This is a genomic window from Nucisporomicrobium flavum (assembly GCF_016464385.1).
GTDB classification, from domain to species: domain Bacteria; phylum Actinomycetota; class Actinomycetes; order Mycobacteriales; family Micromonosporaceae; genus Actinoplanes; species Actinoplanes flavus_A.
The window spans coordinates 344,060-400,512 of sequence record NZ_JADMLH010000006.1; the positions used below are offsets into that span (position 1 = coordinate 344,060).

General features: G+C 73.9%; 49 protein-coding genes (2 of these 49 running past the window's edge). 19 read left to right on the top strand and 30 right to left on the bottom strand.

Annotated features, from left to right (window positions below):
* On the top strand, positions 1-1,022 hold the 3' portion of the coding sequence (locus IT780_RS43160; protein WP_199512642.1) for an aminotransferase class I/II-fold pyridoxal phosphate-dependent enzyme. The gene continues 340 nt to the left of window position 1, outside the view; only the last 1,022 of its 1,362 coding nucleotides appear in the window; its start codon lies beyond the left edge, outside the window; its stop codon occupies positions 1,020-1,022.
* Positions 1,023-1,079: 57 nt separating this feature from the next.
* On the opposite strand, the gene IT780_RS17600 is transcribed toward IT780_RS43160, so the two are convergent.
* Positions 1,080-1,730, bottom strand: coding sequence for a MerR family transcriptional regulator (locus IT780_RS17600; RefSeq protein ID WP_199512643.1), 651 nt, complete (start codon positions 1,728-1,730; stop codon positions 1,080-1,082).
* 173 nt (positions 1,731-1,903) lie between these two features.
* Here IT780_RS17600 and IT780_RS17605 point away from each other — a divergent pair, with 173 nt between their 5' ends.
* The 5 genes from IT780_RS17605 to IT780_RS17625 are packed head-to-tail and all read left to right on the top strand — an operon-like array spanning position 1,904 to position 11,834.
* Entirely contained in the window at positions 1,904-2,881 is a 978-nt protein-coding gene (locus tag IT780_RS17605) for a DUF1702 family protein (protein WP_199512644.1), read from the top strand.
* Entirely contained in the window at positions 2,878-4,767 is a 1,890-nt protein-coding gene (locus IT780_RS17610; RefSeq protein WP_199512645.1) for a CRTAC1 family protein, read from the top strand. Before IT780_RS17605 ends, IT780_RS17610 begins: the two co-directional genes overlap by 4 nt.
* A 25-nt stretch (positions 4,768-4,792) precedes the next feature.
* Positions 4,793-5,758 carry an enediyne biosynthesis protein UnbU gene (locus IT780_RS17615; RefSeq protein WP_199512646.1) on the top strand — a complete coding sequence of 322 codons (966 nt, stop codon included), beginning with the start codon at positions 4,793-4,795 and terminating at the stop codon, positions 5,756-5,758.
* Positions 5,755-11,403, top strand: coding sequence for a type I polyketide synthase (locus tag IT780_RS17620; protein ID WP_199512647.1), 5,649 nt, complete (start codon positions 5,755-5,757; stop codon positions 11,401-11,403). Before IT780_RS17615 ends, IT780_RS17620 begins: the two co-directional genes overlap by 4 nt.
* Positions 11,400-11,834, top strand: a complete 435-nt coding sequence (locus IT780_RS17625; RefSeq protein ID WP_199512648.1) for an acyl-CoA thioesterase — start codon at positions 11,400-11,402, stop codon at positions 11,832-11,834. The genes IT780_RS17620 and IT780_RS17625 overlap by 4 nt, the downstream gene beginning before the upstream one ends.
* On the opposite strand, the gene IT780_RS17630 is transcribed toward IT780_RS17625, so the two are convergent.
* Both IT780_RS17630 and IT780_RS17635 read right to left on the bottom strand, forming a co-directional pair.
* The gene (locus IT780_RS17630; RefSeq protein WP_199512649.1) at positions 11,835-13,715 is read right to left on the bottom strand and encodes an AfsR/SARP family transcriptional regulator; all 1,881 of its coding nucleotides are present in this window, start codon (positions 13,713-13,715) and stop codon (positions 11,835-11,837) included.
* Positions 13,716-13,860: 145 nt separating this feature from the next.
* Positions 13,861-14,658, bottom strand: a complete 798-nt coding sequence (locus IT780_RS17635) for a helix-turn-helix domain-containing protein (protein WP_199512650.1) — start codon at positions 14,656-14,658, stop codon at positions 13,861-13,863.
* Positions 14,659-14,853: 195 nt separating this feature from the next.
* Here IT780_RS17635 and IT780_RS17640 point away from each other — a divergent pair, with 195 nt between their 5' ends.
* Both IT780_RS17640 and IT780_RS17645 read left to right on the top strand, forming a co-directional pair.
* Complete coding sequence (locus IT780_RS17640; RefSeq protein WP_199512651.1) at positions 14,854-16,146, top strand: ABC1 kinase family protein; 1,293 nt, start codon at positions 14,854-14,856, stop codon at positions 16,144-16,146.
* Positions 16,143-17,033 (top strand): helix-turn-helix transcriptional regulator, encoded by an 891-nt coding sequence (locus IT780_RS17645; RefSeq protein WP_199512652.1) that lies wholly within the window; start codon positions 16,143-16,145, stop codon positions 17,031-17,033. Before IT780_RS17640 ends, IT780_RS17645 begins: the two co-directional genes overlap by 4 nt.
* Here IT780_RS17645 and IT780_RS17650 read toward each other — a convergent pair.
* The 12 genes from IT780_RS17650 to IT780_RS17705 form a co-directional block, all read right to left on the bottom strand.
* Positions 16,970-17,758: a VOC family protein gene (locus tag IT780_RS17650; RefSeq protein WP_199512653.1), complete on the bottom strand. Its 789-nt coding sequence runs from the start codon at positions 17,756-17,758 to the stop codon at positions 16,970-16,972. The genes IT780_RS17645 and IT780_RS17650 overlap by 64 nt on opposite strands.
* A gap of 11 nt (positions 17,759-17,769) precedes the next feature.
* Positions 17,770-18,441 (bottom strand): PIG-L deacetylase family protein, encoded by a 672-nt coding sequence (locus tag IT780_RS17655; protein WP_199512654.1) that lies wholly within the window; start codon positions 18,439-18,441, stop codon positions 17,770-17,772.
* Complete coding sequence (locus IT780_RS17660; protein ID WP_199512655.1) at positions 18,431-20,095, bottom strand: CoA transferase; 1,665 nt, start codon at positions 20,093-20,095, stop codon at positions 18,431-18,433. The genes IT780_RS17655 and IT780_RS17660 overlap by 11 nt, the downstream gene beginning before the upstream one ends.
* On the bottom strand, positions 20,092-21,672 hold the full coding sequence (locus tag IT780_RS17665) for a class I adenylate-forming enzyme family protein (RefSeq protein WP_199512656.1): 1,581 nt from the start codon (positions 21,670-21,672) through the stop codon (positions 20,092-20,094). Before IT780_RS17665 ends, IT780_RS17660 begins: the two co-directional genes overlap by 4 nt.
* A 59-nt stretch (positions 21,673-21,731) precedes the next feature.
* The gene (locus IT780_RS17670) at positions 21,732-23,144 is read right to left on the bottom strand and encodes an FAD-binding oxidoreductase (protein ID WP_199512657.1); all 1,413 of its coding nucleotides are present in this window, start codon (positions 23,142-23,144) and stop codon (positions 21,732-21,734) included.
* A 1-nt stretch (position 23,145) separates the two neighbouring features.
* The gene (locus IT780_RS17675; RefSeq protein WP_199512658.1) at positions 23,146-24,096 is read right to left on the bottom strand and encodes a VOC family protein; all 951 of its coding nucleotides are present in this window, start codon (positions 24,094-24,096) and stop codon (positions 23,146-23,148) included.
* A 32-nt stretch (positions 24,097-24,128) separates the two neighbouring features.
* A complete protein-coding gene (locus IT780_RS17680; RefSeq protein ID WP_199512659.1) occupies positions 24,129-24,911 on the bottom strand; it encodes a VOC family protein in 783 nt (260 codons plus the stop codon).
* Positions 24,908-26,071, bottom strand: coding sequence for an NAD(P)/FAD-dependent oxidoreductase (locus IT780_RS17685; protein ID WP_199512660.1), 1,164 nt, complete (start codon positions 26,069-26,071; stop codon positions 24,908-24,910). The genes IT780_RS17680 and IT780_RS17685 overlap by 4 nt, the downstream gene beginning before the upstream one ends.
* 3 nt (positions 26,072-26,074) lie before the next feature.
* Positions 26,075-27,049, bottom strand: a complete 975-nt coding sequence (locus IT780_RS17690) for a hypothetical protein (RefSeq protein ID WP_199512661.1) — start codon at positions 27,047-27,049, stop codon at positions 26,075-26,077.
* Positions 27,050-27,182: 133 nt separating this feature from the next.
* Complete coding sequence (locus tag IT780_RS17695) at positions 27,183-28,136, bottom strand: VOC family protein (RefSeq protein WP_199512662.1); 954 nt, start codon at positions 28,134-28,136, stop codon at positions 27,183-27,185.
* 98 nt (positions 28,137-28,234) lie between these two features.
* A complete protein-coding gene (locus IT780_RS17700) occupies positions 28,235-28,576 on the bottom strand; it encodes a VOC family protein (protein ID WP_199512663.1) in 342 nt (113 codons plus the stop codon).
* Positions 28,577-28,639: 63 nt separating this feature from the next.
* Positions 28,640-29,068, bottom strand: coding sequence for an ester cyclase (locus IT780_RS17705; RefSeq protein ID WP_199512664.1), 429 nt, complete (start codon positions 29,066-29,068; stop codon positions 28,640-28,642).
* A gap of 192 nt (positions 29,069-29,260) precedes the next feature.
* Between IT780_RS17705 and IT780_RS17710 the strand changes: the two genes are divergently transcribed.
* Positions 29,261-30,268, top strand: coding sequence for a methyltransferase (locus IT780_RS17710; protein WP_199512665.1), 1,008 nt, complete (start codon positions 29,261-29,263; stop codon positions 30,266-30,268).
* Here IT780_RS17710 and IT780_RS17715 read toward each other — a convergent pair.
* A complete protein-coding gene (locus IT780_RS17715) occupies positions 30,235-31,182 on the bottom strand; it encodes a TIGR03619 family F420-dependent LLM class oxidoreductase (protein WP_199512666.1) in 948 nt (315 codons plus the stop codon). The two genes, IT780_RS17710 and IT780_RS17715, sit on opposite strands and share 34 nt — an antisense overlap.
* A gap of 72 nt (positions 31,183-31,254) precedes the next feature.
* On the opposite strand from IT780_RS17715, the gene IT780_RS17720 reads away from it, so the two are divergent.
* Positions 31,255-31,614 (top strand): MmcQ/YjbR family DNA-binding protein, encoded by a 360-nt coding sequence (locus IT780_RS17720; RefSeq protein WP_199512667.1) that lies wholly within the window; start codon positions 31,255-31,257, stop codon positions 31,612-31,614.
* Between the two features lie 90 nt (positions 31,615-31,704).
* Positions 31,705-33,813 carry an oxidoreductase gene (locus tag IT780_RS17725; RefSeq protein WP_199512668.1) on the top strand — a complete coding sequence of 703 codons (2,109 nt, stop codon included), beginning with the start codon at positions 31,705-31,707 and terminating at the stop codon, positions 33,811-33,813.
* Between the two features lie 5 nt (positions 33,814-33,818).
* Here the strand turns inward: IT780_RS17725 and IT780_RS17730 are convergent, their stop codons facing one another.
* Positions 33,819-35,051, bottom strand: coding sequence for a cytochrome P450 family protein (locus IT780_RS17730; protein ID WP_199512669.1), 1,233 nt, complete (start codon positions 35,049-35,051; stop codon positions 33,819-33,821).
* A gap of 142 nt (positions 35,052-35,193) precedes the next feature.
* Between IT780_RS17730 and IT780_RS17735 the strand changes: the two genes are divergently transcribed.
* Both IT780_RS17735 and IT780_RS17740 read left to right on the top strand, forming a co-directional pair.
* On the top strand, positions 35,194-35,688 hold the full coding sequence (locus IT780_RS17735; RefSeq protein ID WP_199512670.1) for an ester cyclase: 495 nt from the start codon (positions 35,194-35,196) through the stop codon (positions 35,686-35,688).
* A gap of 26 nt (positions 35,689-35,714) precedes the next feature.
* Positions 35,715-36,227, top strand: coding sequence for an ester cyclase (locus tag IT780_RS17740; RefSeq protein ID WP_199512671.1), 513 nt, complete (start codon positions 35,715-35,717; stop codon positions 36,225-36,227).
* A gap of 72 nt (positions 36,228-36,299) precedes the next feature.
* On the opposite strand, the gene IT780_RS17745 is transcribed toward IT780_RS17740, so the two are convergent.
* The 4 genes from IT780_RS17745 to IT780_RS17760 form a co-directional block, all read right to left on the bottom strand.
* Positions 36,300-37,538 carry a cytochrome P450 family protein gene (locus tag IT780_RS17745; protein ID WP_199512672.1) on the bottom strand — a complete coding sequence of 413 codons (1,239 nt, stop codon included), beginning with the start codon at positions 37,536-37,538 and terminating at the stop codon, positions 36,300-36,302.
* Between the two features lie 102 nt (positions 37,539-37,640).
* Complete coding sequence (locus tag IT780_RS17750; RefSeq protein ID WP_199512673.1) at positions 37,641-39,140, bottom strand: hypothetical protein; 1,500 nt, start codon at positions 39,138-39,140, stop codon at positions 37,641-37,643.
* The gene (locus IT780_RS17755; protein ID WP_199512674.1) at positions 39,137-40,075 is read right to left on the bottom strand and encodes a terpene synthase family protein; all 939 of its coding nucleotides are present in this window, start codon (positions 40,073-40,075) and stop codon (positions 39,137-39,139) included. The genes IT780_RS17750 and IT780_RS17755 overlap by 4 nt, the downstream gene beginning before the upstream one ends.
* A gap of 5 nt (positions 40,076-40,080) precedes the next feature.
* Positions 40,081-41,277, bottom strand: a complete 1,197-nt coding sequence (locus IT780_RS17760) for a cytochrome P450 (RefSeq protein WP_199512675.1) — start codon at positions 41,275-41,277, stop codon at positions 40,081-40,083.
* A gap of 154 nt (positions 41,278-41,431) precedes the next feature.
* Between IT780_RS17760 and IT780_RS17765 the strand changes: the two genes are divergently transcribed.
* The 4 genes from IT780_RS17765 to IT780_RS17780 are packed head-to-tail and all read left to right on the top strand — an operon-like array spanning position 41,432 to position 45,350.
* Positions 41,432-42,757, top strand: coding sequence for a cytochrome P450 (locus tag IT780_RS17765; RefSeq protein WP_233412984.1), 1,326 nt, complete (start codon positions 41,432-41,434; stop codon positions 42,755-42,757).
* A complete protein-coding gene (locus tag IT780_RS17770) occupies positions 42,754-43,761 on the top strand; it encodes a polyprenyl synthetase family protein (protein WP_199512676.1) in 1,008 nt (335 codons plus the stop codon). The genes IT780_RS17765 and IT780_RS17770 overlap by 4 nt, the downstream gene beginning before the upstream one ends.
* 42 nt (positions 43,762-43,803) lie before the next feature.
* Positions 43,804-44,574: a FadR/GntR family transcriptional regulator gene (locus IT780_RS17775; RefSeq protein WP_199512677.1), complete on the top strand. Its 771-nt coding sequence runs from the start codon at positions 43,804-43,806 to the stop codon at positions 44,572-44,574.
* A 23-nt stretch (positions 44,575-44,597) separates the two neighbouring features.
* The gene (locus IT780_RS17780; protein WP_199512678.1) at positions 44,598-45,350 is read left to right on the top strand and encodes a FadR/GntR family transcriptional regulator; all 753 of its coding nucleotides are present in this window, start codon (positions 44,598-44,600) and stop codon (positions 45,348-45,350) included.
* On the opposite strand, the gene IT780_RS17785 is transcribed toward IT780_RS17780, so the two are convergent.
* The 5 genes from IT780_RS17785 to IT780_RS17805 are packed head-to-tail and all read right to left on the bottom strand — an operon-like array spanning position 45,347 to position 50,673.
* Complete coding sequence (locus IT780_RS17785) at positions 45,347-46,321, bottom strand: aldo/keto reductase (RefSeq protein ID WP_199512679.1); 975 nt, start codon at positions 46,319-46,321, stop codon at positions 45,347-45,349. The two genes, IT780_RS17780 and IT780_RS17785, sit on opposite strands and share 4 nt — an antisense overlap.
* Positions 46,318-47,481 (bottom strand): mandelate racemase/muconate lactonizing enzyme family protein, encoded by a 1,164-nt coding sequence (locus tag IT780_RS17790; RefSeq protein ID WP_199512680.1) that lies wholly within the window; start codon positions 47,479-47,481, stop codon positions 46,318-46,320. Before IT780_RS17790 ends, IT780_RS17785 begins: the two co-directional genes overlap by 4 nt.
* 28 nt (positions 47,482-47,509) lie before the next feature.
* Positions 47,510-48,409 carry a carbohydrate ABC transporter permease gene (locus IT780_RS17795; RefSeq protein WP_199512681.1) on the bottom strand — a complete coding sequence of 300 codons (900 nt, stop codon included), beginning with the start codon at positions 48,407-48,409 and terminating at the stop codon, positions 47,510-47,512.
* Between the two features lie 3 nt (positions 48,410-48,412).
* Complete coding sequence (locus IT780_RS17800) at positions 48,413-49,327, bottom strand: carbohydrate ABC transporter permease (protein ID WP_199512682.1); 915 nt, start codon at positions 49,325-49,327, stop codon at positions 48,413-48,415.
* A complete protein-coding gene (locus IT780_RS17805; protein WP_233412985.1) occupies positions 49,324-50,673 on the bottom strand; it encodes an ABC transporter substrate-binding protein in 1,350 nt (449 codons plus the stop codon). The genes IT780_RS17800 and IT780_RS17805 overlap by 4 nt, the downstream gene beginning before the upstream one ends.
* Before the next feature lie 117 nt (positions 50,674-50,790).
* Here IT780_RS17805 and IT780_RS17810 point away from each other — a divergent pair, with 117 nt between their 5' ends.
* Together IT780_RS17810 and IT780_RS17815 are read left to right on the top strand one after the other, a co-directional pair.
* Complete coding sequence (locus tag IT780_RS17810) at positions 50,791-51,819, top strand: zinc-dependent alcohol dehydrogenase (RefSeq protein WP_199512683.1); 1,029 nt, start codon at positions 50,791-50,793, stop codon at positions 51,817-51,819.
* Positions 51,816-52,571, top strand: coding sequence for an SDR family oxidoreductase (locus IT780_RS17815; protein ID WP_199512684.1), 756 nt, complete (start codon positions 51,816-51,818; stop codon positions 52,569-52,571). Before IT780_RS17810 ends, IT780_RS17815 begins: the two co-directional genes overlap by 4 nt.
* A 23-nt stretch (positions 52,572-52,594) precedes the next feature.
* On the opposite strand, the gene IT780_RS17820 is transcribed toward IT780_RS17815, so the two are convergent.
* The 4 genes in view from IT780_RS17820 to IT780_RS17835 are tightly spaced (at most 25 nt apart) and all read right to left on the bottom strand, a layout consistent with a single transcriptional unit that may run on beyond the window.
* Complete coding sequence (locus tag IT780_RS17820) at positions 52,595-53,470, bottom strand: amidohydrolase family protein (protein WP_199512685.1); 876 nt, start codon at positions 53,468-53,470, stop codon at positions 52,595-52,597.
* A gap of 14 nt (positions 53,471-53,484) precedes the next feature.
* Positions 53,485-54,522 (bottom strand): ABC transporter permease, encoded by a 1,038-nt coding sequence (locus IT780_RS17825; protein WP_199512686.1) that lies wholly within the window; start codon positions 54,520-54,522, stop codon positions 53,485-53,487.
* On the bottom strand, positions 54,515-56,029 hold the full coding sequence (locus IT780_RS17830; RefSeq protein WP_199512687.1) for a sugar ABC transporter ATP-binding protein: 1,515 nt from the start codon (positions 56,027-56,029) through the stop codon (positions 54,515-54,517). Before IT780_RS17830 ends, IT780_RS17825 begins: the two co-directional genes overlap by 8 nt.
* Positions 56,030-56,054: 25 nt before the next feature.
* Positions 56,055-56,453 carry the final stretch of a sugar ABC transporter substrate-binding protein gene (locus IT780_RS17835; protein WP_199512688.1) on the bottom strand. Its footprint extends 663 nt past the window's final position, so the window shows 399 of its 1,062 coding nt (coding positions 664-1,062); the start codon falls outside the window, past its right edge; it ends in the stop codon at positions 56,055-56,057.

Genomic DNA, 56,453 nt, shown 5'->3' on the forward strand with positions numbered 1-56,453 from the left:
CGTTGGCGGTGAGCGCCTGGGGCGAGGAGCTGACCGGCATCCGCCTGGACCTGCGGTACGCCGACGACGAGGCGGAGTGGATGGACCCGTCGCCCGCCGAGGTCTGGGCGGCCCTCGCGTCGGAGGGCGCCTTCGACGCTCATACGGCCGGGCACTACCCGGTGGACGACCCGTTCGGCAGCCGCCGCGGGGCGCCGGTGGTCAGCCGCTTCTTCGGGCGTACGGTCCCGGCGGAACGGCTGTTCTTCGGCGCGGGCGTGACCGGCCTGCTGCGGGACCTCGCCGACCTGGCCGAGGGAGGCGTCGTCCTCACCCCCGCGTACGCCCACCCCGATCTGCCGGCGCTGGCGGTACGCCGGGGCGCGACGGTCCACGCGATGCCCGAGCCGGCCGCGCCGCTGCTCGACGAGATCGCCCGTACCCGTCCCGACCTGCTGCTGCTCGACCAGCCCGGGTTCGGCGGGCGGCCGTACCCGCTCGACGAGCTCGTGGCCGCCTCCCACGCCGTGCCGGCCATCGTGGTGGACGAGAGTGCCGCGCCGTACCTCGGGCCCGGCGGCAGCGCGGTCACGGTGGCCGCCGGCGCCGGCAACCTCGTGGTGCTGCGCGGGTTCACGAAGGCGTACTCGTGGGGTGGTCTGCGGGCGGGGTTCGCGGTCGCCTCTCCCGGCCTCGAGCAACGGGTCCGCGAGCTGGTGACGCCGCTGCAGATCGGCGAGCTCGCGCTGCGGGCCGCGCTGGGCATGCTCGCCGCCGGGGACGTGCTGAAGGGTCTGCGGGAGCGGATCCGCGCGGTGAAGCCGCCGTTCACCCGGCGCCTGGCGGAGGCCGGGCTGGCCGTCGTGCCCGGGCACGAGGACATCCCGTGGGTCGTCATCCAGGACGGGGACGGCTCGCACGGGCGCTTCCTCGCCGGCCGGGGCATCCGCGGCCTCGCGCCGTCCCGGCCGGGTCAGCTGCGTCTCACCGTGCCACTCTCCGACCGCCGCATCGCGCTCTTCCACGAGCTCCTCGGGCCCTGACCGGCCGGCTGTTCCGCGAGCAGCTGCCGCGCAGCTCCTCGGGCCCTGACCGGCCGGCTACTCCGCGAGCAGCTGCCGCAGCGCCTCGTGCCGCGCGATGCCGGTCATGACGGACTGCACGACCGCGCCGAGCACGGCCACCACGACGACGGCCTCGCGCAGCGCCGGGTCCGCCGGGTTGCGGTCGAGCTGCTTACGGGTCGCGTACGCCCACAGCACAGCCAGGTCGTCACCGGCGGCCTCGGTGGCGGTCGCCGCGTACCGGTCGAGCACCGGCCACAGCTCGGCGAGGTCGAGCACGTCGGCCACCGCGCACACCTCGGTCAGCCGTTCCCGCAGGGCCGTTCCCGGTGGATGCCAGCCCTGCCGGTCCAGCGTGGCGCCGACCCGGGCGCCGGCGGCCGCGTACCGCTCGTCCACGCCGCGCGGGTGCCGCCCCGAGAAGGCCTCCTCGACGGCGGTGATCAGGTCCGCCGGCGAGGTCGCGGTGTCGTCGACCGCGGCGAGCACGGCGAGCACCCCGGGAACGCTCATGCCGCCGACCCGGAGCAGGGCGTCGACCACGTTCAGCCGGCGCAGGTGCCCGGGCCCGTAGTCGGCCTGGTTGCGCGCCCTCGGCACCCCCGGCGGGAGGAGGCCCGTGCGCAGGTAGTACTTGATGGTCGGCACCACGATGCCGCTCTGCCGCGACAGTTCACCGATCCGCATGCTCTCACCGCCAGCTGGTGCCGGGAGGCTCCGCGACCTCAGCGTACGACGCGGCGACGGCACATTCTTCTCGGCGTTTGGGTCCAGCCGGCGTATAGCCGAGTACAGAACTGCTCAACCGGGGTTTGCGAGGCTTCCCGCATTTCCGCACCCTCAGCCCTCGGGAGGAGCGCATGGCCGGCTCCGAAGTGCTCCGTACGGCGACCGCGCCCGGATGGCGGCGGGTACTGCGCCTGCCGCCGTCGATGGTGGACTTCGAGCGTCGCGGTTTCCGCACCGGGCCCGCGCAGACGCGTACGGTCCTGGAGGCTGCGGCGCGGACCTTCCTCGACGGCTATCACGCCGAGCTGGCGACCCGGCCCGGCGAACCGCCCGAGCTGTCCGCGGTGCCGCCCGACCGGCGCGGGTTCGCCGCCGAGGGCGCGGCCATGGCGGCCGTGCTGCTGGACAGCCTGCGTCCCGCCGGCGCACCCCGCTCGGCCGCGCTGCACGCCGCCCACGACGACCGCTACGCCTACCTGATCCACGTGGGCGCCGGCTGGGCGTTGGCGAAGCTGCGCCGCAACCGGTTGGGCCGGGTCGGGGCCGGGGCACCGCTGCTGCGCTGGCTGGCGTACGACGGAATGGGCTTCTGCACGGCCTTCTTCGCCGGGCCACGGGCGCTTCGGCGGTGGAGCCACCACCCGGGCGCCTGCCCCGCCACCTGCGACATCCGATACCAGGGCTTCGGGCGGGCGCTGTGGTTCCGCGCCTGCGGCGACCCGTCGGCCGTCGCCGCTTCCGTGGCCGCGCTGCCCGTGCGGCACCGCGACGACGCGTGGAGCGGGGTGGCGCTCGCGGCGACCTACGCCGGCGGGGTCGCCGACCGGACCTATGCCGAGCTGTACGACCGGGCCTCCGGCCACCGGGACGCCCTGGCTCAGGGCTGCGCGTTCGGCGCCGAGGCGTGGCGGCTGTGCGCGTACGCCCCGCCGCACGCCGCCGTGGCAGCCGAAGTTCTCACCGGCGGTCCGCCGGAGCGGGCGGCCGGATGGACGTGGGCCGCCCGGCGCGGGCTGGACCTGCCGGGCGCCGACGCCGGCGACTACCGGGCCTGGCGGCAACGCGTCCAGGCGACGGCCGCCGCGGTGCTGCCGGGCAGGCCGTCATGAGCCGCCGGTGGGACCTCCGCCCGGCCCTGGCCCCCGCGCTGGCGGTCGCGTTGTGCGTGGGCGTCGGCTGGGCCACCCGGGCGCCGGCCGCCGCGGGCGACCCTGACACGCTGGCACGGCGGTTCTCCTGGGCGGTCACCGACGTCAACGGCGATCCACCCGCGGCGCGTACCGAACGGGCCGTGGAGCCCGCCCTGCGGCACATCCGGGCCTGGATCTCCGCCGTGGGCGCGTCGGCCGGCCTGGCTGACCTCGACGGCAACGCCCGGCCCGACGACGTGTGCCTGGTCGACCCGCGCGACGACGCCGTGACCGTCCTCCCGGCTCCCGGCACCGGCGCCCGGTACGCCGCCTTCCCGCTGGTGCCGGGCCCGCCGGGGAACGTGCCCGCGGCCGTCGCCCCGATGGGCTGCATGCCGGGCGACCTCAACGAGGACGGGCTCACCGACGTGCTGGTGTACTTCTGGGGCCGGGCACCGCTGGCGTTCCTGCGGGTGCCGGGAACCCCGCTCGCGGCCGCCGCGTTCCGGGCGTCCGACGTCACCGGCGGCTCCGGCGAGGTCTGGAACAGCACCACCGCCGACCTCGCCGACCTCGACGGCGACGGGCACCTCGACCTGCTCATCGGCAACTACTTCCCGGACGGGGCCCGGGTGCTCGACGCGAGCGCGCACGACGACCCGCTCATCCGGATGCAGGACTCGATGTCGAACGCCACCAACGGGGGGCGCAACCGGATCCTGCGCCTGGACCACGTCGACCGCACCGGGCCGGTGCCGGTGCCGCGCTACGCCGACGCGTCCGCAGCGTTCGCGGACGACCAGGCGCGCTCGTGGACGCTGGCCTTCGGCGCTCAGGACCTCGACGGCGACGGCCTGCCCGAGCTCTACACGGCGAACGACTTCGGCCGCGACCACCTGCTGCACAACCGGTCCACACCGGGGCACATCGCGTTCACCGAGCTGCGCGGGCGGCGCTCGGCGAGCATGCCGAAGTCGAAGGTGATCGGCAACGACTCCTTCAAGAGCATGGGCGTGGCCTTCCCCGACCTCAACGCCGACGGCCGGCCCGACATCGTGGTCAGCAACATCACCACGCAGTGGGGGCTGCAGGAGAGCAACTTCGCGTACGTGAGCACCGGCACCGGCCCGATCCGCGGGCGGCCGGCACCGTACACGGACCGCAGTGAGCCGCTCGGGCTGTCGCGCAGCGGCTGGGGCTGGGACATCAAGGCCGCCGACTTCGACAACGACGGCACCGACGAGCTGATCCAGGCGGTCGGCTTCGTCGCCGGCCGGGGCAACGACTGGCCGCAGCTGCAGGAGCTGGCGATGACCAACGACGACGTGCTGCGCTTCCCATGGTCGTGGCCGGACTTCGGGCCGGGCACCGACATCGCCGGGCACCAGCGCGACCCGTTCTTCGTCCGAGACGCCGACGGGCGCTACGTCGACATCGGCGAGCGCCTGGGCATCGCGAACGCGGGCCCGAGCCGCGGCATCGCCGTCGCCGACGTCGACCACGACGGCCGCGCGGACGTGCTCCTCGCGAACCAGTGGGCCCGGTCGCAGTTCCTGCGCAACACCGGGCCGGCCGGGGCGTACCTCGGGCTGCGCCCGTTGCTGCCGGCCACCGCGCCGGGCGGTCACCCGCGGCCGGCGATCGGCGCCGCGGTCACCGTCACCCGCGCCGACGGCCGGGTCCTGCGCCAGCAGCTGTACCCCGCCAACGGCCACACCGGCGTCAACGGCCCGGAGCTGCTCTTCGGGCTGGGCGCCGCAGCGGACGCGCCGGTCTCCGTCACGGTCACGTGGCGCGACGCGTCCGGCCCGCACACCACCACCACGTCCCTCTCCCCCGGCTGGCACGACCTCGTGCTGGCGTGACGGGACAGAGCCGAGGAGCCGTCCGATGGCGCAACCGACCATTCCGAACCGGACCCCGAAGGGCATCACGGCACTCCGCCGGTTCGCCTTGTCGATCACGGTGTTCACCGTCGTGGGACACCTGTTTCTGGGCTTCGAGCAGGCGTACCTCACGCCGGTCGTGGCGCTGCTGACGGCGTACGCCCTGAGCCTGCTGCTGGAGTGGGTCGACGCGCGAGGGCACGGCCGCCCGGTGCGCTACGGCGGCTCATCCGGCAACCTCGTCACGTTCCTGCTGCCGGCACACATCGCGGCGCTGGCCTGCGCGATGCTGCTGTACGGCAACCAGCGCCTGCTGCCGACGGTGTTCGCGGTGACCGTGGCGATCTGCGGCAAGTACGTGCTGCGCCTGCGGATCGGCGGTCAGCCCCGGCACCTGTTCAACCCGAGCAACCTGGGCATCAGCGCCACCCTGGTGCTGTTCAGCACGAGCGTGGCCATCGCGCCGCCGTACGAGTTCACCGAGAACGTCGGCTCGGTCGTCGACTGGGTGCTGCCCGGCGCGATCCTGGTCGCCGGCTCGATGATCAACGGCAAGCTCACCGGCCGGATGCCGCTGATCGCCGCCTGGGTCGGCGGGTTCGTGCTGCAGGCGGTGCTGCGGGCGCTGCTGTTCGGCCACGCGCCGGCCTCCGCGCTGCTGACCATGACCGGTGTCGCGTTCATCCTGTTCACCAACTACATGATCACCGACCCCGGCACGACCCCCGGCCGGCCGCGGGACCAGGTGGTCTTCGGGCTCGCCACGGCGCTCGTGTACGGCGCGCTCGTCGTCGCGGGCATCACCTTCGGCCTGTTCTACGCGCTCACGATCGTCTGCGCCGGCCGGTTCGTGCTCACCTGGGTGCGATCGCTGCGGGGCGCCGGGGGTGCCGAGCCGGTCCGCCCGGCCGAGGCCACCGTGCCGGCCGTGGCGACCACCGGCGGGCGTACGGCCGTACCGGTCAGATGACGCCCGGGTCCCGGCGCATCGCCGTCGTCGGCCTGGCCTGCCGCTACCCCGACGCCGCGGGACCGGACCGGCTCTGGCAGACCGTGATGGCGCGGCGCGCCGCGTTCCGCCGGATGCCGCCCGAGCGCCTGCCCCTGGCCGACTACGGCGGCGACGGCGCCGACCAGACCTACGTGACGCATGCCGCGCTGCTCACCGGCTGGCACTTCGACCGGCAGCGCTTCCGGGTGGCGGGACCGGCGTTCCGCGCCGCGGACACCGCGCACTGGCTCGCGCTGGACATGAGCGCGGCCGCCCTCGCGGACGCCGGTTTCCCGGACGGCGACGGCCTCGACGCCGGCCGGGTCGGCGTGATCCTGGGCAACTCGCTGACCGGGGAGTTCTCGCGGGCGGCCGCGCTGCGTACGCGGTGGCCGTACGTGCGCCGCACCGTGCTCGCCGCGCTGGCCGAGTCGCCGCTGGGCCCGGACGACCGGGCGGCGCTGCTGCGGGCCGTCGAGCGCCGCTACAAGGAACCGTTCCCCGCGCCGACCGACGAGACCCTGGCCGGCGCGCTGTCGAACACGATCGCCGGACGGATCTGCAACCACTTCGACTTCCACGGCACCGGGTACACAGTGGACGGCGCTTGCGCCTCGTCGCTGCTGGCGGTGTCGCACGCCGCCGACGCGGTCGCCGCCGGGCGGCTCGACGTGGCGCTGGCCGGCGGGGTGGACCTCAGCCTGGACCCCTTCGAGCTCGTCGGATTCGCCCGGGCGGGGGCGCTGGCCCGCGACGAGATGCGCGTGTACGACCGCCGGCCCACCGGGTTCCTGCCGGGCGAGGGGTGCGGGCTGGTGGTGCTGTGCCGCGAGGACTTCGCCGTGCGGCACGGGCTGCGGGTGTACGCGTACCTGCTCGGCTGGGCAACCTCGTCGGACGGCCACGGCGGCCTGATCCGGCCCGAGGCGGCCGGGCAGCTGCTCGCCCTGCGCCGCGCGTACGAGCACGCCCGCCTCGACCCCGCCGAGGCGGCCCTGATCGAGGGCCACGGCACGGGAACCGAGGTCGGCGACGGCACGGAACTACGGGCGCTGCTGGAGGTCCGCGGCCGGACCCCGCGCCGGGCCGCTCTCGGCAGCGTCAAGGCGAACATCGGGCACACCAAGGCGGCGGCCGGGGTGGCGGGGCTGCTCAAAGCGGTCCTGGCGGTGCACCGCGGCGTCCTGCCGCCCACCACGGGATGTCCCGAGCCGCACCCGCTGCTCTCCGGGCCGGAGGCGAGCCTCACGATCCTCGACGAGGCCCGCCCGTGGCCGGCCGGCGAGCGGTACGCCGGCGTCAGTGCGATGGGCTTCGGCGGCATCAACGCCCACGTCGTCCTCGGCGGCCCGGGCGGCGCCGGACGGCGGCTGCACCCGGCCGAGCGGCACCTCGCGGGCCGGCACCCGAGCCACGAGGTGATCGTCTGCACCGGGGCCGACCGCCGGGCCCTCGCCGCGAAGCTGACGTCGATCCGGGACGCCGCCGCCGCGATGTCCCGCGCCGAGCTGGGCGATCTCGGCGCCGGGCTGGCGCGGACCGAGCCACCCGACGCACCGGTGCGGTTCGCCGCGGTCGTGGCCTCGCCCGGCGAGCTGGCGGCGGCCGCGGAGCACGCGCTGACCCGGCTGGCGGCCGGCGAGCCGGAGATCATCGATCCGGCACGGCGCCTGTTCCTCGCCGAGGGCCGGCTGCGGGTGGCCTTGCTCTTCCCCGGGCAGGCCGCGCCGTGCTACCCGGACGCGGGCGCGCTCGGGGACCTGCTCGACGAGGTGCCGGCGGCGTACGCCGACCCCCTGCCGGTGGCCACCCCGCCGGCCGGTCCGGTCGGCACGGCCGTCGCGCAGCCGGCGATCCTGCGCGCCACCCTGGCCGGGCTGCGCTGGTTGGACGCGCTCGGCGTCGAGGCGGACGAGGCCGTCGGTCACAGCCTCGGCGAACTGGCCGCCCTGGTCTGGGCCGGCACCTTGGACGAGGACGAGGCGTACGACCTCGCGCGCACCCGCGGCGCGGCGATGGCCCAGGCCGACCCGGTCTCCGGCGGCATGGCCGCGCTCGAGGCCACCGAGGACGACCTGACCCCGCTGCTGGCCGGCACCGATGTCGTGGTCGCCGCCGACAACGGCCCCCGGCGGCTGGTCGTCTCCGGCGACCGGGCCCAGCTGCGCCGGGTCCTCGACCGGGCCGCCGCTGCCGGGATCCGGGCGGGCCTGCTGCCGGTGGCGCACGCGTTCCACTCCCCCGCGATGGCCGGGGCCGCGTACCGGCTCAAGGAGGCGGCCGCCGCCGTGCCGTGGCGCCCCGCACAACGACGCTTCGTCTCGACCGTCACCGGCGACTGGTTCGCCGCGGAGGACGCCGTCGAGCTGCTCGTCCGCCAGCTCACCGCGCCCGTACGCTTCCGCCAGGCGATGCAGAGGTGCCGGTCCGGGCTCTTCGTCGAGGTCGGCCCCGGTCACCTGCTCACCGGGCTGACCGGCGGACGCGCGGTCGCGATGGACGCCGGATCACCCTCGGCCGCCGGCGTCGCCACGGTCACCGCCGCCCTGTTCGCCGCCGGCCGGTGCGGCACCGTGGTGCCCTGGTACGCCCGGCGCTTCACCCGTCCCTTCGAGCTCGGCCACCGCCCGGACGTCCTCGTCGGTGCCTGCGAGACCGCCGTGCCCGAGGTGGACCCCGCCGCGGTGGACGACACCGGGCAGGAGCCGGCGGACACCGTGCGGCCCCGGCCGGTCGATCAGGACGCCGAGCCGCTCGCGGCGACCGTCGCGGCGGTCGCGGACGCGTGCGAACTGGACCCGGCAGCGGTTCCGTCCGACGCCCGGCTCCTGGCCGACCTGCACCTCAGTTCGCTGCTCGTCGGCCGGCTCGCCGGGGACGTGGCGACCCGCCTCGGCCGTGCCCTGCCGGCGGCGCCGCTGAGCCTCGCCACCGCGACGGTCGCCGAGCTCGCCGAGGTCGTCGCGGCGCTGCCGGCCGCGGACACCGCCGAGCCGCCCGTCGCCGGGGTGGCCGGCTGGGTACGCGCCTTCGCCCCGCGCCGGCTCGCCGAGCCCCTGCCGGCCGGCCCGGAGGTGCCGCGTACCTGGGAGATCGTCGGCGACCTCGACCGTCACCCGCTCGGTACGGCGATCCGCGAGGCGTTCCGCGACGAGCCGGGCGGTACGCCCACCCGCCTGATCGCCCTGCCGCCCGGCCTCGACGCGACGCCGCTGCCCGAGCTGGTGAGCGCGTTGCGGCGCGGCATCGCCGACGGGCTGCCGGTGGTGGTGCTGCACCACGGTGGCGTGGGTGCCGCGGTGGGCCGCAGCCTCGCCGCCGAGCGCCCGGGCGCGGCGGTGCTGGTGGTCGAGACCGCGCCGGACGAGCACGGGATCGCCCTGGCCGCCGCCGAGGCCCGCCGGCCGGCCGGCGATTACGCCGAGGCGGGATACGACGCGGACGGTGCTCGTACCGTGCCGGTGCTCGGCGCCCTGGTGGCACCGGACGGCGGCCCGCTGCCGGTCGGCGCCCGCGAGCTCTGCGTGGTCACCGGCGGCGCCAAGGGCATCGGTGCCGAGTGTGCCGTCGCCCTCGCCGCGGCCACCGGCGCCCACCTGGCGCTGCTCGGCCGCAGCCCGGAGTCCGACGAGGCGGTTCGCACCACGCTTCGCCGGGTGGCCGACGCGGGCTCCCCGGTCACGTACCACCGGGTGGACGTGGCCGACGCGGCGGCGGTCAAGGCGACGATGGCGACGTTGCAGCGCGAGCACGGGCCCGTACGGATGCTGCTGCACGCGGCAGGGATCAACGTTCCCGTCCGTATCCCCGACCTGACACCGGACGCGCTGGCACAGGCGGTGTCGGCCAAGGTGACTGGGTTCGACACCGTGCTCGCCGCGATCGACCTCCCGAGGCTGCGCTGTGCCGTGGCGTTCAGCTCGTTGATCGCCCGCATCGGCCTGGCGGGCGAGGCGCACTACGCCCTCGCCAACGAGTGGCTCGCCCGCCGGTGCGCGGACCTCGCCGTGACCGAGCCCGGCGTCCGGTGGCTGGCCGTCGAGTGGTCGGCCTGGTCCGGCGCCGGCATGGGCGTGGGCCTCGGCGTGCTGGACAACCTCTCCCGCCAGGGACTGAGCCCGATCCCGCCGGAGGAGGCGACCGCCTGGCTGCTGCGACTGCTCGCCGGGACCACCCCGCCCGTCGTGGTGGTGGCCGGGCGGATACCGGCGGCGCCCACGCTGCGCTGGTACGACGGCGGCGGCGCGCCGGGCGGCAGGTTCCTGGCCGAGCCCCTGACGGCCACACCCGGCGTCGAGGTCGTCGCGGGCGCCGGGCTCTCGCTCGGGACCGACCCGTACCTGGATCACCACCGGATCGACGGCACCGTCGTCCTGCCCGCGGTGTTCGGCCTCGAGGCGATGGCCCAGGCCGCCACGGTGGTGCAGCGTGACGCACCGCGGGTCTTCCACGACGTGGCCCTGACCCGTCCCGTCACCGTGCCGGAACGCGACCCGCGGACCCTGCGGACGGCGGCGCTGGCGCGCGAGGACGGCACCGTGGACGTGGCGCTGCGCAGCGACGAGACCGGCTTCGCGGCCGACCACTTCCGGGCCCGGTACGGCGGCACGGCCCTGGACCCGGCGGACCCTCACCCTGGCGAGCCGCTCACCGGCCCACTCCTGTCCGCCCGCCACCTCTACGGCCCGCTCTTCTTCCACGGGCCGCGGTTCCGGCGGGTGGCCGGCTACCCCGCGGTCGCCGCCCGGCGGTGCGCGGCCGTGGTCGACGCCGACCCGCAGGGGCGCTGGTTCGGCGAGTTCCTGGATCAGCGGCTGGAGCTGGGTGATCCGGGCGCCCGCGACGCGTTCCTGCACCTCCTGCAGGTCTGCGTGCCCGGCCGCCGGGTGCTCCCGACGGGAGCCGGGCAGGTCCGGATGATCCGGCGCCCGCAGGGCCGGCTGACCGTGCACGCCCGGCAGCGCGCGGAGAGCGACGACGGGTACGTCTTCGACCTGCTGGTCCTGGACGCCGGCGGGACACCGGTCGAGCAGTGGTCCGGCCTGGTGCTGCGCGCGCTGGGGGCCGTGGAGCCCGAGCCGTGGCCGGTGGAGGTCGTGGGCGCCCTGGTCGCGCGGGAGCTGAGCCGATGGCCCGCGTACCGGGAGGTCGACCTGGCGGTGGCCCGGGGCGACCGGGACGACCCCGGCCGCACGGCTGCCGTGGCGGCCTGGCTGGCCGGGGCACCGGCGACCCACGCGGCCGACGGGCGGCTGGTCGTCGCCGGTCCCGGCACGGTGTCGGCGAGCCATCTGGGGCCGTACGTGCTGGTCGGGTCCGGTCCCGGCCGCGTCGCGGTCGATTGGGAGGCGGTCGGCGAGCAGCCGGCGCCGCTCGGCGCGGCCGACCGGGAGCTGGCCGATCAGCTGGCGCGGCTCGGCGGAACCGATCCGCACAGCGCGGGCTACCGGGTGTGGACGGCCCGCGAGGCGCTCGCCAAGCTGGGCCGGCCCGCCGGGGAACCGCTGCTGCTGACGGACGACCCCGGGACGCTCGCCTCGGGGCGGTACACGCTGGCCGGCCGGGTCCTGGACACCACGGCCGGGCGGATCGCGATCTGCGCCGGGGTGGGTGAGCTGCCGTGACCGTCTACGTCTACGAGCACCGGGTGACCTTCGACGAGACGAACCTGGTCGGCAACGTCTACTTCGCGCACTACCTGCGCTGGCAGGGGCACTGCCGGGAACAGTTCCTGGCCGACCACGCGCCGGGCGTGCTGGCGGCGCTCACCAGCGGGCTGGTGCTGGTGACCGTCGACTGTGCCGCCGAGTTCTACGCGGAGAGCTTCGCCGGCGACCGCATCGAGGTCCGGATGCGGCTGGACAGGATCGCCGGCAACCGGGTCGCCATGGGCTTCGACTACGTCCGCAGCAGCACCCCCGCGCCGGAGCTGCTGGCTCGCGGACGGCAGAGCGTGGCGTGCATGCGGCGCGGGCCGGGCGGGCTGGAATCCGTACCCGTGCCGGAGGAGCTGGGCCGGGCCCTGAGCCGCTACGCGCCGGGTGTACGGCCGTAGTCAGCCGCCACCCGTGACGGGCGAGGCCTCCAGCACGTCCTCCCTGCCGAGCTCCGCGAGGTGCACCTCCACGGCGAAGCGGTGCAGCAGGCCGAGCATCCCGTACGCCGGCCCGGCCGCGTCGTGCCGCACGAACAGCAGCGACTTCTCCGCCAGGGAGGTGAGCATGAGCCGGGCGTCGACGGGGCCGTGCCGGCCGCCGGCCCACGCCCGTTCCGCGGCGGCGAGCCGGAAGTGCCGCGGCAGCGTGCTCAGCCGCGCGAAGCACCAGCGCTCCGACGCGTCCAGGCACTCCAGGCTGCGCCGGAACGCGGCCCGCAGCGACCGGTGGTGCACCGGCTGGCAGCGCCGGGGCGGCTGCAGCTCGTGCAGCGGGTTGTCCAGGCGACGGACGAGCTCGTCCAGCGTCTGCATCGCGAGGCACTCGGCGGCCATCTCCACCGCGAGCGGCAGGTCGTCGAGCTGCCGGCAGAGCGCGGCCACCTCCAGGGCGTTGTCCGCGCCGAGCCGGAAGCCGGGGCAGACCTGCCCGGCGCGCCGGGCGAAGAGCCGGACCGCGGGCGGGCGGCCGGGTGACGAGTGCCCGGCGTCGGCGGAGCTCAGCGTGTGCAGCCGCCACACCGCCTCGTACGGCAGCCCCAGCGGCTCGCGTGAGGTCACCACCACCGACACGTTCGGGCAGTTCCGCACGACGTCCTCGACCACCGCCACGGTCGCGTCGATCAGGTGCTCCACGTTGTCCAGCAGCACCAGGACGTGCTGCGTCCGGACCAGCCGGCACGGGGTGTCGACGTCCGGGACCCCGTCCAGTGCGGCGGTGAGGCTGGGCGCGAGGGCGTGCGGGGCGGCGATGCGCGAGCACTCGAGCACGACCACGCCGCCCGTGACGTCGTCGCGCAACTGGGCCGCCGCCTCCAGCGCGAGCGCCGACTTGCCGCAGCCAGGCGGCCCGGTGATCGTGAGCAGGCGCTGCTCGGCCAGGAGCCGCCGGACGGCCTCCAGGTCGCGGTCGCGGTGGATCAGCTCGCCCAGCCCCGGCCCGGGCCCTCGCCACGGCGGGCGGGCCGGATCCGCCGCCGCCGTGGTGTGCCGCCGGGGCACCCCGGCCGCCCCGCCGGCGAGCACCTTGCGGTAGGCCTCCGACAGCTGCGCGCCCGGTGGCACCCCCAGCTCGGCGCTGAGAATCACGCGGATGGTGTTGAAGTGCTGGATGGCGGCGGCGCGCCGGCCGGTCTGCTCCAGCGCCGCCAGGTACCGCGCCTGCGCGATCTCGTTCATCGGCTCGCTCTCGGCGAGCCGCCGCGCCACCGGCAGCACCAGCGACGCCTCACCCAGATCGAGGCCGGTGCCGACGTAGTCGAGCGCCGCGTCGCACCACATGCGGCGCAGCGGGTCGAGCAGGTCCGGTGTCTGCAGCAGCGTGGACAGCTCGGTCAGATCCGGGTCGCGCCACAACCGCATCGCCTCACCGAGCAGCTCGAACGCGCGTACGGTGCCGCCCGCCGGCAGGTGCTGCCGGGCCTCGCGGAACAGCTGCCCGAAGCGGGTCACGTCGGCCAGTTCCTGGTTGAGGGTGAGCCGGTAGCCACCCGTCGCCGAGCTGATGATGTGGTTGCGCGCGCGGGGCGGCAGCTCCGGCTCGAGCAGCCGGCGCAGCCGCGCCACGTACGTGTGCACGAGCTGACGCGCGCTCACCGGCTGATCGGGGCCCCACACGACGTCGAGCATCGACTCGATCGAGACCGTGTGCCCGGCGTGCAGCGCCAGCACCGCGAACACCGCGCGTTGCTTGGCCGGGCCGAGGTCCACCGGCACGGGGCCGCGATGCACCTCCAGCGAGCCGAGGGCGTCGACGCGCAGGGCCGCCCTGGAATCGGACATGGGCTTGCTCCCGTTGACCTTCTACCGTGGACCTTGGGTGTTGGGGCTCGTCCGTCGGGTGCTGTGGATAGTGTGCATCTCGGCTACCCGGAGAATCGATCCGCCGACGGGCCGAGCTTCTATCCGATTTCAGCCTCGCAGCGATCTATCCGTACCCGGTGGGCCACCGCGGCGCGGTGAGCGCGGCGATCGGCGCGTCGATCGGCTCCGGCCGGCGCAGGGCCGCGCGGACCGTCACCGGGCGCCGGTCCCGGGACACGTCCATCCGCGCGCGCCCGATCAGGTAGCTGCCGGGCAGGTCGTCGACGAGCGCGTCGGCCAGCCGCACGCCCACGGGTACGACCAGCACGAATGCCGCGTACGCGCCGGGAGCAGGCGGCCACGGCAGGGGCACCAGAGCCCGCCCGGAGGCCACGGTCCAGCCCCCGCTGCCCGGGCAGACGCTCCCCTCGCCGGCCAGGCACCGGAAGATCAGCGAGCCGGGACCGGGTGCCACGGAGAGCGCCATCATCGGCGCCGGGCCAGGCTCCGCCGGGGGCAGCACCGGGCGGCTGCCCGCGCGCTCGCCGGCCAGGGCCCGGGCCAGTCCCCGGAACCGGGCCGGCGGAACGTCCACCAGACGGGTGAACTGCCGGGAGAACGTACCCGGGCTGCGGTAGCCGACGCGGGCGCCCACGTCCGCGACCGGCAGCGCCGAGTGCAACAGCAGCCGCCGCGCCTCCGCCATCCGCAGCACCGCCAGGAAGCGGCCGGGGGTGAGCGCGGTCAGCTCCCGGAAGATCTTGTGGAAGTGGTACGGGTCGAACATCGCCGCGCGCGCGAGCTCGGCCAGCGGCTGCGGTCGTGCCAGGCCGGCGCGCATCGCGGCGACCGCCCGCACCACGGCGCCGATGTGCGCCGCGCGTGTCGGATCCGGGCTCGCATCCCGGTATGCCGTCGCCATCCCCGTCCGTACGCCTCCCCGTCGTCGATCGGGCGTCCGCAGCCGAGTCTGCCCCGCCAGGCTTGACGAGTTCTTGACGTGCTCGCGAGCGGGTCTCCGAGGTTGGTGTCCTGCCGCCGCGACCTTGCCCCGCGCCGGGGGCCCGCATTGAATCGGGCCAGCAAGCCGAGCACCGTCGAGCACGGGGAGGCCGGCATGGGACGGACGGCCGGCTGGCCGTACCTGGTGGCGCGGGCGGCGACGTGGACGGTCACCGGGACGCGGTGCCTGACCGCGGCGGGGCTCCGCAGCGCCGCCGTGCGCGCCGGGCGGGCCGTCCCGGGCCGTACGCCCGCCGAGATCCTCACCGCCGGGCTGGTCCGGCTCGGCCCGAGCTTCGTCAAGGGCGGCCAGATGCTGAGCAGCCGGGCGGATCTGCTGCCGCCGTCCTGGTGCGCCCCGCTGGGCCGGCTGACCGACCGGATGGACCCCATGCCGTTCCCGGCCGCCCGGCGCGCGCTGGCCGCGGCGTACCCGCCGGGACGCGACTGGCCCTTCGCCGCGCTGGACCGTACGGCGGTGGCCAGCGGCAGCATCGCCTGCGTCTACCGGGCGCGGCTGCACGACGGGCGCGAGGTGGCGGTGAAGGTACGCCGCCCCGGCATCGGCCGCCGGATGCACGCCGACTTCCGGCTGCTGTCCCTCGGCGCGGACCTGGCCCAGCGGCTGCCGGGCCTGCGGGGCACGCCGATGCGCCGGATGGTCGAGCAGGTCGCGCCCGCGGTGCTGAACCAGCTGGATCTGCGCCGCGAGGCGTGGATGCTGGACCGGCTGCGCCGCAACCTCGACGGCCTCGTCCGCGTCCCCGCCCCGGTGCCGCCGGCGTGCGGCGACGGTGTCCTGGTCATGGAATTCCTCGACGGGCTCGAACGCTTCGACCCCGGCGCGTTCGAGCCGGCCCAGCGGCGCACGATCGTCCGAAACGTGCTGCAGGCGATCTACCGCATGCTCTTCGCGGACGGCCTCGTGCACTGCGACCTGCACCCCGGCAACCTCTACCTGCGGCGCTCCGGCGAGGTCGTCATCGTCGACGCTGGCTTCGTCGTGGAGCTCACCCCGCGCGTCCGCAAGCAGTTCGCGCAGTTCTTCCTCCACATGGTCCTCGGCAACGGCGACGCCTGCGCGGACGTGGTGCTCGCCAGCGCCGCGCCGATCCCCGCGCACAGCGACCTGGACGGCTTCCGGCGCGGCATCCGCGACCTGATCGCCTCGACGCACCGGCGCCGGGCCGGGCAGTTCCGCCTCGCGTCGTTCGCCAACCGGCTGTTCACCCTGCAGCGCACCCACGGGATCACCGCGGCGCCGGAGTTCGTGTTCCCCCTGCTCTCGCTGCTGACCCTCGAGGGCATGGTCCTCGGACTGGACGTGGACGTCGACTTCCAGCGCGAGGCCGTACCGACGCTGCTCAAGGCGTTGCAGATCAAGGAGAGTGCCGAGGAGGCGCGATGACTGTCCCATTCCGGCCGAACCGGCCGCCGGGCCCCGCGACGGCCGAGGCCTGGACGGACGCGGTCCTGCGCTCGATCGCGACGATGCGCGAACGCTTCGGCGACGATCTGCCGCTGCAGACGCTGGCGCAGGCGGCGCGGCTGAGCCCGTTCCACTTCCACCGGATCTTCCAGCGGGTGACCGACGCGACCCCCGCCCGGTTCCTCGCCGCGTGGCGGATGGCGGAGGCGAAGCGGATGCTGGCGTACGGCTCGGAGAGCGTGACCGACATCTGCATGCGCATCGGCTACACGAGCCTCGGCACCTTCACCTCGCAGTTCGCCCGGGTCGTCGGGGTGCCGCCCGGCCGCTTCCGCCGGGTCGTCGGGGACTGCGCGGACGTCCCGCTGCACGAGGCGCTGGAGGCGTCGCCGCGCCCGCCCGAGCCGGTCACGCCGCAGGTGACCGTCACCGTGACGGGCGGTCCCGGCCGGGGCGCCCTGGTCGCCGTCGGCCTGTTCCCGTCGGGGATCCCGCAGGGGCGGCCCGCGGCGTGCGCGATCACCGATCTTCCGGCGACCGTCCGCCTCGGCGACCTGCCGGACGGGCTGTTCCATCCGATGGCGGTGTGCTTCGACGAGTCGGTGACGCTCGCCGACGCCATGATGGCCTCCGACCTGGACCACGGCTGCTACGTGGCCGCGGCGCCGGCGCCGGTCGAGATCGGCGGCCCGGCGGGCGATCCGCCCGAGGTGGAGTTGCGGCTTCGCCCGCGCCGCGCCACGGACCCGCCGGTGATCCTGGCGTTGCCGCTGCTGATGGATGCCGCCGACTGCGTGCGCAGTCACCAGCAGACCGCGGGGAGCGCCGGTTCGCCGGGCTCGGGCGTGCAGTCCTCGCACAGGTAGACGGCCGGCGCGAAGGGGTCCGCCGACCGGACCACCTGTCCCATCCCGGGGGCCACCGGCACGGGCCGCCCGGAGAGCCGCGCGCACAGCCGGTCGGCGCCGGTCACCTCGTAGACGAAGGCCATGCCCGGGGCCCGGTCCGGAACGGGCCCGTGCCGCGTCACCAGCAGCACCCAGCCGGCGTCGTACGCGTCCAACGTGGCCGCGCCCCCCGCTTCCCCGCACGGCGACCGGCCGAGCAGCGCCAGCCCCAGCCCGGAGTAGTACAGCTCGCGGGACGCGCGCCGGTCGGTCTCCGGCACCACCACGGCCAGCAACGGCGTGCGGATCGGCCGGCCGGCGCCGTGGACCCGCCGGACGTCACGGATCACGGGTCCGGCCGGGCCGGCGAGCGCGGCCGCCGAGGGCTCGAACAGCCGCAACCGGTGCCCTCCCGGACCGCGCACGCTCACGAAGGTGCCGAAGGGCTGCCGGTGGGGCGTACCCGGCGGCACGCCACGGTCGCGCAGGGCCTGGCAGGCGCCGGTCAGGTCGTCGGCGAGAAAGACCAGATCGCAGGGTCCGGCCGCCCCCTCACCCGGGCGCAGCCACAGCTCGACGCCGCCGGCGAGCAGGCGTGCCTCGCCGGCCCGGGACAGGCCGAGCCGCCCCTCGTAGAACTCCGCGGCCGCGGCGACGTCCGGTACGGGCAGGACGATCCGGGCGAGGCGGGACGCGGACAGCATGGGCTTCTCCCTCACGTGAGGCGGATCCGGCGGAACGCCTCGGCGAACTCGTGGCCGGGCTGCTTGCCGGCCAGACGCATCCACTCGAGGACCCAGGCGGGCACCGCCGCACCGATCTGGCTGCGGTGACAGCGGATGGCCGCCAGCTTCCGGTCCACGTGTGCGGTGGCGTCGACGTGGTGGTCCGGGCGCTCGTACCCCGGGACCCAGACCTCCGCCACCTGGTGCGGCGGCGGCGCGTCCGGCACGTCGGGGAAGGCGCGGGCGTTCCCGGCGTCGGGGTAGAGGGCGGCCAGCGTGGCCTCGCCCACCGCGACGTGGTCGGGGTGCGACGCCTCCACCGGGAGGTCCAGCACGCGCCGGGGGTAGTGGGTGAGCACGAGCGTGGGGCGCTCGCGGCGGACGTGCAGGGCGATGTCGCGGCGCAGAGCGAGATCGGGCTCGAGGCGGCCGTCGCGCCGGCCGAGGAAGGCGACGGCCCGCACGCCGAGGACCGCGGCGGCCGCCCGTTGCTCGCGCGCCCGGACCTCGGCGTCGCCGCCCTGCGCACCGTCGCTGCAGACCAGGTACGACACATCCGCGCCGCCGGCCACGAACGCCGCGATCGTCGCTCCGAAGTGGAATTCGGCGTCATCGGGGTGCGCGGTGACCACCAGGACGCGGTCCACGGGCTCATCGGACATGGAACCGCCACGGTGTCCCGGGCACCCAGCAGGTGCCGTGATGCTCGAGCAGACCGGATAGGCGCGGGTCCGCCGGCAGCTCCGCCAGGTCCGTACGGGCCACGGCAGCCACGATTCCCGCGGCCTGCAGTTCCGCGACCCGGTGCGCCGCGGGGCGTTCACCCAGCCGGCCGGCGATCGTCGCGGGGTCCGCGTCCGGCGGCAGGCCGCAGAACCCGGCGAGCTCGCGTACGGGCGTGTCGTCCGGCGCGACCACGAGGTGACCCGCCGCCGTGGGGATCGGTTCGTGCAGCGGGCCCCAGCGGCGGTGCGGCGCGCCGGCCAGCACGGTCGCCGCGCCGACGAGCGAGGTGTCGACCCGGCCTCCGTGCCCGGTGCGCTCCCGCTCGTGCAGCGCCGCCAGGATCGCCTCGGCGACGAGCAGACCACCCGTGACGTCGACGAGGGTCAGCCGCGACGGCACGGGCGGATCGCCGGGTGGGTGCAGCAGCGCTCCGGTCCCGGCGTACGCCTGCACGGTGAAGTCCCCGGCGATCGGCCCGGGCGCATCCGGCACGCCGCCCCACCCCGACGCGTACGCGTAGACGGCCGCCGGGTTGAGCCGGGCGAGGTCCGCGCTGTCCACGCCGAGCGCCCCGGCCCGGCCCGGCCGCCAGTTGTGCACGAACACGTCGGCCCCGGCGGCCAGCTCCCGCAGGTCGTCGCGGCCGGCGGGCCGCTTGTAGTCGATCTCCACCACCCGCTTGCCGCGGTTGTACGCCAGGTAGGCCGCACCCACGTCACCGGCGAGCGGCGGGCTGTACCGGCCGAAGTCGCCCCCCGGCGGCTCCACTTTGACGACGTCCGCCCCGAGATGGCGCAGCAACAGCCCCGCGAGCGGCCCCTGGAGCCGGGATGTGGCCTCCACGACGCGCAGTCCCTGCAGCGGCGCGGCGATCGGTGCGCGCCGGCGCCCGTCCGCCACGGGCCCGCCGGGGTGCGGGGTGATCGTCCACGGTGGTGCGGCGGTCGCGGGCTCGCGTACGGCCACCGCCACGGCACCGCACGCCTCCGCCGCCGCGCGGACCTGCGCGAAGCTGTGCCGGCGTACGGCCCCGGCCAGGGCCGGCGGCAGCTCGCACCGCCCGGCGAGGTAGCGGTAGACGAACGGCAGCCAGCCCGCCCCCACCTCGTCGGCCCGGTCGAGGCCCAGCCGGCGCCAGAACGCGACCCAGTCGTCGCCGGAGAGCATCTCGAGCTCCACGAGCACGCCGTCCGCGGTGGCGAACGGGGGCCCGGGCACGCCCGCGGGCGCGTACGGGAAGGTCCCCCCGCCGGTGGCGATGGCCAGGTGGTGGGTGAGGAACTGCAGGGCGCCCGCCGGCCCGGGCAGGTCGACAGCGGTGACGTTCAGCCCACGCCGGCGGGCGATCAGGCCGGCCAGCAGGCCCTGCCCGGCCAGCAGCTCCGTGGCCACCGTCGCGACGTCGATGCCGAGGCGCCGCGGTGCGCCGTGGTCGCGCCCGTGGATCGCCATGAGGCCGGTCAGCGCCTGCAGCACCGGCTCGGGCACCGGACGGTCCACGAACAGCTCCAACCGGCTCGTGCCGTCCCGTACGGCGAACCCCGCGCTCTCCGCGCGGACGCCCAGCAGCCGCAGATGTTCCGCGCTCATCCGCGGACCAGCCGCTCGGTGGGCGCCGCCTCGACCGCCGTCCGCAGCCACGGCAGGTCGACCTTGCCGATGGCCGTCCGCGGTATCTCGTCGAGCAGGCACAGCTCCTCGGGCAGCTTGAACGGCGCCAGGACGCCGGCGAGCGCGGCACGGACCCCGGCGAGGGTGGGGACGTGGCCGTCGGCGGGCCGTACGCACGCGCACACCGTCTCGCCGACCACCGGATCGGGCCGGCCCAGCACCGCCGCGTCGGCGACCTCCGGGCAGCGCAGCAGGGCCAGCTCGACCTCGGTGGGGTCGATCTTCAGCCCGCCGCGGTCGATCTGGTGCTTGATCCGCCCGTGGATGTAGAGGCGGCCCTGCTCGTCGAGATGGCCGAGGTCGCCGGAGTAGTACCACTCGGCCGGCCGGGGTTCCGGCTGGCGCGGGGCCACGGCACCGTCCCCTTCGGTCCAGTAGCGGACCGGGAACACCCCGCGGGAGAACGCCACCTCGCCGACCTCACCGACGGGCAGCGGCGCGCGGTCCGGTCCCACGATCGTCACCGAACCGGGTTCCGGGCGGCCCACCGAGCCGCGCAGGACGTCCTCCGGGTCGCTGGTGGCCACGCCGACGGCCTCGCTGGAGCCGTACATGATGGTCAGGTCGGCGCCGAACCGCTCCCAGACGGCATTGACGAGCCCGGGCGGGAACCGTCCGGCCGTCCCGACGGCGAGCCGCACCGAGTCGACCCGGTGGCGCTCGCCCAGGCGGTCGAGCAGCATCGTGAAGTGCGCCGGGGCACCGTTCAGCACGGTCACCCCCTCGTCGGTGACGGCCCGCAGCGCGCTCTCGGGCGAGAAGTGGTCGAGCAGCACGAGCCGGCCGCCGCCGAGCAGCCCTGCGAGGGCCATCATCATCCCGAAGCCGTGGCTGAGCGGGAGCTGCACGAGGTGCACGTCCTCGGGGCCGAAGCCCTGCCAGCGCGCCAGCCCCGGCCAGCGGCGGGCGAGGTTGCCGTGGAAGCCGACGGTCGCCTTCGGGGTGCCGGTGGTGCCGGAGGAGATGAACACGACCGCCGGATCCGCGGGTGCCGGTCCGACACCGGGTGACGGCAGGTCGGCGGGGGCGCCATCGCCGGTCAGGCTCCACCGCAGATAGTCGTTGGGCATCAGGTGCTCGGTCACGGCGACGACACGCAGTCCCGGTACGCGGCGCCGCACCTCGGCCGCCGTCCGGAACGGATTCTGCCGGTCGCCGGACGGCTCGTACAGCAGCGCGGCGGCACCGGTCTTCGCGGCGATGGCGGTGAGCTCGGACCCGGTGGAGCGATGGTCGGCGGCCACGTGCACGGCCCCGTACGACCAGGCGGCGGCCATCGCGACCAGGTGCTCGCAGCGGTTGCCGACCGCGCAGACGATCCGGTCGCCGGGCGCGATGCCGTACCAGGCGTAGATGCCGGCGAGCCGGTGGGCCGCGCGGGCCATCGCCCCGTAGGTCAGCCGGTGGTCGGGACAGACCAGCGCCTCCCGGCCGGGCCGGCGCCGCCAGGCGGCGGCGAGGGCGTCGGCCAGCGTCGGCGGCTGATCGGCATCCATGGCAGCTCCCGCGATCGGCGTCCGCCCCAGCATCCGCCGGGCGGGCCGCCGCGGTCTTCTCACGGCTTGCGGGACCCGGCGTCCCCGTCCGCCGGCGGGATGTTCTGGTTGAGCCGGAACACGTTGCCGGGGTCGTAGTGCCGCTTCAGCACGCGCAGCCGCTGCCAGGCCACCGGGTGGTACGCCTCGCGCACCCGCTCCGGGCCCTCGTCGCCCAGCTCGTTGACGTACGCGCCCGAGCAGTGCGGCCGCAGCCCCGCCCACACCCGGTCTGCCCAGGCCACGTGGGCGGCTGCCTCTTCCGGGCGCTGCCAGACCGCGTCCACCGAGCAGCTGACGGCGGCTCCCCGGTGCCCGACCGCGGTGTCGAGCTCCCCTGCCCGGGCGACCGCGCCGCCCAGCGGGCTGATCATCACGATGGAGCCAGGCCCGGGGACGACGCAGCCGGGTGCGGTCAGCGCGTCGACGGCGGCGTCGGTCAGCGCGGGCAGGTAGCCGGAGCGGCCGTGTACGAAGGAACCGAACCGGCCCGCCATGTCGTACAGCCGCTGCAGGGAGGTGTAACGCATCGGAGTCAGCCGGCGCAGCAACGGCTCGCCGAGCTCGCGCAACGCGCGCAGATCGCGGTCGGCCCGGTCCGCCGTGCCGAGGTGGCACACGGCCAGCGCGACCGCGGGCCGGCCGCGCAGCTGCGGCGGGACGAACGGCGCGGGCGGCAGGCGCAGCAGGTTGCACTGGGCCGAGAGGTCGTCGGGGGCCCCGGCGAGAAAGCCGCGGTACCAGCGCAGCACCCGCGCCGCCTGCTCCGCCGCGTAGAAGACCGCGCCACCGAAGACGACCGGTCCCACCGGATGCAGCCGGAACTCCAGCGAGGTCACGACGCCGAAGTTGCCGCCGCCGCCGCGCAACGCCCAGAAGAGGCCGGGCTCAGAGTTCTCGTCCGCCCGTACTCCGGTGCCGTCCGCCGTCACCACCTCGGCCGCGCGCACATTGTCCGCGGCCAGGCCGTACCGGCGCATGAGCCAGCCGAAGCCGCCGCCCAGGGTCAGCCCGGCCACACCGGTCGTCGAGATCCGGCCGCCGGTGGTGGCGAGCCCGGCCTCCTGCGTCCGCGTGTCGAGCTCACCCCAGAGCACGCCCGGCTGCACGACGGCGAGCCGACGGGCCGGGTCCACGCGGATGTCGCGCAGCCCCGACAGGTCGACGGTGACTCCGCCGTCGCTCACCGCCCGGCCGGTGACGTTGTGCCCCGTGCTGCGCACCGACAGCTCCAGCTCGTGGCGGACCGCGTACCGGACCGCCGTCGCGACGTCCGCCGCGTCCGCGCAGCGCACCACCACCAGGGGCCGGCGGCCCGCGGCGCCGGCGTTCCAGACCCGGCAGGCCTCGTCGTAGCCCTCGTCGCCGGCGCGCAGCACCGCACCGTGCACGGCGCCGGCGAGGTCCCGGACGGCCGCGGTGGCGAGCTCCACCTCAGTACGTCTCGGCGAGGACCCGTCGCAGCACCTCGCCGCTGGGCAGGCGCAGCGACTCCGGCGACGGCTCGTACAGGAAGAAGACGTGCCCGGACGGGTCGACGAAGCGGGCCGTGGCCCCGATGCCGGAGCGCACCACGCCCTCGGGGAAGTCGACGCCCTTCTCCCGCAGGTTCTTGACGGTCACCTCGATGTCGGGCGCGTGCAGCACGACCGCCTTGCCGCCCATCTCGACGGGATTGACGGTACGCGGCGGGCACGGGTGATCGATGATCTCCTCCTCCTCGCGGACGGTCTCCAGCGAATGGGTGGTGAGGATGATCCCGCCGGTGTCGTACTTGACCACGCCCTCCTCGTCCGCCGTGGACGCCCGGCTGCACGGCCCGCCCTCGAGGTCGCGAATCCCGAGGGTCTGCGAGTAGAGCGCGAACGCCTCGTCGGCGTCCCGGACGAACAGGAAGAGGTAGATCAGTGGCTTGCCGTCGAGGGTGAAGCCGTCGTCGGCCGCGACCGTGCCCTCCACGCGACGGCGGGACAGCGCGCGTACGGCCTCGATCCGGTCACCACTCGGCCAGGTCAGGGACTCCTCGGAGGTCTCGTACAGGGTGAACCAGTGCCCGTCCGGGTCGTAGAAGTCGGTGATGGCTCCGATCTCGTACCGGTGCGTCTCGGTGAAGGTCACGCCGCGCGCCTCCAGGGCGGCCCGGGCCCGGTCGACGTCGTCCACCAGGAAGACGATGTCGGTGGAGTGGTCGTGCTCGCCGGGCAGGGTGACGCCGAAGTCCGACGCCCGGTTCAGCGCGAGGATCACCTCTCCGGTGTCGTACTTGACGGACTGGGCGTCCTCCTCCAGGACCCGCAGGCCCAGGGTCCGCTCGAAGAAGTCGCGCGAGACGTCCATGTCGCGCACGTAGAGGAACAGGTAGACGACGCGGGGATCGGTGAGCACGGTCGGACTTCCCTTCTCGGACGGTGCACGGATCAGCGGTGCGCGGCGGCGCCCCCGCTCATGAGGTCGAGCACCTTGGCGGCGCTGCCCCAGGTGAGGCTCTCCGCCGACGGCTGATAGAGGCAGAACGTGTGCCCGTCCGGGTCACGGAACCGGGCGGTGCCGCCGATGTCGCTGAATCCCGACGGCGAGCTGAACCGCAGCCCGCGCGCCCGCAGCGCCCACTCGGCGGCACCCACGTCGGCGGCGTAGAAGACACCGAGGAAGGCGTTGTAGCGGATCGGGCGCCCGTCGGGCGCGTGTTCGCTGCGGTACGTCACGAGGTCCAGCGAGCCCGTGCGATAGCGGCAGCCCTGCTCGTCCTCCGCCACGAGGGTCAGGCCCAGCACGTCGCGGTAGAAGATGAGCGAGGCGGCCGGGTCGGTCACCGCGAACCGCAGCTCGCAGATGTCGGCACGCAGCGCGGGGTCGGCGGGACGCTCGCCGGCGAACACGTAGTGGTGCCCGTCGGCGTCGGTGAACGCGGCGCCCCGGCGGTCCACGACGGCGCGGTCGGCGACCCGGACGACGATGGTGACGCCGTCCGCGGCCTCGCCCCGGAACTTGCGCTCGGCGAAGAGGTTGACGGCCAGCAGGGTGCCGCCCGCGTCGTACTTGACCAGGCCGTGGTGCTCATGCGGCGGGTGGAACTGGTTCTCCACCACGGCGAGGCCGAACTCGTCCTCGTACAGGCGGCGGTGCCGCGGGAGCGACGACACGTCGACGAACACGAACATCAGCGGCGAGCCGGCGAGGCCGTCCTGCTCGGTGATCATCGGGAACCTCCGAAGCGCGCGGGATCGAGGGGGGCGAGCAGCGGGTCCGGCCGCCCGGTCGTCATCGTGACGGCGAGCGCGCGGGCCGTGCCGAGGGCCGGCGGCAGCCCGTGGCCGCCGAAGCCCGCGATGACCCACTGCCGCGCGCCGCCCGGCAGCGCCCCGGCGAGCGGCCGGCCGTCGGCGGTCTGGTCCATGATCCCGGCCCATCGGCCCGTGACCGTGTGGGGCGGGAAGCCGGGGAACGTGGCGGCGAGGAACGCCGACAACGCGCGCTGGATCGCCGGGTTCAGCTGCTCGGCACGGGTGCCCGTCTCGGCGCCGGGGTCGGCCGACCGGCACCCGCCGAGCACGACGGCCCCGTCGTCGGTCTGTCGCCAGTAGACACTGCCGAAGTCGACGGCCATCGCGGGCGCGCCCATCGGCGGCAGCGCCCCGGTCGCGAGGACCTGCCCCCGCATCGGAGTGATCACCTCTCCGAGGCCCGGGTGGAAGGTGCCGGTCTCCGCCGCGCACGCGAAGACCACGTGCGATGCCTCGACCGGTCCGCGCGCGGTGTGCACCCGCCAGCCCCGCCGGCGCCCCGGCACCACGTCACGCACCGGGGTACGGGTGGCCACGCACGCCCCCCGACGGTGCGCCGCGGCAGCGAGCCCGTGGACCAGCCGGACGGGGTGCACCACGTGGCCGTCGGACGCCCAGCGGCCGCCCGCGTACCGGGGTGCGATCGGCATGCCGGCCTTCTTCTCGCACTCCGGCCGGTCCAGGGCCCGCAGCGGCGGCGCGTCCGGCGAGCGGCGGGCCACCTCGGCCCGGACCTCGGCGAGGACGGCCGTCGAGGAGGAGAGCGCCAGGTGCCCCGTACGCCGGAACCCCGCGTCGATCCCCTCCTCGGCCAGCACCGACCTCAGGAGCCCCGGGTGCTCGAGCGGGCGCGGCGCCGGCAGGAACACCCCGGCGTTGCGGCCGCTCGCGCCCCGGGCCAGCGGGCCGCGTTCGGCCAGCAGCACCGCCCAGCCCGAGCGGGCCAGCCAGTAGGCCGTCGCGACGCCCGCCAGCCCGCCGCCGACCACGACCGCGTCCACCTCGGCCGGCAGCACGGCCGGCGCGGGGAACGGGTCGGGGCCGGCGGTCGCGAGCCACGCGGTCGTCCGATCCACCGGTCACATGACCCCGTCGGTGGCGCCGGCCACGACGGGCGCGACCTCGTTGCCGTCCATCCGGGTGCGCCACTCCTCCATCACCTCGAAGATGTCCGCCGGCGGGGTGTTCAGCACGTCGGCGAAGATCTCGTCGTCCTTGGTCACCACGATGTCGAACGCCGTGAGCTCGCCCGGGGTGAGCGTGCCGACGCGCTCGCCCGTCGACTCGAGGACGAGGGCGACCGGGCCGGTGGGCGAGTGGAAGTGGGTGCCGACCGGCGGGTAGTGGTTGACCGTCGCCGGGCCGAAGATGAGCGGCCGGTCCGGGTCGGTGAGCACCGGGCCGAGGGCCGTGTGGATCTTCCAGGACACCCGCCAGATGGCCGTGCCGGGGAAGTCGGAGCCGTCGGCGCTGTTGGCCTTGACGATGCCGTCGTTCGGGCGGCTGAAGTTCTGCTCGACCCGGATCGGGCCGAGGGCGGCCTGGATGATCTCGCCGCCGTGCATCAGGATCTTCAGGTACATCTCGTTGCGGCCGTCGCCGTCGAGGTCCATCCGCGGGCTGCGGTGCATGAGCACGATGCCGTTCTTCACGCTCATCTGGTAGTTCTCGACGATGCCGTCGATGGTCAGCAAGCAGGAGCAGACGCCCTTGAGCAGCTCGACGCCGCCGATCGACGGGAAGTTGTGGTTGAAGCCGCGGACCGCCTGGGTGAAGGTCTCCTTGCCGCCCTCGGTCACCGACAGTGAGTTGATGCGCCCGGCGAGCGCGATGTAGTCGGGATCGGACTGGGCGCTCACCCGGTCCTGCACGGACCGCCAGCGGAACACCTCGACGACCTTGATGTTCTCGTGGCCGTTGCGGGCGCCGCGGAGGACCTCGATCGGGTAATCGCCGGCGTACCCGTGCTCGCGCAGCAGCGACCATTTGGCGCGCACGTTCTCCACCAGCTCGTCGACCGACGCGGGGTTCGCCTCGTAGGTCTCCATCTGCACGAGCGACTCATTGCGATAGACATTGACCGACATATTGTTTTCCCCTCCTGGCCACCGCATTTCTCGCGGCCACGCGAAATGGCTCGTCAACAATTCTGCCGTCGGGTCGCGGCCGGGCCTTCTCGTGATTTGCTCACCTGAGTGCCGATTCGCCCGCGCCGGCGCGGGCGACCGGGTCGGGCTGCAGCAGGAAGAACGGGTGGCCGAACGGGTCCTCGAAACGCGCGAACAGGCCCGCGTCGCGCTCGGTCACGCCGGCGATGCCGACGCCGGTGGCCCGCAGCGCCGCGACCGTGGCCTCGACGTCGCCGACCTCGAACACGGGCGCGATCCCCTGCCCGTGCGCCGGCGTGAAGACCCGCGGCGAGTACGGCCGGCCCAGATCGTCGAACACCATGGTGCGCTCGTGCATGTGGTGGGTGGACAGCAGCACCCCGCCGCCGTCGTACTTGCCGATGCCCTCGATCTCGGCGTCGCAGTCCTGGTTGCAGCAGTGCACCCGCTCGAGCAGGGCGAGCCCGAGCGCGTCACGGTAGAAGCCGAGCGCCGCCATCTGGTCGTTCTCGAACATGAACAGGTAGATCAGCGGGTTGCCGGACAGGCCGGTGACCTCCGGCGGCCCCTGCGCCGGAGCGGACGCCGGTCCGATGACCCGGTCGGTGCCCCGGCCGCGGCGGCGCCACACCTCGCGGATCTTCGGCGCGCTCGGCCAGGTCAGCGACTCCGCCGACGGCTGGTAGAGCATCAGCCGGTGCCCGTTGGGGTCGTAGAAGTCGGTCACCAGCCCGACCTCGTAGCTGCGCCGCCGCTCGAAGGTCACGCCCCGGGATTCCAGCGCGGCCCGCGTCGCCTCGAGGTCCTCGGTCAGGAACACCACGTCCGAGGAGTCGTCGCGGCGGCCGAAGAGCTGTACGCCGTGCCGCCCGGCCGGTTCGAGCCAGATCTCGAGCAGCCCGGCGTCCAGCCGTACCCGCTCCGGCGTGGTCTCGAGCACGGGAAGGCCGAGCCGCCGGTGGTAGTAGTCGGCGGACTCGGCCACGTCGTGTGCGTACATGATGAGCGAGGTGATCCGGGCGCCGGTGAGCATCGCAGCAGACCTCCGGGAGGCGGGTGGGGCGTACCCCCGCCATGCTCGCCGCGACCCGCGGCGCCTTCCTTCTCGTCCGTTGCTCTCTTGCCGCGGCGTCAGAAAGCCGTGGGGTGGCTCGGCTCGTAGATCGCCAGGTCGCCGCCGCCGGGCAGCTTGATCGACGACAGCCGCCCCCACCTCTGCTCGCTGACCGCGCCGAACTCGACGCCCTTCTCCCCGAGCTCGGCCATCGTCGCGTCCAGGTCGTCGCAGAGCAGGTAGAGCTCGTGCCCACCGGGGGCGTCGCTGGGGTGAACGGCGAGCTCGGTGGGCGGCAGCGCGTACACCAGCCAGCCGCCGCCGGCGTCGACCGAGCGCAGCTGCAGCACGTCGGTGAGGAACTTGCGGGTCTCGTCCGCCTTGTCGCTGTAGACGATCGCGTGGGCACCGGTGATCATGGCTTCTCCTATTGGGACGATCTTCACGAATCGCGTGCGTAGCAGGGCCGACGATAGCCCTCGTCACCCGGCTCGCGTACCGACGGGCTCGATGCCCAGCTTGCCGAGCAGATCGCCGAAGTTGTCCGCCGCGTAGTGCTCGACGATCCGCCCGTCGCCGAAGGTCACCAGGTCGGTGCCGGCGTGCTCGATCGCCCGGCCGGTCGGCGGGTGCCGCAGCAGCGGGCCGAGGTGGGTGCCGGTCATGGTCCACCGGAACGCCACGGTCTCGCCCTCCGCGACCATCCTGTCGACGGTGTAGCGCAGGTCCGGGAACGCCTTCCGGAGCGCCGTGATCTTCCGCTTGAGGTCGGTGCTCGTCTTCGGGGTGCCCGGCCCGCTCCCGCCGGCCGGTCCGTCGGCGCTCAGCAGCTCGTCGACGACCGTGAGATCACCGGTGTTGAAGGCCTCCGTCATCCGGCGGACCAGCTCCTTGTTGCGCTCCGCGGGCATCGCGCGCTCCTTTCCGGCCGTACGGCTCGCTCGCAGCCGATCCAAGTGCGTGGCCGGGCCGGCGCCTACTCCCACCTTGCGAAAAGCTCGCGAGAAACGCGCCTCGCGGAAACAGCAAGGCACGAGCAGCCGCGCCGGGGCGGCGGGCACAAGGCTGGGTGGACGCTGACCGTACGAGCTCAAGGAGCAGTGATGGAGGAGTCCCCCGGAGCGGCGCTGAGCCGCATCCTGCTGGGTAACCGCGTCCAGCAGGCGGTGCACGTGGCGGCGAAGTTCCGCATCGCCGACCTCGTCGCCGACGGCCCGCGGACCGCGCCGGACCTCGCCGCCGCGGCCGGACTGCACGCCGTGGCCCTGTACCGGCTGCTGCGGGTGCTGGCGGGGTACGGCATCTTCGCCGAGGACGAGCAGGGGCGCTTCGGCCTCACCCCGATCGCGAACCTGCTGCGTACGGGCACCCGCGAGTCCAAGCACGCCTTCGCCATGTGGTCCGGCCCACCGAGCTACCAGCTGTTCGGCTCCCTCGACCACAGCGTGCGTACGGGCGAGCCCGCCTTCGACGAACTGTTCGGCTGCGAGTTCTACGAGTACCTGGCCCGCAACCCGGAGCACGGCGCGATCTTCGACGAGTTCATGGCACGCCAGAGCGCCCCGATGGGTCCGGTGCTCGCCGCCCGGGACCTGCCGGCCGGCGCCACGGTCGTGGACGTGGGCGGCGGCCGGGGCGAGCTGATCGCCGCGGTGCTCGCCGCGCACCCGGACGCCCGGGGCGTGCTGTACGACACCGGGCGGGCCCTGGAGCGGGCGCCGGAGGTGCTGGCCCGGGCCGGGGTCGCCGACCGGTGCGACATCGTGGCCGGTGACCACCTGGAGTCCGTACCTGCCGGCGGGGACGTCTATCTGCTGAAGAGCATCGTGCACGGGTTCGGCGACGCGGAGGCGGCCGCGGTGCTGGCCAACTGCCGCAAGGCGATGGCCCCCGACGGCCGGGTGTGGATCGTCGAGTTCGTCCTGCCGCCCGGCAACACCCCCTCCCCCGGCAAGCTGATGGACCTGCTCATGCTCGTGGGCAGCCACGGCGGCCGGGAGCGCGGCGAGGCGGAGTTCCGCGAGCTCTGCGCCGACGCCGGGCTGGAGCTGACCGGCGTCGACGTGACCCGGTACGGCTACGGCGTCGTGGCGGCGCGGGCCGCGGGCTGAGCGACCCGGGCCGCGCGGACGCTCAGCCGCTCGAGGAGCCGCAGCTGCTCGTCGATCGGCGGCTGGAGGGGGTTGGTGAAGAGGACCTCGTCCACACCCATCCCGGCGGCCCGGGGCAGGTCCTCCGCGATCTGCTCCGGTGACCCGCCGAGGAAGGGCCGCCGCTCGTCCCAGGTCTCCGCTGTCATCGGCGTGTTGGCCCGGACGGCGACGGTGAGGGAGCCGGGATCGCGCCCGGCCGCCGCCGCCGCGGCCCGGAACCGCCCGATCGACGAGGCCAGCGCCTCCGGCGAGACCAGCATCGGGTTGAAGCCGTCGCCGATCCGGCCCGCGCGCTCCACGGCCGCCGGCGCGAAGCCGCCCACCAGCACCGGCACGCCGCCGGGCCGGCACGGCTTGGGGTTCACCGCCGACGGCGGGATCCGGTAGAAGTCGCCCTCGAAGCTGACCGGGTCGGGTGCCCAGGCCGCGCGCAGCGCCGCCACGAACTCCTCGAACCCGCGCCCGCGGCGCCTCGGCGGCACGCCCGCCGCCGTGAACTCCTGCCGGATCCAGCCCTGCCCGAGCCCCGCGACGGCCCGCCCGCCGCTGAACCGGTCGAGCGTGGCGAGGCGCCGGGCGAGGGTCACGGGTACGTGGAACAGGGCGGTCAGCACGCTCGTGCCGAGACGGACCGTCCGCGTCTGCGCCGCCACATACGCGAGCGTCTCCAACGGCTCGTACGTCGTGCGGTTGTGCTCGGGCAGCGGACGCGGCGGGCCACCCGGCTGCGGCACGTCGCCGAGCGGGCACAGCAGCCGCTCGTACGTCCACACCGACGCGTACCCGAGGGCCTCCGCCTCGCGGGCGACCCGGACGATCGCGTCGGGACCGGCGTGCGGGCCGGAGGTGGGCAGCGTGACACCGAGGTCCATGGCTCGATCGTGGCAGTCACCGCGCCGCGCACCTTCTCGCCTGTTGCGCTGAATCCCGCTACGGTCGGGCGTGTGACGAAGGACGAGTTGCTGGCGCACTGCCTGGCGAAACCCGGGGCGTGGGTGGACCAGCCGTGGGAGGGCGACACGGTGGTCAAGGTGGGCCCGAAGATCTTCGCATTCCTCGGCTCGGGCGGCGGCCCGGAGACCCACGGCAGCGTGGGCGTCAAGTGCGGGCCCAACCGGGACAGCGCGGACGAGTGGCTGAAGCGCTACCCGGAGGACGCCTCGGTGATGGCCTACATCGGCCGGTCGGGCTGGAACGATCTGCGTTTCGGCGAGGCGATCCCGGACGACGAGGTGCTCGAGGCGGTCGACGAGTCGTACCGTCTGATCGTCTCGAAACTGCCCAAGAAGGACCGGCCCGCGTAGCCCGCAACCAGGGAGAAGACCGCGGGCACCGTTCGCTCCTAGGGTTCCGGGCGGGTCGCCGCACGCGGCGGCGGCAGATGGGAGCCCGCCGTGCTCAGCGACTACCCGCACGTCTTCAGCCCGCTGCGGATCGGCCCGATGGAGGTCGCCAACCGCATCTTCATGCCGCCGCACGGGATCCCGCTGGTCGCGCCCGGGCCGCACGGCACCCGGGTGCCGTCGGAGGACTTCGCCCACTACTACGCCGCGCGCGCCGAGGCGGGCGTGGCCCTCTTCGGCCACAGCCTGTCCGTGCTGCCGCTGCTCGGCGGGCTGCCCTGCCCTGCGTACCCGGAGTCGGTGCCGTCGTTCGCCACGGTCGCCGACATGGTCCACGACCACGGCTCGCGCATCTTCGGCCAGCTGCACTACTCGACGCTGACGTCGGGGCCCTGGGAACCGTTGACGCCCCGCACGCCGGTGCTGGGCGCCTCCAGCTACCAGCGCTACGAGCGCTTCGACACGTGCCACGAACTGACGACCGCCGAGATCGCGGAGATCATTCACATGTACGCCCGCGGCGCCGCGAACCTGAACCGGGCGGGCTACGACGGGATCGAGATCCACGCCTCGCACGGGGTGCTCATGGAGCACTTCCTGTCGCCGTACTTCAACCACCGCACGGACGGGTACGGTGCCACCCCTGCCGGGCGGATGCGGCTGCTCATCGAGACGCTCGAGGCCGTACGGGAAGCCGCCGGCGCGCACGTGGCGCTGGGCGTACGGATGATCTGCGACGAGCGGATGCCCGGCGGGCTGACCCCGGACGACGTCCGCGAGATCCTCGCCGAGCTGGCCGGGCGGCACCTGATCGACTACGCCGACATGGACATCGCCGTCGAGCCGCAGCAGGCCACGCTGATGACGACGCCGTCGATGATCGCGCCGCTGCACCTGCGGGACCTCGTCGCGGCGGTCCGCAAGGACCTGCCGCCGGAGGTCGCGGTGATCAGCTCGCTGGGCCGGGTCACCTCGATCGCCGATGCGGAACGGATGCTGGCCGAGGGCGTGGCTGACATGGTCGGTGCGGCGAGGGGCCTCATCGCCGAGCCCGAGCTGATCCGGCACGCGCGCGAGGGCCGCGAGGAGGACAGCCGGACGTGCGTGGCCGTCAACTACTGCATCGCCGGCGTACAGAGCTCCGGCTCCTTCGGCTGTGCGATCAACCCGGCGAGCGGGCGGGAGCGGCGCTGGGGCACCGCGTCGTTCACGCCGGCCCCGCGTACGGGAAAGGTCGTCGTGGCCGGCGCCGGACCGGCCGGGCTGGAGGCGGCCCGGGTGGCACGCCTGCGCGGTCACGAGGTCGTCGTGCTGGAACGCGCCGAACGGCCCGGGGGGCAGCTCGGTCTGTGGGCGGCCCTGCCCGGCCGGGAGGTGCACGCGCGGACCGTCTCCTGGTACGAGCGCGAGCTGGCCCGCCTCGGCGTCGAGCTCCGCACCGGGACGGCAGCTGACCGCGCGACCGTCCTGGCCGAACGCCCGGACGCCGTCGTCGTCGCCACCGGCGCCCGGTACGCCCGCACCGGCGAGAGCGGCTTCCTGCCGGCCGCCGTGCCCGGCCACGACCGGGACCTCGTGATCACGCCGGAGGATGTGCTCGGCGGCCGGATCTCGCCCACCGGCACCGTCGTCGTGCTGGACGACGAGGGCCTGCAGACCGGCGTCGGGGTGGCGGAGGTCCTGGCCGGCCGCGGCGCGCAGGTGCACCTCGTGACGCGGCACCCGCAGCTGGTCCCGGCCCTGATCTTCGACGGCCACCTGCCGTTGATCCTGCAGCGGCTGGCGCAGCTCGGCGTACGCCTGCGGACCCGGAAGCATCTGCGCCGCATCGACCCCGGCACAGTCACCCTCTACGACGTCTTCACCGACGAGGAGGAGACCCTGCCGGGCGTCTCGGCCGTGGTGATGGCCACGATGCGCAAGCCGCGGGCCGGCCTCGCCGGCCTGCTGGCGGGCGCGGCCGGGCAGGTATTCCTGGTGGGGGACGCCCTGGCGCCGCGCGGGCTGGCCGAGGCGACGTTCGAGGGGCAGCAGTTCGCCCGGCTGATCGGCGAGGCGGACGCCCCGCGGACCACGATGGAGCAGCTGCTGCGCCCGATCGCCGCCGAGGCGTTCGCCCGTCCCGCGGCGGCGTTGCGGACCGCCCCGGATCCGGGCTGAGCAGGTCAGAAACGCAACGGGAGGGCGGCCAGCCCGCGCAGGTGCAGGCCGCTCGGCTTCCACTGCAGCTCGTCGCGCGGTACGGCGAGGCGCAGGTCCGGCATCCGGCGCAGCAGGGTGCTCAGCGCGATCTCCGCCTCCAGCCGCGCCAGCGGCGCCCCGAGGCACGCGTGCACGCCCCGGCCGAACGCCACGTGGTGGGTGTCCTCGCGGGTGATGTCGAGCCGGTCCGGGGCGTCGAATACCGCGGGGTCCCGGTCGGCCGCGGCCAGCGACACGAGCACGACCTCGCCGCGGCGGATCTGCACCCCGCCCACCTCGACATCCTCCAGCGCGATCCGGCGGCGCAGCTCGATCGGGCCGTCGTAGCGCAGGAACTCCTCCACTGCCCATCGCATCGCGTCCCGGTCGGTCCGCAGGCGAGCGAGCTGGCCGGGGTGCTCCAGCAGGGCCAGGACGCTGTTGCCCAGCAGGTGGGTGGTGGTCTCGTGGCCGGCGAAGGTCAGCCCGAACGTCATCGAGACGAGCTCGGTCTCGGACAGCGAGTCGGCCCGGTCCGGCGCGACGAGGGCGGAGAGCAGGTCGTCGCCGGGCGCCCGCCGCCGCGCCTCGAGCAGGCCGCGCACGTAGTCGAGGTACGGGACGAGCTCGCCCGTGAGCGCCTCCGCGCTGGCCGGGCTGCGGTCGAACCGGGCCAGCGCCCGGGACCAGCGCCGCAGATCCTCCCGGTCCTGCTCGGGGATGCCGAGCAGGTTCATGATGACCGTGACCGGCAGCGGGAAGGCGTAGTCGGCGATGAGGTCCATCGACCGGTCCCCGGTCGCGTCGGCCCGCTCGTGCACGGCGTCGAGCAGGCGGTCGGCGAGGTCCTGGACGAAGCCGCGCATCCCCTCGACGAGCCGGGGCGTGAACGCCTTCTGCACCAGCGCCCGGAGCCGGGTGTGGTCCGGCGGGTCGTTGCTGGACATGAACGAGTCGAACAGCGCCATCACGCCGCGTGCGCCCGGGGAGACGACGGGCGCGCCGGCGCCCTGCGACACCATGGCCCGGGTCGAGAAACGGGTGTCGTCGCGCAGGACGGCCAGCACATCCGCGTGGCGGGTCAGCAGCCAGACCTCGCCGCGGTCCGGAATGGTCACCCGGCACGCCGGCGCCTCCTCCCGCAACCGCCGATAGGTCGCGTGCGGATCCGCGTTGAAGCCGGGATCGAAGAGGTCGACCTTCGCCGTCGTCGTCATCCGAGCGACGGTAGGGCCGGCCGTGCCGTACCGGCTACTCCCAGATTGCGGCTCGCTTTCGCAAGCCGGGAGAAAGCCCGCCGCCGGTCGCGTGGCTAGTCTTCGGACACCGTGGTGTTTCCAGTTCCCATCGGGAGAAGCGATGCCAGACGAGCCGGAACCGCAGGAGATTTCCCAACCAGTACACACCGCAGAAGAGGCCCGTAACCTCGAGGTCACCCGGGCCATGGTCAATGCCTATTCGACCGGGGACAGAAGTGTCGTCGCCCAGTTCGTGGATCCGGAACTGCGCAGCAATTCTCCGCGTCCGGCGGGGACCCAGCGCCTGGAGAACGAGATCGACCTCCAGAAGAGCTCGTTCGGCGACATCACGTTCCGCGAGGAGGTGACGATCGCCGACGGCGACAAGGTGTTCCTGGCGTGGGTGGCCACCGGGACGGACACCGGCGGGATCTTCGGCAAACCGCCCACCGGGTTGCAGTTCGAACTGCACGGCGGCGAGGTCATCCGGTTCCGCAACGGCCTCATCCTGGAGCACTGGGACCACTGGCTCAAGCCACGGCTGGAGTCCCTGATCCTGATCGACGCCCTCGACGACGACGCGATCGCCAGCCTGCGCTCCGGCGGAATGCTCTGACCACCCACTCCTGAGGAGGAAGCACAATGCCCGGTCCGGCACGCGAGACCAACCGGGAGGTGGCCCGGCAACTCGTCGCCTCCTGGAACGAACACGGCGAGACCCACCTGCCGGAGAGCCTGCTCGACGAGCGGGCGGTGCGGTTCTTCCCGCACCCGCTGGGGCTGGCGGCGCGCGGCGGCCGGCCCTCGCCGTCGGAGATCGCCCTGCCCCGCGAGGCGTTCCCCGACCAGCGGTACACCGAGGAGGTGGTGATCGCGGACGACAAGTACGCGTTCATCGGCTGGCGGATGGAGGGCAGCCATCGCGGCCGGCTGTACGGCCGTCGCGCGGGCCGGGGCGACCGCGTGCACGTCAACGGCGCGGACCTCATCCGGCTCGCCGACGGCAAGATCGTCGAGCACTGGGACTACTACTCCAAGGCGCGTGTGCACGCCCTCGCCCGTACCGGCCAGCTCGACCGCGAGATGCAGCGTCAGCTGATCCGTGACGGGCTGATGGGCCGCAACCGGCGTACCGGCCGGCGCCGGCTGGACTGACGACGCCGCCGGACATCCCGGCACGGACGGCCGGCGGGTTCCTCATCGGATCCCCACCGGCCGTCCGCCGTCTCAGAAGGTCACCGGCAGCGCGGACAGTCCCCGCAGGAAGATGCCGCCCGGGCGGTACGTCAGCTCCGCCGGGTCGACGGCGAGCGCCAGGTCCGGCATGCGGCGCAGCAGCGTCTCGAATGCCACCTGTCCCTCGACGCGGGCCAGCGGCGCGCCGACGCAGACGTGGATGCCCTTGCCGAACGTCAGGTGGTGGGACCCGGCGCGGGTCACGTCGAGCGTGTCACCACCGGGGATCGCCCGCGGATCCCGGTTGGCGCTGGCGATCGAGACCAGCACCACGTCGCCGCGTCTGATCGTGACGCCGGCCAGCTCGACGTCCGCCAGCGCCACGCGGGCCCGCGGCACCTCCACCGACGGGTCGAACCGCAGCAGTTCCTCGACGGCGCCGCGCAGCAGCCCCGGATCGCGGCGCAGCAGCTCCGGCTGGCCGGGGTGGGTCAGCAGGGCCAGCGTGCCGTTGCCGATGAGATGCAGCGTCGTCTCGTGCCCGGCGAAGATCAGCACGTAGACCATCGCGAGCAGGTCGTCCTCGGAGAGGCGGTCGCCGTCCTCCTCGACGTGCACCAGGGCGCTGATCAGGTCGTCGGCCGGGTCCCGCCGCTTCTGCGCGGTCAGCTCGCGCAGATAGTCGATGAACATGTCGACCTCGGGCGCGATCCGCTCGGCGAGCTCCAGGCTGCCGTCGAAGGCGGCCAGCGCGGTCGACCAGCGCCGGATGTCGGCCCGCCGCTCCTCGGGCACGCCGAGCAGGTCCATGATGATGGTGACCGGGATGGGGAACGCGTAGTCGGCGATCACGTCCATCGTGCGCTCGCCGGTCGCCGCGGCACGCTCCTCGACCGCGTCGAGCAGCCGGTCGGCCAGCCGCTGGACGTTCGGCCGCAGCCCTTCGACGAGGCGCGCGGTGAACGCCTTCTGCACGAGCTTGCGCAGCCGGGTGTGCTCCGGCGGGTCCTTGCCCAACATGATCTCGTTGAACAGCATGTAGACCCCGCGGACGTGCGGCGGCAGCTCCGGGCCCTCGTCGATCTGGCCCAGGAACGACCGGGTGCTGAACCGGTCGCGGTCCATGAGCACCGCCGACACGTCGGCGTAGCGGGTCAGCAGCCACGCCTCGCGCCCGTCGGGCAGCACGACCCGGGCCGCGGGCTCGTCCTCGCGCAGGCGCGCGTACCGGCTGTACGGGTCGGCCTTGAAGGCGGGATCGAGGATGTCGAAGGTTCTGAGTCCGGTCATGTGCCGCTCCCTTCAGCGCGGGCCGCCCGACGCGCGGCCGGACCCGCCGATGGGCCGAACCTACCGGCGTGACCTGCGCTTTCTTTCCTGCCGCTTGCGGTTTCAGCCGGGTCCGCCGGCGGCGGCGATCAGGGCGAGCGTGCCGGTGATGCGCCGGGGCTCGTACAGCTCCTTCGCGTGCCACAGCGCGGCCCCGCCGAGGGTCTCGGGCAGCCGCGCGCCGGCCGCGGCGCCGGAGATCTGCCACGCGTACGCCGTTTCCTCGCGCGTGCCTTCCCAGCGGCCCCAGGAGCCGTCGGATCGCCGGGTGTCGCGGGTCCAGCCGGCCGCGCGGGCGACGGCAGCCCGCGCCCGCGGATCCCGGCATCGGCGCAACGCGACCACCGCGCTCGCCGTGGCGTAGTACGGCGACGCGTGCCACTTGTCGTCCCAGTGCCCGTCGGGGTGCTGCACCTCGAGCAGGTAGGTCGCGGCCACCGCGATCCCCCGGCGGACGAAGGCGTCGCGGCTGCGGGCCCCGCACAGCGCCTCGAGGACGTGCGCGTTGGTCGAGGACGACACGCTCCGCTCGCCCGGGAACGTGGCGAAGTGTGTCGGCTGCTCGTACGGCGCCAGCAGCCGTACGTCCGCCGGCCGGCCCAGCGCCTGCAGGGCCAGCAGCACGATGGCCGTGTCGTCGCTGTCCGGCGCCAGCGCGGGCCCGGCACCACACCCGCCCTCACCGAGCCCGGCCGCGAGCCAGGGCGCGAGTTCGGCGCCCACCGCCGCCGGCAGCGTCAGCCCGGCCCGGTCCGCCACACCGACCAGATGCGCCGCCTCGAAGACGGTCACCGGCGCGACCGTGGGCCAGGCGCCGCCCAGCCGCCGGCCCTCGGCCGTCAGGTAGCCGACCGCGTCCGCGGACGGCCGGGCGCTCCACGCCGCTGCCGCCGCGGTGGCCGCCGGGGAGCAGGCCAGCGATCCGTCCGCGAACGGCCGCACGGCGAACGCGGCCGGCAGCCCGTCGAGGACCTCCAGGGAGTAGTGGGCCGCCACGGGCAGGCGAGCGCCGGAGGTGGCCGCGGCGCGTTGCCGGTGCAGCGCTCGCAGTCCGTCGCGGTGCAGGCTCAACGCCACGCGTACGCCCGGCAGCGCCGCGTCATCCGGGGCGAGAGCCCGTTCCAGCGACTCCAGCAGGGCGGGGACGGTGAACTCCACCGCGATCAGGTCGGGCAGCGCCGCAGGGGCGAGCGCGTACGGGTCGGCGGTCAGGTAGGTCAGCGCCGAGCGGGTCGCCGTGGCTGCGCGCGTACCCATCGGCTCCGGCGATTGTGCCGTGAGCAGGGCGCACAGCATGGTGGCGGCGGCGAGCGTCGGAACGGCCCGATAGCCGCGGGGCGTTTCCGGCGGTCCCCAGCCTCCGTCCGGCTGCTGCGCCTCGAGCAGGGACACGAGACCGGCGTACGCGAGATCCTCGGGCAGCAGCCGGGGCTCCCGCAGCCGGAACCGGAGCACCTGGGCCGTGTCGTACCAGGACGGTCCCAGATCGCTGGTCGGCGCGCGCCGGATGGCGAGCAGCCGGCGGCCGACCTCGCCGGCGACGTCCGAGAGCAGCGCGGTCATGGCGCGACCTCGGCGACGGGGCGGTACCGCGGGGTGCGGGGCATCCAGCGCGCGCTGGCCACGAACCAGCCCTCGTAGTGGCTCAGGTACCGCTCCAGATCCGCGGCAGCACCGGGCAGGTCGACGCCGACGAGCACGGTGGCCGGCAGGCTCTCCCGCACCGACCGGAACGTCTCGACCTCGCCCCGGGCCACGGTCGCCACCCAGGCCGCCGCCCGGTGCCGCGCCCAGCCGAACTCCCGCTCGGCGACGACGACGAGGTTCATGGTGGCTCCCCGCTCGGTCTCCAGCGAGCACAGGTCGTTGACCCAGCAGGAGTAGTCCCCGGCGGCGGCGCCGGCGAGCTGCACGGCCGGGTGGGTCCGCAGCACCGGGTCGAGCCGCAGGTCGCAGAGGAGGAAGGAGAGCTCCCGCGACGGCGGCACGGCAGCGGTGAGCGGGCGCATCCGCAGGTACTCCGCCAGCGTCGGCACCGCGCCGCGCCGGCGCAGCTCGACCTCCCAGAGCGTGGCGCGCAGGTAGCGCAGGATCTCGTGGTGGAAGGCGGTGGTGTCCCAGCCGGGCCGCCACGCCGCGATCGCGTCACCGAGCAGGCCGAGCATCCGCACCGCCGGGTCGTCGCCGGGACCGGTACGCGCCCCGGCCAGCACCGAGGCCACCCGCCGGTGCACGCCGCCCAGCCGGGGCACCTCGTGCCGGGGCAGCCGGTCGGCCCAGGCCTCGTCGAAGAGCCAGAAGAACGCGAACCAGAGCGCCGCGATGCGCAACGCCTCGCGGGACGCCTCCGGGTACGCCAGTCCGGCCAGCCGTCCTATGCCGATGGTGCCCAGCTCCGGTCCCGCACCGGTCTGCTCGAGGCTGCGCACCAGGAACCGCTCGGCGTCGTCGGCGTACGGGCTCGCCCGTACGGTGAACGGGCAGTACACCTCGGGCATGGCCTTCACCACCGCACCGCGAGCGCCGTCACGTCCGGGGCGATGACCCCGGTACGCACCGGCAGCTCGCTCTCGGGCACGGCGAGCGCGAGCCCGGGCAGCCGCCGCGTCAGGGCCGCCACCGCCACCTGCACCTCCATCCGGGCCAGCGCCGCGCCGAGGCAGAAGTTGCTGCCCCGGCCGAACGTCGTGTGGTCGGCGGCGCCGCGCCCGGTGACGATGCGCTCCGGATCCGGGTAGTGCTCCTCGTCGCTGTTGGCCGATTCCAGGCTCGCGACGGCCACCGCGCCCTCGGGCACCGTGCCCCCGGAGAGCTCCACGTCGCAGCGGGCGAGCCGGGGCAGCGCGGCGGAGGCGGGCGTGGTGAGCCGCAGCAGCTCCTCCACCACCGGCACGGTCAGCTCGTCGTCGTCGCGTACGGCGGCGTACATCTCGGGCTGGCGCAGCAGGATCGGGACGGCTTTGCTCAGCACCACCGAGACGGAGTGCATCGCGGGCAGGCAGGCCCGCATGGCGAGCGTGGCCAGCCGTTCCGGGTGCACGGCGCCGCGGCGGGCGTCGGCCGCGACCAGCGCGCCGAGCAGGTCGTCGGTGGCGGCCCGGCGGCGCTGCTCGAGGGCGGTCCGGAAGTACTGGAACACCGTTGCGGACGCCGCCCGTGACTCCGGGCCGGGCGAGTCGACGGTCACCAGCGGAGCCAGGTCACGCAGCAGCGGCCGGTCGGCGGCGGGGATGCCGGCCAGCTCGCCGATCACGGTCATCGGCAGCACCGCGGTGTACGCGGCGACGAGGTCGGCCGGCGGTCCCGTGGCGACGAGGCGGTCCAGCAGCTCGTCCGCGATCCGGGCGGTCCGCGGGCGCAACCGTTCCACCGCCCGCGCCGTGAACCACCGGTTCACCAGCTCGTACGGCATCGAGTGACCGTCCTCGGTGGACGCGGGGGCGGCGGGTGGCGCGTACGCGACAAGCTCACCGGGCGCCGTCCGGGACAACGCGGCCCGGCTGAACCGCGCGTCCTCGAGCACCACGCGGACGTCGGCGTACCGGGTGACCAGGTACGCGCCGACCCCGTTGGCCAAGGTGACGGGGGCGACCGGGCGCTCGGCGCGCAGCCGCCGGTAGATCGGATCGGGGCGCAGCACGTCGGTACGCGCGAAGGGAAACCCGAGCCGGCCGGCGGGCAGCGCGACGTCACTGGTCATCGATCCGCACCTCCCCCGCGGCCGATCGTTCCAGCGCACCCGTCCGGGCGCTTCTCGCCCGTTGCTCAGGCACGGCGACAACCGCAAGGAGGAACAAGCTGCGCCGCACGCGGGCGGCCTAGCGTCGGTCTGACCGCCGACGCCGGGAGGGGTCATGACGCTGACACGCCGTCCCACCATCCGCGCGCCCCGCGCCTGGCCGCTGCTGGGTCACGCCTGGCCGCTGCTGCGCGACCCGCTGCGCTTCGTGCAGAGCCTTCCCGCGTACGGCGACGTCGTCTGGATCCGCCTCGGGCCCGCCCGTGCGGCGCTCGTCTGCGACCCCCAGCTGACCAGTGCGGTGCTGCTGGACGACCGTACGTTCGACAAGGGTGGGCTGCTCGTGGAGCGCGGGCGGGAAGTGGTGGGCAACGGCGTCGGCACGTGCCCGCACGACGAGCACCAGCGTCAGCGCCGGCTGGCCCGCCCGGCCTTCCACCCCGCACGGCTCCCGCACTACGCCGAGGGGATGCGCCGGCAGATCGCCACGGTCCTGGGCCGGTGGCGCGACGGCCGGGAGATCGACGTGCTGGACGAGATGCTGACGCTGACCGGTGGCACCGTCGTGGAGGCCATGTTCGCCGCGACCAGCCTGCCGCCGCGGACGCTCGCCACAGCGCTGGACGACTTCGCCACCGTGCTCGCCGGGATCTACCGCCGGATGTTCCTGCCCGCCCCGCTCGACCGGGTGCCGTTGCCCGGCAACCTGCGCTACCGGGCCGCCCGCAACCGGCTCCGACGCACGGTCGGTGACCTCGTCGCCGACTACCGGCGTACCGGTACGGACCGCGGCGACATCCTCAGCGTGCTGGTCGGATCGGACGGCCCCGGGTTCACCGACGACGAGATCCACGACCAGGTGGTGACGCTGTTCCTCGCCGGTACGGAGAGCGCGGCGAGCGTCCTGGCCTGGGCGCTGCACGTCCTGGGCGAACGCCCCGACCTGGAGGACCGGCTGCACCGCGAGGTCGACGCGCTGAGCGGGGACCTGCCCGGCCCCGGGGACCTGCCGTCGCTCGACCTGACCGGCCGCATCGTCACCGAGACGCTGCGCGTGTACCCGCCCGGCTGGCTGTTCACCCGGCGTACGACCGCCGCCACCCGGCTGGGCGAGCACGACATCCCCGCGGGGACGACCGTGGCGTTCAGCCCGTACCTGATGCACCACCGCGCCGACCTGTTCGACGACCCGGAACGCTTCGACCCCGACCGGTGGGACGGTACGAGCGCCGGCCCGCCCGCGCGCGGCGTCTTCATCCCGTTCGGCGCCGGTGCGCGCAAGTGCCTGGGCGACACCTTCGCCATGACCGAGGCGACGCTGGCGCTCGCGGCGATCACCCGGCGGTGGCGGCTGCGCCCCGTACCGGGCCGTCCGGTGCGCCGTACGGTCGACACCACGTTGCGCCCCCGCGGGCTGCGCATGCGTCTCGAGGCGCGGTGACGCTCGCGCCGGCCCGGGTCCCGGGCGTCGCGGCGGAGTGGCTCGCCGCGATCGAGGACGGGCTCGCCGAGCGGGTGGCCGGCGTGCCCGAGCCGCTCACCGGGCCCTGCCGCCGGATCGTCACCGCACCGGCCAAGCGGCTGCGGCCCACCCTCGTGCTGTCGGCGGCCGCCTGCGCGGGCGGCGCGCTCACCCCGGCCACCCTCGGCTCGGCGGTCGCCGTGGAGCTGCTGCACTGCAGTTCGCTGGTGCACGACGACCTGATCGACGCCGCCGCGGTCCGCCGCGGGGTGCCCACGGTGAACGCCGCCGAGGGACCGGCGATGGCGATCGTCGCGGGCGACGCGCTCATCGCGCTGGCCGGTGAGGTGGCCGCCGGCGTGGACGCCCGGACCGCGGCCGCGATCTCGTCCACCCTGGGCGACCTGTGCCGCGGCGAGGCACGCGAGCTGGCCGGCCGGTACCGCGCCGGGCTGAGCCTCGCCGAGGCGATCGGCACCGCCGAGGCGAAGACCGGCGCCCTGCTGCGCGCCGCCTGCCGGCTGGGCGCCGAGTCAGCCGGCGCCGACCCCCGGCTGGCGTCCGCCCTCGACGCCTTCGGGCTGGCCTTCGGCACCTGCCTGCAGCTGGTCGACGACGTGCTCGACGTGGTGAGCACCGACGACCTGCTCGGCAAGCCCACCGGCGCCGACTTCGCCGCCGGGATCGTCACGCCCCCGGCCGTGCACGCCCTCGCGGCGAGCCCCGAGCTGCGCACCCTGCTGCGTCCGGGGCTCGACGACCACGAGCGGCGCCGGGCGCGCGCCCTGCTCTGCGAGCACGGCGTGGGCGCGACAGTCACCCTCGCCTGGAACCTGGCCCGGCACGCGGAGCGCACGCTCGTCGCGGCCGCCGGCTTCGGCGATCACCTCACGGTCCGTGCGCTGGCCGCGCTGCCCGGCCGGTACGTACGCCGCCAGCTCACCCGCGTCCCGCCGCACCGCCGGCACCTGGTCGATAGCTAATACGTATGATGTGTGGGCGAGGTGGCGACGGTGGAGGGCACCATGACGGAATCGGAGAACGCTGCCGTGAGCCGGCTCTTTCCGCCTGCCCGGCACCGGCGACCGGCCAACCTCGCCCGCGCGATCACCGCCGAGCTCGTGGAACGCATCGTGCGAGGCGTGCACCCGCCCGGCAGCTCCCTGCCCCCCGAACCGCTCCTGGTGGACGGTTTCGGCGTCAGCCGCACGGTCGTCCGCGAAGCCGTCAAGCTCCTGCAGGAGAAGGGCCTGGTGCAGGTACGCCAGGGCGCCGGCACGGTGGTCACCCCGCCGGCGATGTGGGACATGCTCGACGAACTCGTGCTGGGCGCGACCATCACCGAGGACGACGGTGTCATGGTCCTCGACGACCTTGTCGTCACCCGCCGCCTTCTCGAGGCTGACATGGCGAATGTGGCCGCCCGCGTGGCCGGAGCTGAGGCGGTCGAGCAGTTGCGTGCGCTGGTCGGCCGGATGGACGACCTGGTCGGCGATCACGTCGCGTACGCCGAGCAGGACCGCGCCTTCCACGACACGATCATGCGGACGTCGGGGAACCGCATCGCCCGTGCCGTGGTGCGGTCGCTGGAGAGCCAGGTGGTCAACACCGCGCGCTACCTGGGACGGCCGGAGCGGGCGCTGTGCGTGGCCTCCAACCAGGGGCACCGGCGCATCTACGAGCGCATCGCGGCGGGCGACCCGGCCGGCGCCGCCGAGGCCATGTTCACCCACATCACCGATGCCTGGCTGGTCCGCCGCGGCGGCGCCGGCGACCCGGCCCGGCTGCGCCGCTGAGATCGCTCGGTAAGGTACGGGCCATGACGGCTCAACCCGACGCGTTCAAGCTGCCACCCCGGCGCCGCGCCGAGCGGCTGAGCGTCGCCGTCGTGACGGAGCTGGTCGAGCTGATCGTCACCGGACAGCTGGCCGAGGGCCAGTTGCTGCCGCCCGAGGGTCCGCTCAGCGAGCACTTCGGGGTGAGCCGCACCGTCATCCGCGAGTCGGCCAAGCGGCTCGAGGAGAAGGGCCTGGTGATCATCAGCCAGGGCCGGGGCACCCAGGTCGCCCGATCCGGCTCGTGGAACATGCTCGACCCGATCGTGCTCTCCGCGCTCATCGACAACGACGAGTCGCTGGGCGTGCTGGACGAGCTGACCGTCGTGCGGGGAAACCTCGAGGCCGCGATGGCCGGCGCGCTGGCGGCACACCGTACCGCCGAGGAACTGACCCGCGTCGAGCACGCGCTGCAGGTCATGCGCGACATGCAGCACGAGAGCGACTCGTTCCGCCAGGCCGACGTGGTCTTCCACCTCACGGTGATGGAGCTCTCCCGGAACCGTCTGGCCGAGAACATCACCAAGCGCCTCTACCGCCGCGCGCTCGAGAGCACCAGATACCACGGCATGGGGTACGAGGGAGCGTTCAGCTCCACCATCGACCAGCACGCCGTGGTCGTCGACGCCATCGCCCGCCAGGACGTCGCGGCGGCGGAGCAGGCGATGCGCGACCACATCATCGGCTCCTGGCAGCAGCGCCGGTTCGGCCCCTCCCCGGACGGCGAAAAACGCTAAGGCACGCTCCGCGCCGGGATGAGACCCTCCGCAACGAGATCGCGCCACAACTGCGCGGGGACGGCGCACTCGAAGTGCCGCAGATCGTCATCGACCTCCTGCGGTGAGCGCATGCCGACGGCGATGGCGTCGACGGCCGGGTGCAGGCGCGGGAAGGCGAGCGCCGCGGCGGGCAGGTCGACACCATGGTCGGCGCAGATCGACGCGATGCGGCCCGCTCGTGCCGTCACCTCCGGGTCGGCCGGACGATACTCGTAGGTGGCTCCGGGAACCGGTCGCGTGGTGGCCAGGAGGCCGGTGCCGAAGACCCCCGCGGCGACGACCGGCACGCCCGCGCTCAGCGCCGGGACGAGAACCTCGTCGAGGCCGCTGTGCTCCAGCAGGGAGTAACGGTTGGCCAGCATCACCACGTCGACGAGGCCGTCCTCGATGATGTCGCGAAGCCCGGCGGTGGAGTTGGTTCCGATGCCCACGGCCTTGACGAGGCCGGCGGCCTTCAGCGGCGCCAGCGAGGCGAGACCCTCCCGCGCGGCGCCCTCCCACGCCTGGTCGGGATCGTGGACGAGGGCGATGTCGACCGTGTCGAGACCCAGCCGGGACAGGCTCTGCTCCAGTGAGCGCCGCACTCCCGCCGGGGAGAAGTCCCAGCTGCGGACGAGGTCGCCGGGAACGGCGAATCCCTCCGTGTCGCTCGCGGCCGGCCGGGGGTGGGGAACGAGCAGCCGGCCGACCTTCGTGGACACGACGAAATCGTCGCGCGGCCGTTCGCGCAACGCGGCTCCGATGCGCCGCTCCGACAGACCGAGACCGTAGTGCGGTGCGGTGTCGAAGTAGCGCAGACCGGCGTCCCAGGCCCGCTCCATCGTGCGCCGCGCCTCGTCGTCGTCCATCGGCCGGGCGAAGTTGCCCACCGGTGCGCCGCCGAAGCCGAGAACGCCGTGCCGGGTCCGCGCCCGGTCGAGGATCGTCATGAGAGCTCTGCCCGCTCCCGCACGGATTCGGGAACCAGGCGCAGGCCGGCGCGGCCGGGGCGGACGTGCGGCCCGGCGTGGCGTGCGGCCGGGTCCGCGGCCCGCGCGGCGACGATGCCGTCCTCGTCGACCTCGATGCCGATACCCGGTGCGTCGCCGAGCACGATGCCTCCGTCGTCGTACTCCTGGTCGACCCGCAGGCCGATCGGCGCGCTGAGACCCTGCACCTCGAACGCCAGATGGTTGGGTACCGCCGCGGCGGCGTGCGCCACCGGGTTGGCGTGGTAGGCCACCGGGCTCACCGGCAGGTCGTGGCTGTGCGCCACGGCGGCGACCCGGAGGAAGTGGGTGATGCCCCAGACGTTGCCGACCTGGACGACGTCGACCGCATCAGCATCCAGCAACGGCCGGTACTGCTCGAGGCCGGTGAGGTTCTCGCCGGTCGCGACGCCCGCCCGGATCCCGCGGCGCACCGAGGCGAGCCCGGCGGCGTCCCAGCGGCGCACCGGCTCCTCGACCCAGGCGAGATCGACCGTACGCTCCAGCGCGGTCACGTACCGGACGGCCTGCGACCTGTTCCACGACTCGTTGGCGTCGAACATCAGGGCGGGATGGGCGGAGTTGCGGCCCAGCACGTCGCGCAGGATCGTCAGCCGGCGCAGGTCGTGTTCCAGGTTCCTGCCCCCCTTCAGCTTGCCCGAGCTGAAGCCCCGGTCGGCGAACTCCGCATAGAGGTCGGCGAGCCGGTCGTCGTCGAGCGCGATGTCGAGGCCGGACGCGTAGCCGGGCACGAACCGGTCGAGGGCGCCGAGCGTACGCCAGAGGGGTTCGCCGGCAGCTTTCGCCTTGAGATCCCACAATGCCAGGTCGATGGCGCCGATCGCGCCGAACGTCGCGCCCGCGTGCCCGGTCTTGAACACCCAGGCGAGCATCCGGTCGTAGAGCGCCGTCACGGCGCGCGGATCCTGCCCCTCCACGGCGCCGAACACCCGCTCGACGTCCTCGTGCGGACCGATCCCCACCCCGTCGATCCCCTCGTCGGTCTCGAGAATCAGCACGTGCACGTCGGTACGCGGCCGCGACATCACTCCGTTGGCGTCGCCGATCAGCCGCCCCCAGTTGTGCTCGGTCGTCACGCTGCGGTACCCGGTGACCTTCACAGTTGCTCCTTCTCGGCAGGTCCTCGACTCATTCCTTCGTGCCGCCCGCCGTCAGGCCGGCGACCAGGAAACGCTGGGCGAAGAGAAAGACGATCAGCACCGGCAGCACCGAGATCACCGTGGCGAGGGCCAGCGTCGGCAGCTGCACGGACTGCATCCCGGCGGAACTGGGATTGAACGCGGGGGTGGAGGCGAGCAGGGAGGTGAGCCCGACCTGGACCGGGTAGCCGTCGCTCGACGGCAGCATCACGAACGGCAGGAAGAAGTTGTTCCAGCTCTGCACGAAGCTGAAGAACGCCACCAGGGCGACGATCGGGGCGGCCAGCGGCAGGGCCACCCTCGTGAACACCTGGAGCTCGGTGCAGCCGTCGATGCGGGCGGCGGCGAGCAGGTCCCGCGGGATGCTCGTGGAGAAGTAGATGTACGTGAGGTACACCCCGAACGGGAAGAAGGACATCGGCAGGATCACCGAGAGCGGGCTGCCGATCAGGCCCACGCTGTTGAGCTCGAGGAAGATCGGCAGCACGAGCGCGGTGTTCGGGATGAGCATGACGACCAGCGTCAGGACCAGCAGCGTACGCCGGAACCGGAACCGGGTCAGGGCCACCGCGTAACCGGCCGGGATGCTCGCGATCAGCGTGATCACCAGGGCGCCCACCGCGTACAGCGCCGAGTTCGCCACCCAGGCCGTGACCGCGCCGTCCTGGAAGGCGAAGAGCTGATGCCAGTTGGCCGCCAGGTCGCCGAACCCGCCCGGCTCGAAGGGATCGTCCACGACGAGGCCGCGTGCCGATTTCGTCGTCGCCAGCAGCAGCCAGACGATCGGGATGAGGAAGAAGAGCACGAAGATCGTCAGCACGACCCCGGCGATCGCCCGGCCGCTCCAGCCGCTGACCCCGGGCCGCCGGCCGCTTGGCGCTGTCGTCATGGTTCAGTCCGTCTCGAACAGGCCGCCGCGCCACACGAACACCGCGGAGAGCGCGAGGGCGATGACCAGCAGCAGCAACGAGATCGCCGCCGCGCCGTTGAAGTCGTTCTGCTGGAACGCGTACTGGTAGGCGAGCTGGTTGAGCGAGTAGTCGTTCGGCACGACCGCGTTGCTGGCCTGCGAGAGCAGTTGCGGCTCGACGAAGAGCTGGGTGCCCGCGGCGAGCGACATGATCCCCATGTACGAGATCCACTTGCGCAGCATGGGCAGCTGGATGCGCCAGGCGATCTGCATCGGACCGGCACCGTCGATGCGGGCAGCCTCGATCACCTCGGCGCTGATGTTGTTGAGCGCGCCGTACATGATCACGATCCAGCCGCCCGCACCGGTCCAGAACGCGATGATGGCGAAGATCGGGGGCAGATGGGCCGGCACGATGACCTCGATGAAGCTCGCCAGGCCCAGGAGCCGCAGCAGGCCGCCCACCGGGCTGGCGGTCGGGTCGAGCAGGAACAGCCAGAGCAGCACGCTGGACGCGCCGGCCAGCGCCCCGGGGAGGTAGAAGATCAACCGCAGCGAGCTGCTGAGCCAGCGCAGCCGCACGGCGTGCACGACGACCGCGAGGACGGTCACGAGCAGCACCAGCGCGATGAGCCAGATCGCGAGGAAGGACGCGACGTGGCCGGCCGCGGGCAGGAACCGGAAGTCCTCGACGACCTTGGTGAAGTTGGCGAGCCCGGCGAACCCGCCGTTCGCGTCGGTGAAGGCCAGGTACAGCGCGTACAGGGCCGGCAGGATCCCGAAGGCGACCGTCAGGGCCGTGTAGAGGCTGATGAAGGCGTAGCTCGTCGCGCTCCGGGTGCCGGGCCGGCGGCGGACGAGCGCCACCGGCCGGGCGAGCTGTCGCACCGCGGTCATTCGACCGTGTAGCCGTCGACCTTGGCCTGGTTCTTGATCGCCGTCTCCCAGGCGGGGAGCAGATCGACCAGGCTCTTGCCGTCCGCGATGGCGGGCGTCATGGTCTTGGCCCAGATGGCCTCCTGGCTGAAGATCCCGGAACCCCACCCGTCCCAGATCTCCCCGCCGGCCTTGACGACGGGTTGCAGGTCCGTGGCGTAGTAGCCGCTCGACTCCTGTTTCTTCACCCACTTGTCGGCGGCCGCAGCGAAGGCGGGATACCCGGGGGCCAGGTTCACCTGGTAGTCGTCGGCGGTGGTGACGAACTCGGCGAACGTGGCCGCCGCCTTGAGGTTCTTCGAATGGCTGCTGATGAACCAGGTTCCGCCACCGACGTTGCCGGTCACCGCGGTGTCACCCTGCCAGGCGGGCGGTGCCGCGACGCCGAGCTGCCCCTTGGGCACGTCGAGGGACTGCGGGTTGTTGAAGATGGCGCCGGCGTACCAGGCCGGTCCCGGCATGACGAGGACCTTGCCCGAGTATTTCTTGACGAATTCGGGGGTGAAGACGCTGATGTTGGGGGTGGTGCCGTTCTTGATCAGGGTGTCGAGCATGGCCGCGGCGCGCTTGCACTCCGGCGTACCCGTCTGGACTGTGACGGACCGGGGCCCGGTGATGCCGTTCGCGCGGCACTTGCTGCTCCAGAAGAACGTCTCCGGCGTCCAGGCGTCGCCGACGGTGCCGACGATGTAGCCCGGGTGCTCCCGCGCGACCCGCTCGCCGAGCGCCTGATAGTCCTCCCAGGTCGTCGGCACCGAGTAGCCGAACTTCGCCAGCAGCGTCTTGTTGTGCCAGAGCACCACCTGGGCGAGATCATTGCGCAGGCAGTAGACCTTGCCCTCCACGGTGCACGGGGCGAGCGAGCCCGGCGTGAACCCGTCGAGAGTGGCCTTGGGGACCAGCCCGTCGCTCAGTACGGCCGCGAAGGCCTGCTTGCCGCCGGACTTCTGGGCCGCCCACGCCGCGTCGTTGTTCTGGGTCGAGAACACGACGTCCGGCCACCCGCTGCCGGCCCGGTCGAACAGCTGCATCTTCGTCCGGAAGGAGTTGGACCCGTTCGCCGATCCGTCGTAGCTGACCACCTTGACCGGCACGTCGGGGTGGGCCTTCTTGAAGGCCTCCGCCGCACCCGTACGGTCGGCGTCGACCCACACGGTGATCTCGGCCTTGTCGTCCTGGGCGACCTGGGGAAAGCCGTAGGAGCCGGTCGAGGTGCCGCCGCCGCTCCCTCCGCCACAGGCGGCCAGCGCCAAGGCGGTGACCAGAACACCGGCGGCGCCGATCGAAGCTCGCGTGATTCCACCCATGGTGACGTCCTTTGTCGGGGTGACCGTATTGACGGGGAGTTCAACGACACGAAATATAAGAGCATACGTATGATGTCTGCAAGGGTGCGGGAGCGCCCGGCGAGAAGGGATCGGCGGATGAAGGGTGCGGCCTACCTGGGCCACGGTCGCCTGGGGACGGTGGCCGTCGACGTTGCGCCGCCGGGCCCCGGCGAGCTCCAGATCGCGGTCGCCTATTGCGGGCTCTGCGGCACGGACCTGCACATCGCCCACGGCGACATGGACGCGCGGGTCCGTACCCCGCTCGTCTTCGGCCACGAGACGTCGGGCACGGTGGCAGCCGTCGGCGCCGGCGTGCGGGACTGGGCGGTCGGCGATCCGCTCACGGTCATGCCGCTGATCTGGGACGGCACGTGCGCCGCCTGCCTCGCCGGCCATCAGCACATCTGCCAGAACCTCGTCTTCGTCGGCATCGACTCCCCCGGCGGCCTCCAGCAGCGGTGGAACGTCCCGGCGTCCATCGCGGTGCGCCTGCCCGCCGGCCTGAGCCTGCGCACCGCCGCACTGGTCGAGCCGGTCGCCGTCGCGGTCCATGATGTCCGGCGATCGGAGCTGCAGGTCGGCGACCGCGCCGTCGTGGTGGGGGGTGGTCCGATCGGCCTGCTCATCGCCGTCGTCGCCCGGGACGCCGGGGCGGACGTCCTCGTGGCGGAGGTCGACGACACCCGTCGCGCCCGCATCGCCGGGCTCGGGCTCCGGGTGATCGACCCCCGGGCCGACGACCTGGCCGGCGAGGTGGAGCGCTGGACGGACGGCGCCGGGGCGGACGTGGTCTTCGAGGTGTCGGGGGCCGCCGCCGCGGTCCGCTCCACCACCGCGCTGGCCAAGGTGCGGGGAACGATCGTCGTCGTCGCCATCCACACCGCCCCGCGAGAGCTCGACCTGCAGCGGGTTTTCTGGCGGGAGCTGCGGCTGCTCGGCGCGCGGGTCTATCACCGCGGCGACTTCGATCGTGCCGTGGAGCTGCTCCGCCGCGACCGCATCCCGGTCGACACGCTCATCTCGGCCGTCGTCCCGCTGGCGGAGACGGCGTCCGCGATCGAGGAGCTCTCGGCCGGCCGCGCCATGAAGATCCTTGTCGATGTCGCCGGGGAGGCGGGGTCATGACAGAGCTGTTCGACCTGCACGGGCGGCTCGCCGTGGTCACCGGCGCGCGTCGCGGCATCGGCCGCGCCATGGCCGAGGCGCTCGCCCGCGCGGGCGCGGACATCATCGGGGTCAGCGCCCAGCTGCGGGAGGACGACGAGGTCGCCACTGCCGTCCGGGCGCTCGGCCGCTCGTTCGAGGCGTACGCGGTGGATTTCGCCGACCGTGACGCCGTGCTGGCCCTGGGCGGTGAGCTCGCCGCGCGGGCCCCGGACATCCTGGTCAACAACGCCGGCACGATCGAACGCGCTCCGGCCGCACAGCACCCGCTCGAGTGGTGGGACCGGGTGCTCGAGGTGAACCTGTCCAGCCAGTTCGCGCTGACCCAGCCGGTGGCCGGGCCCATGCTGGAACGCGGCAGCGGCAAGATCGTGTTCACCGCGAGCCTGCTGAGCTTCCAGGGCGGGATCAACGTACCGGGCTACACGGCGGCGAAGTCGGGCATCGCGGGGCTCACCCGGGCGCTGGCCAACGAGTGGGCCGGCCAGGGGGTGAACGTCAACGCCATCGCGCCGGGCTACGTGGCCACCGACAACACCGCCGCGCTGCGCGCCGACCCGCAGCGATCGCGGGCGATCCTCGACCGGATCCCGGCGGGTCGCTGGGGACGCGGCGACGATCTCGCCGGTGCGGTGGTCTTCCTCTGCTCGGCGGCCTCGGACTACGTCTCCGGCGCGATCATCCCGGTGGACGGCGGCTGGCTCGGGCGCTGACGCGGCGTCGTCCATGGGCCGGGCTAGCGGCCGGCGAGCCGGTAGACGCGAAGCGCGGTCCGCCACCAGATCTGCTCGCGTTCCCGCTCGTCGCACTCGGTCAGCAGCTCGGCCAGTGTCTCGATCCAGTCCCGGTAGCCGGTGGCGAGCAGACACACCGGCCAGTCCGAGCCGAACATCAGGCGGTCCGGTCCGAACGTGCCGAGGGCGTGGGACACGGCCGGCGCCAGGTCGGACGTCCGCCACGACGACCAGTTCGCCTCCGTCACCAGACCGGACACCTTCGCCGACACGTTCGGCAGCCGCGCCAGGGTCCGGAGGTCATCGGCCCAGCCGCGCAGGTCCCGACCGGCCAGCGGCGGCTTGCCGAGGTGGTCGAGCACGAACGACACCTGGGGCAGGCCGGCGACCAGCTCGATGACCGCGGGCAGCTGCTGGTGCCGGATCACGAGGTCGAAGGCCAGACCGGCGTCCGCCACCGCCGCGATCCCGCGACGGATGTCGTCGCGGGCGAGAAACCCCGGGTCGGGCTCGCCCTGGACGAGATGGCGGATGCCGGCCAGCTTGCCGCCGCCGGGCAGCGTACGGAGGTGGCCGATGCGGCCGGCCACGTCCGGGGCGGCGAGGTCCAGCCAGCCGACGACGCCCAGGATCAGGTCGTGGTGCGCCGCGGTCGCGAGCAGGTCGACCGTCTCCGCCTCGGAGTGGATCGACTGGACGACGACGGTGCCGCGGACACCCGCGGGTCCGGTCTGCGCCGCGAGCTCGGCGGGTCCGAAGTCCGCGTCGATCGCGGCCATGCTCACCGGGTCTATCCAGGGCTGCGGATGGCGTTCTCGGTCCCACAGGTGGTGGTGGGCGTCGATGGCGTTCGCGGGTACGCCGCGCCGTGGCTCCATAAGGCGTCCTCTCGCTACTCCTGGGCCTTGCCCCCGGTGATCCGGGAGACGACGAGGGCGATGATGATGATCGCGCCGTTGAGCGCGCCGATCCACTGTGCCGGTACGCCGGCGAGGGTCAGCACGTTCTGGATCATGAAGAGCAGCAGGATGCCGGTGAACGCGCCGAACATCGTCCCCTTGCCGCCGTTGAGGCTGACGCCACCGATGACGGCGGCGGCGAAGACGGTGAAGATGGCCCCGTTGCCCTGCGACGCCGCCACGGAGGCGAGCCGGCCGGAGAGCATGAGCCCGCCGAGCGCGGCGAGGGTACTGGCACCCACCAGCGCGATCCACAGCACGCGGTCGGTACGGATGCCCGCCGCCTTCGCCGCGTCGACGTTGCCGCCGATCGCGTACAGGGAACGGCCGAAGCCGGTGTAGCCCAGCAGGACGATGCCCGCCACGAAGGCGACGACGCAGATCCAGATCGATGCCGGGACGCCGAACCAGACCGCGGTACCCGGGTACATCATCGACTCCGGCAGGTTGAAGAACGTCTGGCCGCCGGAGATCCCGGTGAGCAGGCCCCGCAGGACGATCAGCATGCCCAGCGTCACGATGAACCCGTGCAGCCCGAACCGGACGATCAGCGCCGCGTTCGCGACGCCGATGAGCGTGCCGGCCAGCAGCGTGACCGGGATCGCCCACGCGCCGGGGAGCAGCCCGGTGCCGTGGCCGGCGCCCGGCGCGACGGTCAGCCAGGCCGCGACGCCCGGCGCGAGGCCGAAGGTGGACTCGAGTGACAGGTCCATCTTGCCGGCGACCAGGACCATCGTCTGTGCCAGCACGAGCAGCGCGATCTCGGACATGGTCTGCCCGATGTTGATCAGATTATCGGGCTGCAGGAAGACCGGGTTGACGATCTGGCCGACGATGGCGATCAGCACGATCGCCGGCACCAGGGCCAGGTCCCGCAGCCGGGCGACGGTCAGCCGTCCCCCCGTACGGCGCGGTGCTCGTCCGGCCGCCGGAGTGGCGCCGTCGGCGGTGGCGGTCACGGTCTCAGACATCGGCGGTCAGTCCTTCCATCGCGGCCACCAGGTCCCGGTCACGCCAGCCGCCGGGCATCCCGGCGACGATCCGGCCCTGGAACATCACCAGGACTCGGTCGCACAGACGCAGGTCGTCGAGCTCGTCGGAGGCCACGACCGCGCCGGTGCCGGCCGCGGCGACCTGGTCGACCTTGTCGAGAAGGAACTGCTTCGACCGTACGTCCACGCCCGCCGTGGGCGTGATGAGCACGAGCACCGTGGGATCGTTGGCGAGGGCACGGGCCATGACGACCTTCTGCTGGTTGCCGCCGGAGAGGCCGGAGACGGGCAGCTCCGGGCCGGGGGTCTTGATGGCCAGGGCGTCGATCAGGGTGCCGGCGATCGCATCCCGGCGGCGGGTGCTGAGAAAGCCCGCGGCTCCGAGCCGTTCCGGGATGGTCAGGGTGGTGTTGTCGGCGATCGACATACCGGCGACCAGGCCCTGCCGGTGGCGGTCCTGCGGCACGAACCCGACCCCGCCGGCCAGGGCGTCACCGACGTCACCGGGGCGCGGGACGCGGCCGGCGACCGTGACCGTGCCGGCGTCGGGGGCGCGGAGCCCGACGATGGTCTCGGCCAGCTCGGTCTTGCCGCTGCCGCCGGCGCCCGCCAGTCCGACGATCTCGCCGGCGGCCACCTGGAACGAGATGTCGTCGTACCGGCCGCTCAGGCTCAGACCCGCCACGTCGAGGACGACGTCCCGGTCCCCGGCCGGCGCCCTCCTCGTCCGCGGAAGGTCGAGCGCCGTGGCCTCGCCGGTCATGGCGGCGACGAGGTCGGCGTGCGGCAGGTCGGCGACCGGCGCGGTGACGATGTGCCGGGCATCGCGGAAGACGGTCACCATGTCGCAGATCTCGTAGATCTCCTGCAGGTGGTGGCTGATGAACAGGAACGTGACGCCCTGGGCCTGCAGGTCGCGGATGCGGGCGAACAGCCTCGCGATCGCGGCGGCGTCCAGCTGGGCGGTCGGTTCGTCGAGGATGATGAACCGGGCCCCGAACGACAGCGCCCGGGCGATCTCCACGAATTGGCGCTCCTCGACGCTCAGGTCCTTCGCCGTGGCGCCGACGTCCACCTCGACGGACCAGGCGGCCAGCAGCTCCCGGGCGCGCCGGTGCAGCGAACGCCAGCTGATCAGTCCGCTGCGGCCCCGGTCGTACCGGTTGAGCAGCAGGTTCTCGGCCACGGTGAGCTGCGGGATGATCGTGGACCGCTGATAGACGCACGCCACGTGGCGCCGCCAGGCGTCCCGGTCGGACAGCCGCGGTGCCGGCGCGCCGCCGAACCGGACCTCTCCCGCGTCGGCGGCCTGCAGTCCCGTCAGGATCGACACGAGAGTGGATTTGCCGGCGCCGTTGCGCCCGACGAGCGCGTGGGTCTCCCCCGGCAGCACCCGGAGGTGGGCCCCGTCGAGCGCCGTCGTGGAGCCGTACCGCTTGGAGATGTTCGTCGCCTCCGTGACGGGCTGCTTCTCGTTACCGCTCATGCGCCTGCGTCCTCCCTGCGGCCGGTCAGCCGATGTTGTTGCCCCACAGGGACTTGTCGTCCGGCTTGACGCTCGGTACGCCCCCGTGCTTCTCGCCGCTCGCGGTGACCAGCGGCGCGGAGAGCTGGTCCTCGAGCACCCCGTCGCGTACCTGGAGGATGGTGCTGTCGTGGTCCGTCGGACCCGGCTGGAACGTCTTGCCGTCGATGGCGGCCTTGAGGTAGAAGAGCGCGTACTTGGCGTAGAGGTCGGCCGGCTGGGAGACGGTGGCGTCGATGTTCCCGGCGGCGATCTCCTTCAGCTCCTGGGGGATGCCGTCGTTGGAGACGACGAAGACGTGCTTCGGGTCGCTCGGCGGCACGAGCAGGCCGCGCTGCTTCAGCAGCTGGAGGGTGCCGGCCAGGGCGAAGCTGGACTGCATGTA

Bases quoted from the DNA above. Each gene is read 5' to 3' on its own strand.
- IT780_RS17800 (WP_199512682.1), bottom strand. From the start codon at position 49,327: ATGACCGCGGTGCGACAGCTCGCCCGGCCGGTGGCGCTCGTCCGCCGC.
- IT780_RS17620 (WP_199512647.1), top strand. From the start codon at position 5,755: ATGACGCCCGGGTCCCGGCGCATCGCCGTCGTCGGCCTGGCCTGCCGC.
- IT780_RS17775 (WP_199512677.1), top strand. From the start codon at position 43,804: ATGACGGAATCGGAGAACGCTGCCGTGAGCCGGCTCTTTCCGCCTGCC.
- IT780_RS17615 (WP_199512646.1), top strand. From the start codon at position 4,793: ATGGCGCAACCGACCATTCCGAACCGGACCCCGAAGGGCATCACGGCA.
- IT780_RS17795 (WP_199512681.1), bottom strand. From the start codon at position 48,409: ATGACGACAGCGCCAAGCGGCCGGCGGCCCGGGGTCAGCGGCTGGAGC.
- IT780_RS17765 (WP_233412984.1), top strand. From the start codon at position 41,432: ATGACGCTGACACGCCGTCCCACCATCCGCGCGCCCCGCGCCTGGCCG.
- IT780_RS17630 (WP_199512649.1), bottom strand. From the start codon at position 13,715: ATGTCCGATTCCAGGGCGGCCCTGCGCGTCGACGCCCTCGGCTCGCTG.
- IT780_RS17660 (WP_199512655.1), bottom strand. From the start codon at position 20,095: ATGAGCGCGGAACATCTGCGGCTGCTGGGCGTCCGCGCGGAGAGCGCG.
- IT780_RS17715 (WP_199512666.1), bottom strand. From the start codon at position 31,182: ATGGACCTCGGTGTCACGCTGCCCACCTCCGGCCCGCACGCCGGTCCC.
- IT780_RS17805 (WP_233412985.1), bottom strand. From the start codon at position 50,673: ATGGGTGGAATCACGCGAGCTTCGATCGGCGCCGCCGGTGTTCTGGTC.
- IT780_RS17780 (WP_199512678.1), top strand. From the start codon at position 44,598: ATGACGGCTCAACCCGACGCGTTCAAGCTGCCACCCCGGCGCCGCGCC.
- IT780_RS17755 (WP_199512674.1), bottom strand. From the start codon at position 40,075: ATGCCCGAGGTGTACTGCCCGTTCACCGTACGGGCGAGCCCGTACGCC.
- IT780_RS17640 (WP_199512651.1), top strand. From the start codon at position 14,854: ATGGGACGGACGGCCGGCTGGCCGTACCTGGTGGCGCGGGCGGCGACG.
- IT780_RS17750 (WP_199512673.1), bottom strand. From the start codon at position 39,140: ATGACCGCGCTGCTCTCGGACGTCGCCGGCGAGGTCGGCCGCCGGCTG.
- IT780_RS17760 (WP_199512675.1), bottom strand. From the start codon at position 41,277: ATGACCAGTGACGTCGCGCTGCCCGCCGGCCGGCTCGGGTTTCCCTTC.
- IT780_RS17820 (WP_199512685.1), bottom strand. From the start codon at position 53,470: ATGGAGCCACGGCGCGGCGTACCCGCGAACGCCATCGACGCCCACCAC.
- IT780_RS17740 (WP_199512671.1), top strand. From the start codon at position 35,715: ATGCCCGGTCCGGCACGCGAGACCAACCGGGAGGTGGCCCGGCAACTC.
- IT780_RS17605 (WP_199512644.1), top strand. From the start codon at position 1,904: ATGGCCGGCTCCGAAGTGCTCCGTACGGCGACCGCGCCCGGATGGCGG.
- IT780_RS17785 (WP_199512679.1), bottom strand. From the start codon at position 46,321: ATGACGATCCTCGACCGGGCGCGGACCCGGCACGGCGTTCTCGGCTTC.
- IT780_RS17815 (WP_199512684.1), top strand. From the start codon at position 51,816: ATGACAGAGCTGTTCGACCTGCACGGGCGGCTCGCCGTGGTCACCGGC.
- IT780_RS17700 (WP_199512663.1), bottom strand. From the start codon at position 28,576: ATGATCACCGGTGCCCACGCGATCGTCTACAGCGACAAGGCGGACGAG.
- IT780_RS17635 (WP_199512650.1), bottom strand. From the start codon at position 14,658: ATGGCGACGGCATACCGGGATGCGAGCCCGGATCCGACACGCGCGGCG.
- IT780_RS17745 (WP_199512672.1), bottom strand. From the start codon at position 37,538: ATGACCGGACTCAGAACCTTCGACATCCTCGATCCCGCCTTCAAGGCC.
- IT780_RS17810 (WP_199512683.1), top strand. From the start codon at position 50,791: ATGAAGGGTGCGGCCTACCTGGGCCACGGTCGCCTGGGGACGGTGGCC.
- IT780_RS17655 (WP_199512654.1), bottom strand. From the start codon at position 18,441: ATGTCCGATGAGCCCGTGGACCGCGTCCTGGTGGTCACCGCGCACCCC.
- IT780_RS17600 (WP_199512643.1), bottom strand. From the start codon at position 1,730: ATGCGGATCGGTGAACTGTCGCGGCAGAGCGGCATCGTGGTGCCGACC.
- IT780_RS17680 (WP_199512659.1), bottom strand. From the start codon at position 24,911: ATGATCACCGAGCAGGACGGCCTCGCCGGCTCGCCGCTGATGTTCGTG.
- IT780_RS17730 (WP_199512669.1), bottom strand. From the start codon at position 35,051: ATGACGACGACGGCGAAGGTCGACCTCTTCGATCCCGGCTTCAACGCG.
- IT780_RS17665 (WP_199512656.1), bottom strand. From the start codon at position 21,672: ATGGATGCCGATCAGCCGCCGACGCTGGCCGACGCCCTCGCCGCCGCC.
- IT780_RS17825 (WP_199512686.1), bottom strand. From the start codon at position 54,522: ATGTCTGAGACCGTGACCGCCACCGCCGACGGCGCCACTCCGGCGGCC.
- IT780_RS17650 (WP_199512653.1), bottom strand. From the start codon at position 17,758: ATGCTGTCCGCGTCCCGCCTCGCCCGGATCGTCCTGCCCGTACCGGAC.
- IT780_RS17830 (WP_199512687.1), bottom strand. From the start codon at position 56,029: ATGAGCGGTAACGAGAAGCAGCCCGTCACGGAGGCGACGAACATCTCC.
- IT780_RS17705 (WP_199512664.1), bottom strand. From the start codon at position 29,068: ATGCCCGCGGAGCGCAACAAGGAGCTGGTCCGCCGGATGACGGAGGCC.
- IT780_RS17645 (WP_199512652.1), top strand. From the start codon at position 16,143: ATGACTGTCCCATTCCGGCCGAACCGGCCGCCGGGCCCCGCGACGGCC.
- IT780_RS17735 (WP_199512670.1), top strand. From the start codon at position 35,194: ATGCCAGACGAGCCGGAACCGCAGGAGATTTCCCAACCAGTACACACC.
- IT780_RS17710 (WP_199512665.1), top strand. From the start codon at position 29,261: ATGGAGGAGTCCCCCGGAGCGGCGCTGAGCCGCATCCTGCTGGGTAAC.
- IT780_RS17695 (WP_199512662.1), bottom strand. From the start codon at position 28,136: ATGCTCACCGGCGCCCGGATCACCTCGCTCATCATGTACGCACACGAC.
- IT780_RS17610 (WP_199512645.1), top strand. From the start codon at position 2,878: ATGAGCCGCCGGTGGGACCTCCGCCCGGCCCTGGCCCCCGCGCTGGCG.